Annotated in this window: 55 protein-coding genes, 3 pseudogenes and 1 riboswitch (2 of these 59 cut by a window edge); of the genes and pseudogenes, 43 read left to right on the top strand and 15 right to left on the bottom strand. The window is 55.6% G+C overall.

Going from position 1 to position 56,497, the window contains the following annotated elements; all coding sequences use genetic code 11:
* The 3 genes in view from ftsY to ACXAEW_RS18990 are tightly spaced (at most 27 nt apart) and all read left to right on the top strand, a layout consistent with a single transcriptional unit that may run on beyond the window.
* Positions 1-310, top strand: partial view of a signal recognition particle-docking protein FtsY gene (ftsY, locus tag ACXAEW_RS19000; protein WP_474942819.1) — the final stretch only. Its footprint begins 851 nt before the window's first position; only the last 310 of its 1,161 coding nucleotides appear in the window; the start codon falls outside the window, past its left edge; it ends in the stop codon at positions 308-310.
* Positions 311-313: 3 nt separating this feature from the next.
* Positions 314-1,216 carry an EamA family transporter gene (locus tag ACXAEW_RS18995; protein ID WP_474942818.1) on the top strand — a complete coding sequence of 301 codons (903 nt, stop codon included), beginning with the start codon at positions 314-316 and terminating at the stop codon, positions 1,214-1,216.
* A gap of 27 nt (positions 1,217-1,243) precedes the next feature.
* The gene (locus ACXAEW_RS18990) at positions 1,244-1,861 is read left to right on the top strand and encodes an inner membrane-spanning protein YciB (protein WP_474942817.1); all 618 of its coding nucleotides are present in this window, start codon (positions 1,244-1,246) and stop codon (positions 1,859-1,861) included.
* 145 nt (positions 1,862-2,006) lie between these two features.
* On the opposite strand, the gene ACXAEW_RS18985 is transcribed toward ACXAEW_RS18990, so the two are convergent.
* A complete protein-coding gene (locus tag ACXAEW_RS18985; protein WP_474942816.1) occupies positions 2,007-2,702 on the bottom strand; it encodes a glutathione S-transferase N-terminal domain-containing protein in 696 nt (231 codons plus the stop codon).
* 36 nt (positions 2,703-2,738) lie between these two features.
* On the bottom strand, positions 2,739-3,671 hold the full coding sequence (locus ACXAEW_RS18980; RefSeq protein ID WP_474942815.1) for an alpha/beta hydrolase: 933 nt from the start codon (positions 3,669-3,671) through the stop codon (positions 2,739-2,741).
* 140 nt (positions 3,672-3,811) lie between these two features.
* A riboswitch (SAM riboswitch) is annotated at positions 3,812-3,889 on the top strand.
* 64 nt (positions 3,890-3,953) lie between these two features.
* Between ACXAEW_RS18980 and metZ the strand changes: the two genes are divergently transcribed.
* Entirely contained in the window at positions 3,954-5,144 is a 1,191-nt protein-coding gene (metZ, locus tag ACXAEW_RS18975) for an O-succinylhomoserine sulfhydrylase (protein WP_474942814.1), read from the top strand.
* Positions 5,145-5,359: 215 nt separating this feature from the next.
* Positions 5,360-6,463: a GTP cyclohydrolase FolE2 gene (gene folE2, locus ACXAEW_RS18970; protein WP_474942813.1), complete on the top strand. Its 1,104-nt coding sequence runs from the start codon at positions 5,360-5,362 to the stop codon at positions 6,461-6,463.
* A gap of 502 nt (positions 6,464-6,965) precedes the next feature.
* Here the strand turns inward: folE2 and ACXAEW_RS18965 are convergent.
* Positions 6,966-7,742 carry a hypothetical protein gene (locus ACXAEW_RS18965; RefSeq protein WP_474942812.1) on the bottom strand — a complete coding sequence of 259 codons (777 nt, stop codon included), beginning with the start codon at positions 7,740-7,742 and terminating at the stop codon, positions 6,966-6,968.
* An 11-nt stretch (positions 7,743-7,753) separates the two neighbouring features.
* Between ACXAEW_RS18965 and ACXAEW_RS18960 the strand changes: the two genes are divergently transcribed.
* From ACXAEW_RS18960 to ptsP, 4 genes are all read left to right on the top strand, one after another.
* On the top strand, positions 7,754-9,202 hold the full coding sequence (locus ACXAEW_RS18960) for a TrkH family potassium uptake protein (protein ID WP_474942811.1): 1,449 nt from the start codon (positions 7,754-7,756) through the stop codon (positions 9,200-9,202).
* A gap of 156 nt (positions 9,203-9,358) precedes the next feature.
* Positions 9,359-10,594 carry an aspartate kinase gene (locus ACXAEW_RS18955; RefSeq protein WP_474942810.1) on the top strand — a complete coding sequence of 412 codons (1,236 nt, stop codon included), beginning with the start codon at positions 9,359-9,361 and terminating at the stop codon, positions 10,592-10,594.
* A 77-nt stretch (positions 10,595-10,671) separates the two neighbouring features.
* Positions 10,672-11,073 carry a DUF4260 domain-containing protein gene (locus ACXAEW_RS18950; RefSeq protein WP_474942809.1) on the top strand — a complete coding sequence of 134 codons (402 nt, stop codon included), beginning with the start codon at positions 10,672-10,674 and terminating at the stop codon, positions 11,071-11,073.
* Between the two features lie 199 nt (positions 11,074-11,272).
* Entirely contained in the window at positions 11,273-13,513 is a 2,241-nt protein-coding gene (ptsP, locus tag ACXAEW_RS18945; RefSeq protein WP_474942808.1) for a phosphoenolpyruvate--protein phosphotransferase, read from the top strand.
* A 565-nt stretch (positions 13,514-14,078) separates the two neighbouring features.
* Here the strand turns inward: ptsP and ACXAEW_RS18940 are convergent.
* Genes ACXAEW_RS18940 through uraD form a run of 5 tightly spaced genes read right to left on the bottom strand, consistent with a single transcriptional unit; the run spans position 14,079 to position 17,975 of the window.
* Positions 14,079-15,062, bottom strand: a complete 984-nt coding sequence (locus tag ACXAEW_RS18940; protein WP_474942807.1) for a Bug family tripartite tricarboxylate transporter substrate binding protein — start codon at positions 15,060-15,062, stop codon at positions 14,079-14,081.
* On the bottom strand, positions 15,059-16,600 hold the full coding sequence (locus ACXAEW_RS18935) for a tripartite tricarboxylate transporter permease (RefSeq protein WP_474942806.1): 1,542 nt from the start codon (positions 16,598-16,600) through the stop codon (positions 15,059-15,061). The genes ACXAEW_RS18940 and ACXAEW_RS18935 overlap by 4 nt, the downstream gene beginning before the upstream one ends.
* 3 nt (positions 16,601-16,603) lie before the next feature.
* Positions 16,604-17,080 carry a tripartite tricarboxylate transporter TctB family protein gene (locus ACXAEW_RS18930; RefSeq protein WP_474942805.1) on the bottom strand — a complete coding sequence of 159 codons (477 nt, stop codon included), beginning with the start codon at positions 17,078-17,080 and terminating at the stop codon, positions 16,604-16,606.
* Positions 17,080-17,442 carry a hydroxyisourate hydrolase gene (locus ACXAEW_RS18925; RefSeq protein ID WP_474942804.1) on the bottom strand — a complete coding sequence of 121 codons (363 nt, stop codon included), beginning with the start codon at positions 17,440-17,442 and terminating at the stop codon, positions 17,080-17,082. Before ACXAEW_RS18925 ends, ACXAEW_RS18930 begins: the two co-directional genes overlap by 1 nt.
* Entirely contained in the window at positions 17,439-17,975 is a 537-nt protein-coding gene (gene uraD, locus ACXAEW_RS18920) for a 2-oxo-4-hydroxy-4-carboxy-5-ureidoimidazoline decarboxylase (RefSeq protein ID WP_474942803.1), read from the bottom strand. The genes ACXAEW_RS18925 and uraD overlap by 4 nt, the downstream gene beginning before the upstream one ends.
* A 109-nt stretch (positions 17,976-18,084) precedes the next feature.
* On the opposite strand from uraD, the gene ACXAEW_RS18915 reads away from it, so the two are divergent.
* The gene (locus ACXAEW_RS18915) at positions 18,085-19,026 is read left to right on the top strand and encodes a LysR family transcriptional regulator (RefSeq protein WP_474942802.1); all 942 of its coding nucleotides are present in this window, start codon (positions 18,085-18,087) and stop codon (positions 19,024-19,026) included.
* A gap of 169 nt (positions 19,027-19,195) precedes the next feature.
* Here ACXAEW_RS18915 and maiA read toward each other — a convergent pair whose 3' ends face one another.
* A complete protein-coding gene (gene maiA, locus ACXAEW_RS18910; protein ID WP_474942801.1) occupies positions 19,196-19,813 on the bottom strand; it encodes a maleylacetoacetate isomerase in 618 nt (205 codons plus the stop codon).
* 232 nt (positions 19,814-20,045) lie between these two features.
* Here maiA and hmgA point away from each other — a divergent pair, with 232 nt between their 5' ends.
* From hmgA to ACXAEW_RS18835, 15 genes are all read left to right on the top strand, one after another.
* Positions 20,046-21,398: a homogentisate 1,2-dioxygenase gene (gene hmgA, locus ACXAEW_RS18905; protein WP_474942800.1), complete on the top strand. Its 1,353-nt coding sequence runs from the start codon at positions 20,046-20,048 to the stop codon at positions 21,396-21,398.
* Between the two features lie 85 nt (positions 21,399-21,483).
* Positions 21,484-22,719, top strand: a complete 1,236-nt coding sequence (gene fahA, locus ACXAEW_RS18900; RefSeq protein ID WP_474942799.1) for a fumarylacetoacetase — start codon at positions 21,484-21,486, stop codon at positions 22,717-22,719.
* Between the two features lie 18 nt (positions 22,720-22,737).
* Positions 22,738-23,688 (top strand): MBL fold metallo-hydrolase, encoded by a 951-nt coding sequence (locus ACXAEW_RS18895; protein ID WP_474942798.1) that lies wholly within the window; start codon positions 22,738-22,740, stop codon positions 23,686-23,688.
* An 83-nt stretch (positions 23,689-23,771) separates the two neighbouring features.
* On the top strand, positions 23,772-25,391 hold the full coding sequence (locus tag ACXAEW_RS18890) for an FAD-dependent oxidoreductase (RefSeq protein ID WP_474942797.1): 1,620 nt from the start codon (positions 23,772-23,774) through the stop codon (positions 25,389-25,391).
* A 3-nt stretch (positions 25,392-25,394) separates the two neighbouring features.
* Positions 25,395-25,595, top strand: a complete 201-nt coding sequence (locus tag ACXAEW_RS18885) for a DUF2783 domain-containing protein (RefSeq protein WP_474943069.1) — start codon at positions 25,395-25,397, stop codon at positions 25,593-25,595.
* Positions 25,596-25,904: 309 nt separating this feature from the next.
* Positions 25,905-26,288 carry a 5-carboxymethyl-2-hydroxymuconate Delta-isomerase gene (locus ACXAEW_RS18880; RefSeq protein WP_474942796.1) on the top strand — a complete coding sequence of 128 codons (384 nt, stop codon included), beginning with the start codon at positions 25,905-25,907 and terminating at the stop codon, positions 26,286-26,288.
* Between the two features lies 1 nt (position 26,289).
* Positions 26,290-27,801 (top strand): 5-carboxymethyl-2-hydroxymuconate semialdehyde dehydrogenase, encoded by a 1,512-nt coding sequence (gene hpaE, locus ACXAEW_RS18875; protein WP_474942795.1) that lies wholly within the window; start codon positions 26,290-26,292, stop codon positions 27,799-27,801.
* A gap of 94 nt (positions 27,802-27,895) precedes the next feature.
* Positions 27,896-28,750: a 3,4-dihydroxyphenylacetate 2,3-dioxygenase gene (gene hpaD, locus ACXAEW_RS18870; RefSeq protein WP_474942794.1), complete on the top strand. Its 855-nt coding sequence runs from the start codon at positions 27,896-27,898 to the stop codon at positions 28,748-28,750.
* Between the two features lie 11 nt (positions 28,751-28,761).
* Complete coding sequence (hpaD, locus tag ACXAEW_RS18865; RefSeq protein WP_474942793.1) at positions 28,762-29,745, top strand: 3,4-dihydroxyphenylacetate 2,3-dioxygenase; 984 nt, start codon at positions 28,762-28,764, stop codon at positions 29,743-29,745.
* A 204-nt stretch (positions 29,746-29,949) separates the two neighbouring features.
* On the top strand, positions 29,950-31,347 hold the full coding sequence (locus tag ACXAEW_RS18860; RefSeq protein ID WP_474942792.1) for a pyridoxal phosphate-dependent decarboxylase family protein: 1,398 nt from the start codon (positions 29,950-29,952) through the stop codon (positions 31,345-31,347).
* On the top strand, positions 31,344-32,198 hold the full coding sequence (locus tag ACXAEW_RS18855) for a fumarylacetoacetate hydrolase family protein (RefSeq protein ID WP_474942791.1): 855 nt from the start codon (positions 31,344-31,346) through the stop codon (positions 32,196-32,198). The genes ACXAEW_RS18860 and ACXAEW_RS18855 overlap by 4 nt, the downstream gene beginning before the upstream one ends.
* Positions 32,195-32,995: a 2-oxo-hept-4-ene-1,7-dioate hydratase gene (gene hpaH / locus ACXAEW_RS18850; RefSeq protein ID WP_474942790.1), complete on the top strand. Its 801-nt coding sequence runs from the start codon at positions 32,195-32,197 to the stop codon at positions 32,993-32,995. The genes ACXAEW_RS18855 and hpaH overlap by 4 nt, the downstream gene beginning before the upstream one ends.
* 11 nt (positions 32,996-33,006) lie before the next feature.
* Positions 33,007-33,783, top strand: a complete 777-nt coding sequence (locus ACXAEW_RS18845; protein WP_474942789.1) for an aldolase/citrate lyase family protein — start codon at positions 33,007-33,009, stop codon at positions 33,781-33,783.
* A gap of 89 nt (positions 33,784-33,872) precedes the next feature.
* Complete coding sequence (locus ACXAEW_RS18840) at positions 33,873-34,064, top strand: hypothetical protein (protein WP_474942788.1); 192 nt, start codon at positions 33,873-33,875, stop codon at positions 34,062-34,064.
* 13 nt (positions 34,065-34,077) lie between these two features.
* Entirely contained in the window at positions 34,078-35,109 is a 1,032-nt protein-coding gene (locus tag ACXAEW_RS18835; protein ID WP_474942787.1) for a DUF6630 family protein, read from the top strand.
* Between the two features lie 333 nt (positions 35,110-35,442).
* Here ACXAEW_RS18835 and ACXAEW_RS18830 read toward each other — a convergent pair whose 3' ends face one another.
* Complete coding sequence (locus ACXAEW_RS18830) at positions 35,443-35,766, bottom strand: type IV secretory system conjugative DNA transfer family protein (protein ID WP_474942786.1); 324 nt, start codon at positions 35,764-35,766, stop codon at positions 35,443-35,445.
* 85 nt (positions 35,767-35,851) lie between these two features.
* Between ACXAEW_RS18830 and ACXAEW_RS18825 the strand changes: the two are divergent.
* Positions 35,852-37,144, top strand: a pseudogene (locus tag ACXAEW_RS18825) (IS1182 family transposase); the annotation flags it as partial.
* 130 nt (positions 37,145-37,274) lie between these two features.
* Positions 37,275-37,736 (top strand): annotated as a pseudogene (locus ACXAEW_RS18820) (IS3 family transposase); the annotation flags it as partial.
* 38 nt (positions 37,737-37,774) lie between these two features.
* Here the strand turns inward: ACXAEW_RS18820 and ACXAEW_RS18815 are convergent.
* Positions 37,775-37,886 (bottom strand): annotated as a pseudogene (locus tag ACXAEW_RS18815) (IS110 family transposase); the annotation flags it as partial.
* Between the two features lie 344 nt (positions 37,887-38,230).
* Between ACXAEW_RS18815 and ACXAEW_RS18810 the strand changes: the two are divergent.
* From ACXAEW_RS18810 to ACXAEW_RS18790, 5 genes are all read left to right on the top strand, one after another.
* On the top strand, positions 38,231-38,896 hold the full coding sequence (locus ACXAEW_RS18810) for an ABC transporter permease (RefSeq protein WP_474942785.1): 666 nt from the start codon (positions 38,231-38,233) through the stop codon (positions 38,894-38,896).
* A gap of 21 nt (positions 38,897-38,917) precedes the next feature.
* On the top strand, positions 38,918-40,057 hold the full coding sequence (locus tag ACXAEW_RS18805; RefSeq protein WP_474942784.1) for an ABC transporter ATP-binding protein: 1,140 nt from the start codon (positions 38,918-38,920) through the stop codon (positions 40,055-40,057).
* Positions 40,054-40,800 carry an ABC transporter permease gene (locus tag ACXAEW_RS18800; RefSeq protein ID WP_474942783.1) on the top strand — a complete coding sequence of 249 codons (747 nt, stop codon included), beginning with the start codon at positions 40,054-40,056 and terminating at the stop codon, positions 40,798-40,800. The genes ACXAEW_RS18805 and ACXAEW_RS18800 overlap by 4 nt, the downstream gene beginning before the upstream one ends.
* A 53-nt stretch (positions 40,801-40,853) precedes the next feature.
* Positions 40,854-41,738, top strand: coding sequence for a glycine betaine ABC transporter substrate-binding protein (locus ACXAEW_RS18795; protein ID WP_474942782.1), 885 nt, complete (start codon positions 40,854-40,856; stop codon positions 41,736-41,738).
* A 90-nt stretch (positions 41,739-41,828) separates the two neighbouring features.
* Positions 41,829-42,683 carry a nitrilase-related carbon-nitrogen hydrolase gene (locus ACXAEW_RS18790; RefSeq protein WP_474942781.1) on the top strand — a complete coding sequence of 285 codons (855 nt, stop codon included), beginning with the start codon at positions 41,829-41,831 and terminating at the stop codon, positions 42,681-42,683.
* Positions 42,684-42,795: 112 nt separating this feature from the next.
* Here ACXAEW_RS18790 and ACXAEW_RS18785 read toward each other — a convergent pair whose 3' ends face one another.
* Positions 42,796-44,142 carry an NAD(P)/FAD-dependent oxidoreductase gene (locus ACXAEW_RS18785; protein WP_474942780.1) on the bottom strand — a complete coding sequence of 449 codons (1,347 nt, stop codon included), beginning with the start codon at positions 44,140-44,142 and terminating at the stop codon, positions 42,796-42,798.
* 291 nt (positions 44,143-44,433) lie between these two features.
* On the opposite strand from ACXAEW_RS18785, the gene ACXAEW_RS18780 reads away from it, so the two are divergent.
* The 3 genes from ACXAEW_RS18780 to ACXAEW_RS18770 all read left to right on the top strand — a co-directional run bounded on the left by ACXAEW_RS18780 (position 44,434) and on the right by ACXAEW_RS18770 (position 47,900).
* Complete coding sequence (locus ACXAEW_RS18780) at positions 44,434-45,675, top strand: aromatic ring-hydroxylating oxygenase subunit alpha (RefSeq protein ID WP_474942779.1); 1,242 nt, start codon at positions 44,434-44,436, stop codon at positions 45,673-45,675.
* Between the two features lie 4 nt (positions 45,676-45,679).
* Positions 45,680-46,753 carry a flavin reductase family protein gene (locus ACXAEW_RS18775; RefSeq protein ID WP_474942778.1) on the top strand — a complete coding sequence of 358 codons (1,074 nt, stop codon included), beginning with the start codon at positions 45,680-45,682 and terminating at the stop codon, positions 46,751-46,753.
* 94 nt (positions 46,754-46,847) lie between these two features.
* Entirely contained in the window at positions 46,848-47,900 is a 1,053-nt protein-coding gene (locus tag ACXAEW_RS18770; protein WP_474942777.1) for a GlxA family transcriptional regulator, read from the top strand.
* 129 nt (positions 47,901-48,029) lie between these two features.
* Here ACXAEW_RS18770 and ACXAEW_RS18765 read toward each other — a convergent pair whose 3' ends face one another.
* Positions 48,030-48,533 (bottom strand): hypothetical protein, encoded by a 504-nt coding sequence (locus ACXAEW_RS18765; RefSeq protein WP_474942776.1) that lies wholly within the window; start codon positions 48,531-48,533, stop codon positions 48,030-48,032.
* A 518-nt stretch (positions 48,534-49,051) separates the two neighbouring features.
* The gene (locus ACXAEW_RS18760) at positions 49,052-50,119 is read right to left on the bottom strand and encodes an IS110 family RNA-guided transposase (protein WP_474942775.1); all 1,068 of its coding nucleotides are present in this window, start codon (positions 50,117-50,119) and stop codon (positions 49,052-49,054) included.
* Positions 50,120-50,215: 96 nt separating this feature from the next.
* On the opposite strand from ACXAEW_RS18760, the gene ACXAEW_RS18755 reads away from it, so the two are divergent.
* The 6 genes from ACXAEW_RS18755 (at position 50,216) to ACXAEW_RS18730 (ending at position 54,144) form a co-directional block, all read left to right on the top strand.
* A complete protein-coding gene (locus ACXAEW_RS18755; RefSeq protein WP_474942774.1) occupies positions 50,216-50,935 on the top strand; it encodes a DJ-1/PfpI family protein in 720 nt (239 codons plus the stop codon).
* Positions 50,936-51,385: 450 nt separating this feature from the next.
* Positions 51,386-51,697: a hypothetical protein gene (locus tag ACXAEW_RS18750; protein ID WP_474942773.1), complete on the top strand. Its 312-nt coding sequence runs from the start codon at positions 51,386-51,388 to the stop codon at positions 51,695-51,697.
* A 359-nt stretch (positions 51,698-52,056) separates the two neighbouring features.
* On the top strand, positions 52,057-52,920 hold the full coding sequence (locus ACXAEW_RS18745; protein WP_474942772.1) for a hypothetical protein: 864 nt from the start codon (positions 52,057-52,059) through the stop codon (positions 52,918-52,920).
* Positions 52,917-53,093: a hypothetical protein gene (locus ACXAEW_RS18740; protein ID WP_259938031.1), complete on the top strand. Its 177-nt coding sequence runs from the start codon at positions 52,917-52,919 to the stop codon at positions 53,091-53,093. Before ACXAEW_RS18745 ends, ACXAEW_RS18740 begins: the two co-directional genes overlap by 4 nt.
* Positions 53,094-53,107: 14 nt before the next feature.
* Positions 53,108-53,572 carry a helix-turn-helix domain-containing protein gene (locus tag ACXAEW_RS18735; protein WP_231024101.1) on the top strand — a complete coding sequence of 155 codons (465 nt, stop codon included), beginning with the start codon at positions 53,108-53,110 and terminating at the stop codon, positions 53,570-53,572.
* Positions 53,569-54,144, top strand: coding sequence for a PIN domain-containing protein (locus tag ACXAEW_RS18730; protein ID WP_259938030.1), 576 nt, complete (start codon positions 53,569-53,571; stop codon positions 54,142-54,144). Before ACXAEW_RS18735 ends, ACXAEW_RS18730 begins: the two co-directional genes overlap by 4 nt.
* 54 nt (positions 54,145-54,198) lie before the next feature.
* Here ACXAEW_RS18730 and ACXAEW_RS18725 read toward each other — a convergent pair whose 3' ends face one another.
* Entirely contained in the window at positions 54,199-54,795 is a 597-nt protein-coding gene (locus ACXAEW_RS18725; RefSeq protein ID WP_474942771.1) for a DUF6088 family protein, read from the bottom strand.
* Between the two features lie 747 nt (positions 54,796-55,542).
* On the opposite strand from ACXAEW_RS18725, the gene ACXAEW_RS18720 reads away from it, so the two are divergent.
* Both ACXAEW_RS18720 and ACXAEW_RS18715 read left to right on the top strand, forming a co-directional pair.
* Positions 55,543-56,421 (top strand): ArdC family protein, encoded by an 879-nt coding sequence (locus ACXAEW_RS18720; RefSeq protein ID WP_474942770.1) that lies wholly within the window; start codon positions 55,543-55,545, stop codon positions 56,419-56,421.
* A protein-coding gene (locus ACXAEW_RS18715; protein WP_014880597.1) for a hypothetical protein crosses the window boundary here: on the top strand, positions 56,418-56,497 show its start. 124 nt of this gene lie beyond the right edge of the window; the window shows 80 of its 204 coding nt (coding positions 1-80); it begins with the start codon at positions 56,418-56,420; its stop codon lies off the right edge, out of view. The genes ACXAEW_RS18720 and ACXAEW_RS18715 overlap by 4 nt, the downstream gene beginning before the upstream one ends.

Here is a 56,497-nt window from a genome sequence, read left to right as displayed (position 1 = left end):
GCTGGCGAAGATCGTGCGTGTGATCCGCAAGAAGGACGAAACTGCGCCGCATAACACCCTGTTGGTACTGGACGCCACGACCGGGCAAAACGCACTGAGCCAGGTGGAGACATTCCAGAAGCTCGCTGATGTTTCTGGCCTTGTGATGACCAAGCTGGATGGCACTGCCAAAGGCGGTGTTCTGGTTGCGCTGGCGGACAAATTTGGCCTTCCGATCCATGCGATCGGCGTCGGTGAGCAGATTGACGATCTGGCCCCGTTTGACCCCGAAGAATTCGCCGCCGCTTTGACGGGGCTCGATCGGGGATAGAATGTGAGCGACTGGCTGATCTCATTGGAGGGGACCGAGGCCGGTCACCAATTGGCGCTGGTGCTTGCCTTGTCGGCGGCGTTTTTACATGCGGTTTTTGGTGCGTTGCAAAAAGGGCGACACGACCCCTGGCTGTCGCGTGGTGCGATTGACTTCTCTTATGGGATGATGGCAGCACCCTTTGCGCTGTTTGTGGTGCCTTGGCCTGAACCGCATATGTGGGTGATCTTCCTCGGGGCCTGGGGGATCCATGTGGCCTATAAGCTGTTGCAGGCTTTTGCCTATACAAAGGGCAGCTATACCGTGGTCTATCCGGTGGTTCGTGGCACAGGACCTTTGTTTGCCGTGATCGGGGCCTATTTGATTTTTGAAGAGATCTTCACGCTGACCCAATGGTTGGGGGTGGGTGTTCTGCTTGCAGGGATCTTTGGTCTGGCGATTTACAATCACCTGTTTCTGGAAACGAACCGGGATACGCTGGGTATTGCCCTGGCGCTTGCAGGGCTTACGGGCCTGTTTGTGGCGCTTTACACCACTTATGACGCCTATGGCATTCGGGCGACAGCGGACCCTTTTACGTTTCTGGCATGGTTCTTCATGATTGACGGGGCCCTGTTCCCGGTGATCGCCGCAGTGCGGTGGCAGCGCATGTCAGACCGGCCAACCCTGCCGCCCTTGATGCTGCGCGGGGTGATTGGTGGGCTTGTTGCCTTTGCGTCTTTTGGATCGGTCATGATGGCGACGCGGCTGGACAAAGTTGGTGAGGCAGCTGTGTTGCGTGAAACCTCAACAGTGTTTGCCGCCCTGATCGGTTGGGTGGTTCTGAAGGAAAAAGTTGGGCCGCGAAGATTGGCGCTGATGGCGTTGATCGCGCTGGGCGCGGTAATTGTGGAAATGGGCGGCTGATATGTCGAGAGACTTTGGATGGAACGAATGAGCGAGAAGAAAACAGCCCCATGGCTGAAACCGGCATTGGAATTTGGTCCGGTCCTGTTGTTTTTCATTGGCTATCTAAAGCTGAAGGATGAGGTCTTTACCATCGGTGGCACCGAATACGGTGGTTTTATCGTGGTGACAGCCTTTTTTGTTCCATTGATGGTGATCTGTTCTGCCATCCTGTGGAAGCTGACCGGGCATCTGTCCAAAATGCAAATTGCCACGATGGTACTGGTGGTGGTTTTTGGTGGGCTTTCGATCTGGTTCAATGACGAACGGTTTTTCAAGATGAAACCGACGATGATCTACCTCTTGTTCGGCGGCATTCTGGGAGTCGGCCTTTTGCGTGGCAAAAGCTACCTGAAGGTTGTGATGGAAGATGCGCTGCCGATGGAGGACGCAGGGTGGATGATCCTGACCCGACGTCTGTGTGGTTTCTTTTTGCTGCTGGCGGTGGCGAATGAGGTTATCTGGCGGACACAGAGTGAAGAAACATGGGTTTATTTTAAGACCTTTGGCCTGTCGGCTGCGATGTTCCTGTTTTTCATGGGGCAAACCAAAGTGTTTCAGACTTACGGGCTTGATAAAGATGAAGATGGACCCAAAGAAGGGTGACCTCCCGCCCACACGGCATTCAATCTGACGATTGATCTTGTGCGGTTGGGCCTGGCCGCGCCTTTGGCGCGGCTAAACCTGACGCGCCAAAGGCGCGACATTTTGGGTGATCAGGCGCGATATTTCGCGCCTGCTTGTTAGAGGGCTATTGCGGCGCTTGGTTCGGGAAGAGATCCTGGACCACCCAGGTGTCACTGCGGTCTTTGCGCAGATCCGCGTGCAAGGCCCTTCCGCGGCGCAGAGCTGGGCGTTGCCACAAGTCCTTCAGCCAGCGGGCGAAATTCGGCTTGTCCTCCAGCGCTTGTTCCTGCCCCTGCCAGAGAGACGCCCAGGGCCAGATCGCCATATCCGCGATTGTAAAAACATCCCCTGCCACATAGGGGTGCTCTGCCAGTCTCTGATCAAGCACGCCGTAGAGACGGGCAACTTCATCACGGTAGCGTGCCTTGGCATAGGGAAGATCGTCCGGCGCGTATTTCAGAAAATGATGCGCCTGGCCTGCCATCGGGCCCAATCCGCCCATTTGCCACATCAGCCATTTCTCTACCTCGACCTGTTGGCGCAGGTCTGAACCGCCAAACTGCCCGGTCTTGCGGGCCAGATACTGAAGGATTGCGCCGCTTTCAAACAGTGCTATCGGGGCACCATCCGGTCCTTGGGGATCTACAATCGCAGGCATTCTGTTGTTCGGCGCGATCTTCAGAAAATCCGGCGCGAACTGATCACCTTTGCCGATGTCGACAAGATGCGTGCGGTAGGGCAGGCCAAACTCTTCCAATGCGATGGAGATCTTCCACCCGTTTGGTGTGGGCCAGTAATAAAGATCTATTTCATCCGGCATAGGCTTCCCCTCTGAATGACGTCAGAGGGGAAGCAATCACAGCTGCTGCCAAACTGGCAAGGGGGCCTGACGAGGGATCGGGGCAAAAATCCGTGACCAGCGCGTATCGCTGCGTTCCGGCAGCTGATTGCGCAGGCAAGCCAAAGGCGTTTCGCTCGGTTTGCGCATCAGTTTCTTGTAAAAGCGTAAAGTGCCGGACCGTGTGTACGACGACCAATGGCAGACGCGGCGCTCAGGGCGGGCAATTGCCGAACCGCGCGTGGCCAGATGCTCCAATGTTTCCAGGCAGTCGATTTGCACAGTCACCGCGTTGCGCGCGATGAGGCCCTGTCCGATGGCGCGATCCCCCTTGACCGGCGCTGCAGTCAGCAGTTCAAACAGATAGTCATAGGGATCATTTTCACGACTTGTGACGTTAAACAGCTCAGCTGAACGCCCGGCAGGCGTCGCCAATGCAGCCAAAGCCCGGCTTTGGTAACTTGCACCGGTGAGGGAAATGATCCGATCAACCGCATTTTCAGGCAAATGATGCAGGGCTTCAAAAGCGACCTCAGCCCCCAGTGAATGCCCGATAACATGTACAGGGCGGGTCGGGTTTGTCGCATGAAGTTGGGATATGAATTTGGCCAGGGCCCGACCTGCCTCCACGGCGCGTGCCTGCGCCTGCTGCAATGTGCCGCGCGCGTCCCAGCCAAAAGCAACGGCCAAGCCTTCATCAGCATGACCAAGCCCAAATCCCAACTGGCGCGGCCAAGACGGCGCTTTCCAAGGCAGGTGGTCAGGGTCCAAAGAAAAAATGTGTCTGTGTGGGCAATGGCGGGCATTGCCAGGTTGGTATTTGTAACCGTGCACCATCACGATGATGGGACCTGTATCCGTCACCACCTGATCAAGAACGGTCTCGATCTTTGTTGGTGACCCGTGCAGCCGAAGGTCTTCGCCGACCGCGTTAATCCGAAGCACTGCCATCTTATACCCCAGTTATAAGATTGTTGCGCAACCGCGTAATGGCTGCTGATGACGCGTTCATGACGTGTGCGTAACACAAAGGTAACGATCTGCGCTCTTGACGCAGAAGTTTCGGAAGCGTAGCAGAGAGACGTCAGATTTCGACTGACCGTGGTGATTTGTTACCGGATTGCGGGCCACGTTAAACTTGCCGCTAAAGAGGTCAGGACGAGAAGGACTCCCTTTCGCTTGGCCGGACGGGAGTTTTTTTATGTGCGCCACACATGCGCAGGAGAACATGAGATGAGCGAGAACTGGAACAACCGCACCAAATTGGTTCACGGCGGCACGCGCCGCAGTCAGTACAATGAGGTCAGCGAAGCGATCTTCCTCACCCAGGGTTTTGTTTATGAGACGGCCGAGCAGGCCGAGGCCCGTTTTGTGGAAATCGGCGAAGATGAATTTATCTATGCGCGCTATGGTAATCCGACCGTGGCAATGTTCGAAAATCGCATCGCAATGCTGGAAGGGGCCGAAGACGCCTTTGCAACAGCATCCGGCATGGCAGCCGTCAGCGGCGCGCTGACCTCGCTTCTGAAAGCGGGCGACCATATTGTGTCAGCCAAGGCGCTGTTCGGGTCATGCCTCTATATCGTTGAAAGCATTCTGGCGCGCTACGGTGTTGAGGTGACATTTGTGGATGGCACCGATTTGGATCAATGGCGCGCGGCTGTGCGGTCGGATACCAAGGCCGTGTTTTTTGAGAGCATGTCGAACCCGACGCTGGAAGTGATCGACGTCGCGGCCGTGGCCGAGATCGCGCATTCTGTTGGTGCGACTGTTGTGGTGGACAACGTGTTTTCTACGCCGGTGTTCTCCAATGCTATCGCGCAGGGTGCCGATCTTGTGATCTATTCTGCGACCAAACATATCGACGGGCAAGGGCGCGCTTTGGGGGGGGTGATTCTGGGCTCCAAAGAGCTGATCCGCGGCACGGTTGAACCCTATATGAAGCACACCGGCGGCGCGATGAGCCCCTTTACAGCCTGGGTTATGCTCAAAGGGTTGGAAACCATTGATCTGCGGGTCAAGGCGCAGGCCGAAAGCGCGCTGAAAATCGCCAAAGCCTTTGAGGGGCACCCCGCTTTGGAACGCACCATCTATCCCGGTTTGGAAAGCCATGCGCAGCATGCGTTGGTCCAAACCCAACTGGGGGGCAAGGGCGGAACTGTTTTGTCGTTGGATCTGAAAGGCGGCAAGGAGGCTGCGTTCAAATTCTGCAACGCGCTGACCATTCCGGTGATTTCAAACAATCTGGGCGATGCAAAATCCATCGCGACCCACCCGGCAACAACCACGCACCAGCGTCTGAGTGATGAACAGAAAGTAGATCTCGGCATTACGCCGGGCCTTGTTCGTTTCTCTGTAGGGTTGGAAGATGCGGATGATCTGATCGCGGATCTGACCCAGGCACTGAACGCTGCCCAATCCTAAAGTCTGTGCCCACATCGGGTGATTCATGCGAAAAACAATGGACATGGGGGCTTTGCGCCCCCATTTTCAACGGATACCGCGCGGGGGAGAGCCGGTGGGATGTCTGGAGCTGCGGTTTAAATGCCGCATTTTTTGCATCCCTTTTGTATTCTTCTGCGTATGAAGCTAAACACGCGCTCCGCCGCAACCACTGCAGTTACAAGGGGATTCGTCCCATGAACATCCATCCAAGCGAACTGGCCGAGGCCCCGGATCGCGAAGAGGCCCAGGCGGCCCTTGCGGTCCTGCGACACTGGGCGGCTGGCGCAAGCGCAGTGGAAATTGCGGAGCTTGATCCGGCAGTGGCGCGTTTGTTGCCGGACTGGGCTGTATCAAACTATCCGGATTTCTCGCGCTCCTACCCCGAGGATTTTGTGGCGGACGCGGCCTATCGCGCGACATTGCCAGACCTGCAAAACGGTCCTGCCAGTCTGATCCGAGGCGCAAAAGAGCAAATTCAGCACGTCGGAATTTCGAACTTCCGCCTGCCAATCCGCTTTCATACCCGTGATGGCGGTGATCTGACTTTGGAGACTTCGGTCACCGGAACCGTGTCCCTGGACGCCGACAAGAAGGGCATCAACATGTCCCGGATTATGCGGTCGTTCTACAAGCACGCGGAAAAGACGTTTTCTTTTCATGTGCTTGCGGATGCTCTGGACGATTATCTGGCCGATTTGGAAAGCCTGGATGCCCGGTTGCAAATGCGGTTCTCCTTCCCGGCCAAGATCAACAGTCTGCGCTCCGGGTTGAGCGGCTACCAGTATTATGACACTGCGCTGGAGTTGGTGGACATCGCCGGCATGCGGCAGATGATCATCCATCTGGACTATGTATATTCTTCCACCTGTCCCTGTTCGTTGGAATTGGCGGAACATGCACGCCAGGCGCGCGGACAGCTGGCAACTCCGCATTCGCAACGCTCCGTTGCGCGGATTTCTGTTCTGGCGGATCCAAGCGCCAGCATCCTGTGGTTTGAAGACCTGATCGACCATTGCCGCCGTGCGGTCCCGACCGAAACCCAAGTGATGGTTAAGCGCGAAGACGAACAGGCCTTTGCCGAGTTGAACGCTGCCAACCCTATTTTTGTCGAGGATGCGGCGCGTTTGTTCTGTGAGGCGCTGAAAAGCGATTCGCGGATTGCGGACTTTCGGATTGTGGCCAGCCACCAGGAAAGCCTGCATAGCCATGATGCGATCAGTGTTCTGACACAGGGCCCAACTTTTGCCACGCGCAGCCTTGATCCTCATCAGTTCTCAAGCCTGATCCATCGCGGATGATTTAACCCGTTGTTTTCCCACCGACTGAAGACAAAAAGCCGCCGGGTGCACCGTGTCGGCGGCAAGGTCTTGCGATGGGATCTGTCGGGATTTCAGGTTTTTCGCCGCAGTGCGGCATTTTTTATGCTGCGTTATGCAGGATTGCTGTTAGCCTGTTCCTGAACCCACGCGCACAGGCGCTTGTGGTTGCTGGAGGGTGTGAATGGATCGAACAGCTCTGTCCAAGCTGCGACATTCCAGGTGCGGTGATCGTACCTGCTCTCAATCTTTGTTTCACCGTGACTGGAAGCCACGCATGCCGATCGCTGCCATCGGTGGGCTGTTAAAGACGTAAGGAGAAGACAATGATCCGTTTCCAAATGTTCCCCGAGGATGCGAAATCGCCGCATGAATGGGCGGGGTATATGGCGGGCACCCAAATGAAATTCTGGCGCGGTTTTACCGGCGCGGCACTTCAGGCTCCGGTCGAACAGGCCAAATATGTTAAGTCTGTCGCGCGTTTCTACCAGACGATCTGGGAGACTGGACCTCTTCTTCTGACCGGGTCATCGACACAGGCTCCCCAGGCTTTGCTGGCTCCGCCGGCCAAGACGGCCACAGCGGCCCCAAAAGCTCCTGCAAAGCCAGCACAGAAGGCACCGACCAGGAAACCAACCGTTCGCAAGGCCGCCGTGAAGTCCGAGCCAACAACACAGCCCAAGTCAGAGCCAGCGAAACCGGTGGAAGCCAAACAGCCGGCAGCCAAGACTGCGGCACCAAAGACCACGAGAACCAAGACAACGGCACGGAGAACGACGCCGAAGCCCGCTGCCAAACCTGCTGCAAAGACGACACCTTCTGCGGCTCCGGCCGCCAAGACCGCAGCAACCGCAGCAGCATCTTCCCCAGCCGCAAAGACGTCGGCACAGGCTGAGCTGCCAATGACAACAGCACCGGTGTCCAAGGCAACCCCAGCCAAACCGGCTGCAAAAGCAGCCTCCGCTGCGGCTGCCGCGCCCAAGGCTGCACAGGTCGCAACACCGGCCGCCAAGCCGACAGAGCCGAAACCGAAGCCGGCAGAAACATTCATCAGTTCACGCCGTGAAGAAGCCAACGCCGCTTCACAAGAGACAGCAAGCGGGAACAAGACGGCCCCGACGCGGCGAACAGCGCGTTCACCGTCCAAACCGCCCGCAATGCCTGCCACAAAGTCAAATGCGGGTGGCAGCTCGGATTGATCGCAGTTCTCGGACCGTTTGTGTTTAATCAACGGGTTGACAGAAAGAGCGCGCAGCGCCAACGCTGCGCCTCATGTTAGATCTACGTCCTATCGGATATGTCATCGGCCTGCTGGTTGCGATTTTGGGATGCACGATGGTGTTCCCGCTTCTGATCGATCTTTATGACGGTCAGGGGCATTGGCTGGTGTTCCTTGAAAGCGCAATTGTAACCATTCTCGCAGGGGGGCTTTTAGCCATGTCCTGTGCAAATGGGGTCGGGCAGGGGCTCGATATACGCCAAACCTTCCTGTTAACCACCAGCGTCTGGGCAGCGCTTCCCATTTTCGGTGCAATTCCGTTGATGCTTGGAGAAACCGATCTGCGGTTTGTGGATGGGTTCTTTGAGGCGATGTCCGGGTTGACCACCACGGGCTCTACCATTCTTTCGGGGCTGGATGATCTGCCCCGCGGGCTTTTGTTGTGGCGGGCGATTCTGCAATGGTTGGGCGGGATCGGTATCATTGTCGTGGCCATGGTTTTCCTGCCAGAGCTTCGCGTTGGGGGCATGCAGATCTTTCGCTCTGAAGCTTTTGATACGATGGGGAAAATCCTGCCGCGTGCGCAGGCCATCGCACGACAGATCTCGATGATCTACGTTGGCATCACGGTTGCCTGTGCAATGGTGTATGGTGCGCTTGGAATGGGGCCGTTTGATGCGATTTGCCATGCGATGACCACAACTTCGACCGGTGGTTTTGCAAATTATGACGCCTCGTTCGGGACGTTTTCGGGGCCTGCGGAATATGCGGCGTCTGTTTTCATGATCATGGCCGCACTTCCCTTTGTTCGCTATGTGCAGATGGTCAACGGGCAGACAGCACCGCTGATGCGTGATGTTCAGGTTCGTGGGTTCCTGCTGACCATCGCCACCCTCGTCCTGGTCACAACCTTAGTTCTGATAACCATTTTCCCGCATCATCCGGAGCAGGCCGTGCGCGAGGCACTGTTCAACATCACCTCGATCATCTCGGGGACCGGATACGCCAGCGTCGACTATATGGGCTGGGGGAACTTTCTGATCATGATGTTCTTCTTCATCGGCCTGATCGGAGGATGCGCGGGCTCTACAGCCTGTTCGGTCAAAATCTTCCGGTATCAGCTCCTGATTGCGTCAATCCGGGTGCAAATCCAAAAGATCCGTTCACCACATGGGGTTTTCTTTCCTCGATATGAAGGGCGCCCAGTGGGGCCGGATGTTCTGAGCTCGGTGATTTCGTTCTTTATGTTCTTTGTATTGACGCTTGGGATTGTTGCCTGGCTTCTGGCGCTGACCGGTCTTGATTTCATCACGTCGGTGTCCGGAGCGGCTACGGCTGTTGCGAACATCGGGCCAGGGTTGGGGGATATCATTGGGCCTGCCGGAAACTTCGCCCCGCTCAATGATACGGCAAAGTGGATTCTGATATTTGCAATGCTGATCGGGCGTTTGGAACTGCTGGCGGTATATGCGATTCTAACCGTGCGATTCTGGCGATCTTAAAGGGCGGCAGACCGGTGGAACCCCGTATGCGATGCCCCTTTAAAATATGAATAAATACGCATTGTATCGCTACAATTCACATTCCTTGCGCTTGTATGGAGCGGGGTTTAAAGACGCTCGATACTTGTAACCGAGAGCGCACGGGAGGTTTGTCCAATGCCCGTTCTAGTGATGAAATTCGGCGGGACCTCCGTCGCCAATCTGGATCGCATCCGGCGCGCCGCCAAACGCGTCGGCGTTGAGGTGGCCAAGGGCTATGATGTTATTGTCATTGTCTCGGCGATGTCAGGAAAAACGAACGAGCTGGTTGGTTGGGTTGGTGAAACCTCGCCGCTGTATGATGCGCGTGAATATGATGCTGTTGTGTCCTCGGGAGAGAATGTAACGGCCGGCCTTATGGCGCTCACGTTGCAGGAAATGGGCGTACCTGCGCGCAGCTGGCAGGGGTGGCAGGTTCCGCTGAAGACGAACGACGCCCACAGTCAGGCGCGGATTGAAGAGATCCCGACCGACAATATCAGCGCGAAATTCGGCGAAGGCATGAAGGTTGCGGTGGTTGCTGGTTTCCAGGGCATCAGCCCTGAGGGACGTATCACAACCCTGGGACGCGGTGGGTCCGATACTACGGCAGTGGCTTTTGCGGCGTCATTTGAGGCTGAGCGTTGCGACATCTACACCGATGTGGATGGCGTCTATACCACGGACCCGCGCATCTGCGCCAAAGCACGCAAACTGGACAAGATCGCCTTTGAAGAGATGCTGGAACTTGCATCGCTGGGCGCAAAAGTCCTGCAAACCCGATCTGTTGAACTTGCGATGCGTTACAAGGTGAAACTGCGCGTCCTTTCGAGTTTTGAAGAACAATCCGACGAGGCCGGCACCCTGGTCTGCGACGAGGAGGAAATCATGGAATCCAATGTTGTAAACGGCGTCGCCTATTCCCGTGACGAAGCAAAAATGACCCTGATCTCGGTTGCGGACCGTCCGGGGATTGCTGCCACCATCTTTGGCTCTTTGTCGGATGCGGGCGTCAATGTGGATATGATCATTCAAAACATATCTGAGGACGGTCGCACCGATATGACCTTCTCCTGCCCGACCGATCAGGTGGCCCGCGCCGAGCAGGCACTGGTCGCGATCAAGGAAAAGGGTGATCTTAACTATTCCGAACTGGTTGCGGATACCGAAGTTGCCAAAGTGTCGGTTGTTGGTATTGGCATGCGCTCGCAGTCGGGCGTCGCGGCCAAGATGTTCCAGATCCTGTCCAACGAAGGGATCAACATTCAGGTCATCACCACATCTGAAATCAAGATCTCGGTTCTGATTGATCGCAAATATATGGAGCTTGCGGTTCAGGCGCTGCACGACGCGTTTGAACTCGACAAAGCCTAATTGGCCTGTCTCGGGTCATTGGTTGCAAAACCCCCGGCGCCAGTCGGGGGTTTCTTTCTATCAGGACTTCTGCCAAAGTGAACCGGCTGGTTCAGTTTGGGGACGGGATGCAGGAAGTCGTTATTTGGCAGCGTGTTGAAGGGCTTGCCTTATTGGGCACTGCGGCTGCACTGTTGTTTGCCCTCCACCCGCAGTGGCCATTGTGGGTGTTGTTGCTTGTGTTTTTTGCTCCTGATCTGAGCTTTGCAGCGTATCTATTGGGGCCGCGTATCGGAGCGCTTGGGTACAATCTTTTTCACACTCTTGCCCTTGGTTTTGCGCTTTATGCGCTCGGGCAAGTGTTGGCGACTGTCGATTTGACCATATGCGGCCTCTTGTGGATGGGGCACGCCGGGTTTGACCGGGCCTTGGGCTATGGGCTCAAGGCCTCGGAGGGGTTTGCTGTTACCCATCTTGGCAAAATGGGCGGGCGGGAATGATCCGCGCATGCTGCAGGGCAGCAAGGAAACTGCTTGCATCCCGGCGCAGCGACTCGCACATTGTACAAGGCTCTGCCCAAAGGTAATGCAGGTAAGAGCCATGGAGGAGTAAATACAGCGATTTCATTTGCGCATTTCACTTGCGCCAATTTATTGCCTAATAGGCTGTAAATGAATATGAATCCTGGGAAGGGTATGGATGTCCGAGGCAACAGAATCCGAAAGCCGCAGGCTGCTTGGCCGTCTGCGTGAGGCTCTGGCTGGCGATGACGCTGGTCAGGCGCGACTGGACAATATTACCCATTTGATTGGCGACAGCATGGGCACCGAAGTGTGCTCGATCTATCTTTTCCGCGACACCGAAACGCTTGAACTCTGTGCGACACAGGGTTTGAATCCTGAGTCGGTGCACGAGAGCCGCCTGCGTATTGGTGAAGGCCTGGTGGGGCGCGTCGCCAAGACCGGGAAGGTGGTGAATACGCCAGACGCGCCAAGCGCCAAGGGGTTTCGGTATATGCCGGAAACCGGTGAGGAGCGTTACTCTTCGTTCCTGGGGGTTCCGATCCAGCGGCTTGGCGAGATGTTGGGCGTTCTGGTGGTCCAGTCCAAAGATGCGCGCGAGTTTTCTTCAGATGCGGTCTATGCGCTCGAAGTTGTGGCCATGGTGCTGGCAGAGATGACAGAATTGGGTGCGTTTGTCGGTGAGGGCGCGGCCCTGTCGCCGCTGCATCAGAAGCCGGTTCTGGTCAAAGGTGTTGCAGCGCAGGAAGGTGTGGCGGAAGGGCACGTCTGGCTCCATGAGCCTCGGGTTGTGGTGACAAACCCAATTGCAGATGACCCCCATCGGGAGGTGGAGCGTTTGAATGACGCGGTGGATGCCCTGCGGGTCAGCGTCGACGAAATGCTTGAAATGTCCAAGAACGGCGACAAGGAACAGCTACAGGTTCTCGAAGCCTATCGCATGTTTGCCAATTCCAAAGGATGGATGCGGCGGATGGAAGAAGACATTGCCCTCGGGCTAAGTGCCGAGGCGGCCGTCGAGAAAGAGCAATCCTTGGCCCGCGCCCGTATGGGACAGGTTCAGGATGCCTATCTGCGGGAACGTCTGAGCGATCTTGATGATCTGTCCAATCGTCTGCTGCGTATTCTGACAGGGCAGGGGAGCGAGACAGGCGCTGAAATGCCGTCCGATCCCATCCTTGTGGCGCGCAACATTGGTCCTGGCGATTTGTTGGAATATGGGCGCTCCCTTAAAGGCATCGTGCTGGAAGAGGGCGCGGTGGGATCCCATGCCGCAATTGTTGCGCGGGCGTTGGCGATCCCTTTGATCGTTCAGGCCAAGCGTATGACAACCGAAGCGCTGAATGGCGACTATGTCGTGGTAGATGGTGAGCAGGGCCAGGTTCACCTGAGGCCGGACGACAGTGTAACGAGCGCTCTGCGGGATAAAATGGCAATGCATGCCAAGGCGCAGGAACGCTATGCCTCCATTCGCAATACGCCTGCCGTGACCAAGGACGGGCATCGCATCAGGCTGCTGATGAATGCGGGTCTGTTGGCAGATTTGCCTTCACTCGACGGGTCCGGTGCCGAGGGTGTGGGCCTCTTTCGGACAGAGCTGCAGTTTCTGGCGCGCAGCCAGATGCCCAGTCGCGGTGATTTGATGGCGCAGTATCAGCGCGTCCTGGACGCATCACATGGCAAGCGTATAGTCTTCCGCACCTTGGACATCGGTTCGGACAAGGTGCTGCCCTATATGAAACCAGCGGATGAGCCGAACCCGGCAATGGGCTGGCGGGCAATCCGGGTGGGCCTCGAAAAGCCGGGTATGATGCGTATGCAGCTGCAGGCGATGTTGCGGGCCGCCAATGGGCGTCCGCTGGCAATTATGTTCCCGTTTATCGCGCAGGCCGATGAATTTCGCGACGCGCGGGCCGAAGTTGACAAAACGGTAGAGCGGGAGCGACGCCTGGGGCACGCACTTCCTGAACGTTTGGAGATCGGCGCGATGTTGGAAACGCCGTCTTTGGCCTTTGCCCCGCAGAAGTTCTTTGACGAGGTTGATTTCCTGTCCATTGGTGGCAACGACCTTAAACAGTTCTTCTTTGCGGCGGATCGCGAAAACGAGCGGGTACGCAACCGTTATGACACTCTGAACGTCAGCTTCCTGAGTTTTATCGAGCGTATCGTGGAGCGCTGCGAGATCTCCAGTACTCCGCTCAGCTTCTGCGGAGAAGATGCAGGGCGGCCGATAGAAGCGGTCTGTTTCGCGGCAATGGGTTTACGCACGTTGTCCATGCGGCCAGCTTCAATTGGACCTGTTAAGTCTTTGTTGATGAAAGTGAACCTGGATGATCTACGGTCCATTATTGCCGGTGCGCGTCACCGAGGGCTACAAACTGTTCGCCCTGCCGTGATGGATTATTTGAGAGAGCTCTGATCGGCCGGCGCCTGTCACATGTGATGTATTAAAGGAAACATTCTGCTTTTTGCGGAATGTTTCCTTTTTTGCGTTGTCTTTTCTTGAGATTTTTCACTGAATTTCTGTGGTTGATCGGGGAGAAACTCTCCATTTTCAACTTTTTCTTGGAGATTACGACTTTCAGAACCGATCCAGTTGAGGTTTTTCGGTTTATTTTCTGAGGTTTGAGGCAGTCTTTGGCCAAATCTTTGCAGATGCAGCTCATCTGGTCGAAGTTTTTCATCGGGACTCGGTCAGATGTCCACAGTAACTACATTGCGTAAGTCATTGGCAAATTTGAGAAAAGGCAAGTGGTCCACATGCCGATTTAGGGGCTTGTGGGTGAAATTCGCTTTCTCCTAGCATCTGAGATAAAGGATAGAGGGCGATTTCTTAACAATCCCTTTACGCTGCAAACGGATGAGCCGGAGGCTTTGTGCGCCTATCTCAAAAAGCACATCATCAGTCCAACGGGTAACCGGCACGGGGCGTCTTCGGTTGCCCCATGCCGTGCTGTTTCAAGGTCCGCCTGGTCTTGGTAGCCTTACTTTCCCTTGACACCCGCCGCCGTGATCAGCGGCTTCCAGACGTCAATTTGCGTGTCGACAAATTCGGTGAACTCAGCCGATGACAAAGGCTGATGCGTGATGCCAAGATCGTTCAGGGTGCTTGCCACTTCGGGTAATGCCAGAACTGCCAATGTGGTTTCGTGGATTTTGGCTGCGGTCTCTGGCGGGATGTTCGCCGGTCCGCTCAGGCCAACCCAATTTTCGATCACAATGTCATACCCTTGTTCTTTGAATGTGGGCACATCTGGCAGGCCTGGAAAACGGGCGGATGCAGCGATTGCAATGGCAACGGCCTCGCCATCTTCGATCATCTCTGAATTCTGCGCGACCATGTCATAGAAAGTGTCCAGAACCCCGGCGCGAAAATCCTGAATTGCTGGGGCGCTGCCTTGATAGGGGATGTGAAGAGTGTCGACATCCAGTTTTGCGTCCACAGCTTCACCAAGAATGTGGCTGATCGACCCTACCCCCGAAGAGCCATATGAGATCGAATGGGCTTTGGCGGCTTCCACAAATTCCGGTACATTGGTTATGCCGCTGTCAGGTTTGACAAATAACCCCGGCGCGGAGGCACCGATATACGCCACATGGGTAAAGTCATTCATGGGCGCGTAAGGCAGTTCGGCAAATTGTGTTGGTGCGATGGTGAAGGGAGCATTGTTGGCAATCATCAAAGTGGTGCCGTTGGCCTCCTGATCTGCCACAAAATCAGCGGCCACTGTACCTGCTGCGCCAGGACGGTTGTCGACCACGGCTTTTTGTCCAAAAGCCTCGTCCAGATGTTTGGCGAGCAGGCGTGCCACCAGATCAGATGTGCCACCGGGAGGAAAGGTCACAACAATGCGTACAGGTTCATCGCTCCATGCGCCGGGCTCGGCCAAGGCCAGGCTTGGGGGCAGTGTAACAACGGTGGCTGTGGTCAGCGCCAAAAGTGAACGTCGCGTGCGTGAGAGTGTCATGAAGAGGCTCCTGTGTTGGACGAGGTTTTATTTCGGAGGGGGGTGGTCTTGGGGGCGTGTGATCTGCGCAGGCTGGTCCATAGGCCAATGGTCAGGATCAACGCGGATACCATGAGAAGCCCGCCGCTGATGGGGCGTTCCAGAAACACCATGGCGTCGCCGCGCGACAACAGAAGGGCGCGACGCAGTTGCTCTTCCATCATCGGGCCAAGCACAAAGCCGATCAGCAATGGTGCTGGTTCAAATCGGTAAAGCCGCATCAGGTAGCCCGCGATCCCGAACAAGAGTGTCATCCAGATGTCAAAGACATTATTGTTGAGCGAGTAGACCCCGATGCAGATCAGAACGATGATCGCCGGGTACATCAGCTTGTACGGGATTTGCAGCAGCCGTACCCACATGCCGATCAGCGGGATGTTCAAGACCAGCAACATTATGTTGCCCACAAGGAAGCTTGCGACCAGCCCCCAGAACAGTTCCGTGTGCTCTGTCAGAATGCGTGGGCCGGGAGTAATGCCGTGTATCATCAGCGCACCAATCACCATGGCCATACTGGCACTGCCCGGCACCCCCAGCGTCAGGGTCGGGATGAAAGCGGTCTGCGTGGCAGAGTTATTGGCAGCTTCCGGCACGGCGACACCTTCTACCGCACCTTTGCCAAATTGTCCCTTGTTGCGGGACAGCTTCTTTTCAACCGCATACCCTACGGCTGACGCAACAGTCTGCCCCGTTCCGGGCAGTGCGCCAAAGAAGGAGCCTATCAAACCGCCGCGCCAAATGGGTCCCCAGGATACGCGCCATTCAGAGCCTGACGGATAGAATTTGTCATAGTCGATGTTCTGTCGCCCGCGACCTTCGCGATTGGCGCGGATGGAGGCGATTAATTCGCCCACCCCAAATAGTCCCATAGCAACGATCACCAGGTGCACCCCGTCGCGCAGTTCTGGAACCCCAAGGGTAAAGCGCAGATCTCCCGTGGTCAGATCGATGCCCACAGTCGACAGCATTAGCCCCGCGATCACCATGGCAATTCCGCGTAGGACACCGCCGTTGCTGACTGCAGAAGCAGCAATAAGACCAAGGAAGATGACCGAAAAATACTCGGCTGGACCAAATTGCAGGGCAAGATTCGCCAGCCCGGGCGAGAGAACAGCCATCACGATCATACCGATGATGCCGCCTCCAAATGAGGCGATGGACGTAATGAACAGTGCAACGCCAGCGCGTCCTCGCTGCGCCATCGGGTAGCCGTCGATGCAGGTGATCGAGGAGGAGGGCGTGCCGGGAATATTCATCAGGATGGATGCGATGGAGCCGCCATACTCGGCGCCATAGTAGACGCCTGCGATCATGACGATTGCAACCGTGGGCTCCAGATAGAAAGAGAGCGGAAGGATCATTGCAATTGCAGCCATGGACCCGATGCCGGGTAAGACGCCAATGAAGGTTCCCAGAAAAACTCCGACAAAACAGTACAGCAGGGTGTGTGGCTGCAGAACTGTGACAAGGCCGGTCGAGAAATTCGCAATCATGTCCATGGCTTAGATTCCCCGTATGGCTTTGAACGGGAGGCCAAGCGCCTGGATGAACAGCAGGTAGCTAAGGGTTGCCATAAAAAGCCCCAGTAAAACCTTGCCCCACCAAGGCAGACTGCGGTCCGGCGCGGATGCCGTGAGGACCGTCAAAAAGGTTGCAGGCAAGAGGCCAAACCGTTTCGTTACAAGCGCAAAGACTGATAGTGCTGCTGCAATGGCTAGAAACGAGATCCAGTCCGGCTGTTCTGACAGCTCGTGGTGCTGCAAGTCCTGCCATAGGATGGATGCAGCCAGTACAAGCAGCGCAAGACCCGAGAAAAAGGGGAATGCGCCCGTGCCAGGGCGAAACGGGCTGCCCAGTCCCAGGTCAAGCCCGCCAACCATGAAGTAAAAGCTGAGTGCGATCAGAAGGCCTGAGCCTGCGAGCCGTGCGGCCACCTGTGAGATGGTCGGTCGGTGTCCGGTCTCGGGTAAGATGCGCATCATAAGCCCCCGCGAAACAATGAATATCCCCAGGCCGTGAATTTGAACGGCAAATGATAGTGTTGCTGCGCATCCGCGACACCGAAATGGAAACGTACCAAATCCAGAAAAGCTGCGCTCTCTTGTGATGGGGAGGTGCCCGCGTAATAGGCACTGACCGCAAATTCAGCGATATACTGACCGGCAGTTATGTTCTGACCTTGAACTGTTGAGTGGTCGAACAGCCCGGTTTCTCCGCAGGTGCCAGAGGCCAGTTCGACCTCAATACCACTTTCCACCCGAATGAGTTTGACGGCCAATCCATAGGCTGGACGACCAGATGAAACGTCAACGGCGTGAATGGAAATCCCTCCGGCGCTCATTTCAGCGCTCCTTTTGCAAAGGCTTTCCGCACCCGAGCAGCGCTAACAGAGGTGATTTCGGCGCAGGCCTGGGCGATTTCATCGCTATGTTTGTTCGAAAGGCGCATTTCAAAGGCCTCAAGAATCTGTTCAATGGTGTCCATCCGATGCAGGGCAAGAATGAAGGGGAATTGAAACTTCGCCTGATAAGCCGCGTTCAGACGTGCAAGTGTCTTGCGTAATTCTGGTGAAGGCGCGGACAGGCCAAGGCGTCCTTGTTCATATTGAGAGGCATCGGTCATTGCCTCCGGTGTCGGTGGGGAAAGTTCTGGATGGGCGCGAAACAGAGACATCAGTTCGTCAGATGCCAGCTTTGAAATCTCTTCTCGAAGGGCGTCGATAATGGCCTCTGCCGAATGGAAGGGGCGGTGTCTCGCAACAGCGCGGGCAAGGTCCGGCGCGCGCTCTATAAAGGGCAGCAGCAACTCTGCGGCGATATGTTCGTCCGCATTGTTCAGTGTTTCCAGCGTTGTCTCTTGGGCAAACGGTATCACGGCCAGATCCTGTGAGGAAATTTTAACCTGAGCCTATTCAGCTGCCGCATTGCCATCTATGGCAAAATGAGCAACTCTGCATTCGCAAAAATAGAATGGAAACTCCTGCGTGGCCCTGCATCTTGTTCCCCGTCAACTGCGATATGTTCTGGCCGTTTCTGAATATGGGTCGGTGCAGGCAGCCTCACGCGCGCTGGGCATTGCAGCTTCGGCGATCGACAGGCAAATCAAAACGATGGAGGAGGCAAGCAATACACCCTTGTTTGAACGACTTCCGCGCGGCATGAAAACGACAGCCGCCGGTGAGGCGGTGATCGTGCTTGCACGCCGATGGCTTGCGGATGCTGAACGGCTCGAAGGCGGGTTGAAAGAAATGCGCGGGCAGGAGCATGGGACTGTTCGGCTGGCGGCCATGGACAGTTTGGTCAATGGCGTCCTGCCGGAATTGCTTTCGTGGGCGGTCCAAGAGCATCCACGAATTCACCTGGATATCGACATAGTGACGCCGACCCAGGCCGGGCAGGCTCTGGATGACGGAACAGTTGATCTGGTGCTGGCGTTTAACCTGCCTGGTGGGCGGTTCCAGCACCGGATTTGGGAGCAGGATTTGCCTTTTGGGTGTGTGGTGCGACCCGAACATGCGCTGGCCCAGTTGCAACAGGTGACTTTGGCTGATCTGTCGGAGGGAGCGACGGCCTCACAAAGTGCGCTGTTGCCGATCCGCAAGTATCTGGACAGCCGTCACGGGTGGCTTTTCGCTGAGAATGCTCCGGTTCTGGTTACAAATTCGCTGCAATTGCTCAAGCAATCGGTTCTTCAAAGCGATCTGGCGATCCTGACGTCGGAGTTGGATGTGCTTCCGGAGCTGGAAACTGGGACACTGATTTTTCTCAAACTGGAGGAGCCAAGCCTGCGGCCGCAGAACATCGCTCTGGCGATAGACACGCGTCGTCCGTTGATGCGTGCCACGCGCGTGATTGCGGATCGGCTGGCAGAGGTTCTTCCGCACAGACTGGAGATGCTGCGAAGCAGGCGCGAGGTTGACCGGTAGACAGGGGGCTAAGTGTCGCGTCAAAGTCGCGAAAGGCATTGCAGAAGCGTAACATCCCCCATGCCCGTTTTTCGCACCACGCCAGAGCGGTCAGATCAAGGAGCTGAAGTTTGCCAAGACAGGAAGCTGTCGGTCTTTGGGCGCCCGGGGGCATTTCTGTCAGATGCGCTTACGACTTGCGCGCGAGATCCGGGTGCGCCTGGGCGAATGCGTCAATCTGGCTGAGGTGCGCGGCAATTCGACGGATCTTGGGCATACGCGACAGATCAATGCCCCAGCGTTCTGCATTATATACCTGTGGCAGCAGACAGATATCGGCAAGAGTATGGCTCTCTCCAAAGCAATAGGTGCCGCCGTCCAGCATCGCCTCAAAGGCGCTCAGGCCGGGCGTGATGAACGTCTGCATCCAACTTTCCATTGTGATCCGATCACTCTGCGAGGAGCCGTATTTGGCGACGCGCAGATTGCAGACGGGGTGAATTTCCATGGCTATCGCGTGGGACAGGGCCCGGACGCGGGCGCGGCCTAGGGCATCGGTTGGTAGGAGGCCCAAACCACGCGTTTCGTCCAGATATTCGACAATCGCCAGAGACTGCGTCAAAACCTGCCCATCAATTTCCAAAACCGGCACTAGGCCTTGCGGATTGCTGGCCAGATGTTCGCTGCTGGTTTGTGCGCCTTGGACCAGATCAACGGGAAGGCTTGTCCAAGGGAGTTTTGCCAAACCCAATGCGATGCGCACCCGATAACTGGCTGTGGAGCGCCAGTAGTCATGCAATTCAATCATCTCATCCTCCAAGAGCGGTTTCATCTGACGTGGGCGCAGATTCGGCGGCTGCCTACGGGGGCGGACAGAGAGCGGCTCAAATTTTGAACGCCCTGGCAGTTAATTTGTCGTGGTTTTAAATTGTTATTGCGCACCGTTGCGTTTGCAATGAATGCTGTTGACTTTGTTGCATGTGCAATGAATATTTGTCAATAGAACACATCTGGGGCATCCCAGTGCCGAGGAGGAATGGATGACTGAAGCCACGACGATCAGCGGTTTGACCCGCGCCCCAAGCATTCCAGGGCCGCATGAGGGGTATATGCCGGGGTTCGCCAATGACTTTGAAACAGAGGCGCTTCCGGATGCTTTGCCGCAGGGGATGAACAGTCCGCAAAAATGCAATTATGGCCTATATGGCGAGCAGCTGTCAGGTACGGCCTTTACCGTTCACCCGCCTGAGCGTACCTGGACCTATCGTATTCGCCCCAGCGTCAAACATTCAGCGCGTTACACGCGCGTGGACATGCCGTTTTGGCGGTCTGCCCCTACAGTCAATGATGCGGTGAGCCTTGGTCAATATCGCTGGGGTCCGATCGAGCACAGCGACACGCCGCTCAACTGGATTACAGGCATGCGCACCATGACGACGGCAGGGGATGTGAATACTCAGGTCGGCATGGCCAGCCATGTCTATCTGGTGACTGAGAGTATGGTGGACGCGTATTTCTTTTCTGCCGACTCCGAGCTGTTGGTTGTACCACAAGAGGGGCGACTGCGCTTTTGCACAGAACTGGGTGTGATTGATCTTGAGCCCAAGGAAATTGCCATTCTGCCACGCGGTCTGGTTTATCGCGTCGAGGTGTTGGATGGGCCTTGTCGTGGGTTCGTCTGCGAGAACTACGGACAGAAATTCGAACTGCCAGCCCGCGGCCCGATTGGGGCCAACGCAATGGCCAACCCGCGTGACTTCAAAGCGCCTGTGGCAGCTTTTGAGGACCGCGAGGTGGAGAGCAAGATTACCATCAAATGGTGCGGGCAATTCCATGAAACCACTGTTGGACAATCGCCGCTGGATGTTGTGGCCTGGCACGGGAACTACGCGCCTTACAAATACGATCTGCGTGCTTATTGTCCGGTTGGGGCGATCTTGTTCGACCACCCGGATCCGTCGATCTTTACGGTGCTCACCGCGCCTTCAGGCAGCCCGGGCACAGCAAATATCGACTTTGTCCTGTTCCGTGAGCGCTGGATGGTGGCTGAAAACACCTTCCGACCCCCATGGTACCACAAGAATATTATGTCCGAGCTGATGGGCAATATTTACGGGGTCTATGACGCAAAACCCGATGGGTTTGTGCCGGGGGGGATGTCACTCCATAATATGATGCTGCCCCATGGTCCGGACAAGGATGCCTTTGAAGGGGCGTCGAATTCGAACCTCGGCCCGGACAAGTTAGACAACACAATGTCCTTTATGTTCGAGACCCGTTTCCCGCAGCACCTGACGTCCTTTGCCGCCAATGAGGCGCCGCTGCAGGACAATTACATCGACTGCTGGGACAGTCTTGAGAAGAAATTCGACGGAACACCGGGGCTAAAGTGAAATCGGCCTTGCGGGCGTGGGCTGTGGCGTACGCCCGAAGAACTATGTGAAGAAATCCGAACACCAGACAAGGGAAATGCGTAAAATGTCAGAGGTGAGATCGTGGGTCGAAACCGCGAACGGGGATACTGATTTTCCGATCCAGAACCTGCCTTATGGGGTCTTTGATGCGGGGCAGGGCGCGCGTATGGGCGTGGCCATTGGTGATATGATCCTGGATGTGGCCAAGGTCGATCATGGTTTGGATGCCGCATTGTTTGGCCACCCTTCCTGGAATGCGGTCATGGGCGCAGGTCAGGCGGTTTGGGGGGCTTTGCGCAGCCGTTTGACCGAATTGCTATCGGATGAAGCCTTCCGCAGCGCGGTTGAACCGCATCTGGTCAAACAGGCGGAAGCCAAGATGCTGATGCCCTTTGATGTGGCGGAGTATACTGATTTTTATGCAGGTAAGAACCATGCTGTGAACGTCGGAACCATGTTCCGAGGGGCAGAGAACGCGTTGCCACCGAACTGGCTGTCTATTCCGATTGGGTATAACGGCCGGGCGTCTTCGGTTGTTGTGTCAGGCACGGATGTGGTGCGCCCCTGGGGGCAGCTCAAGGGGCCGGATGACGAACTGCCGCGCTTTGGGACATGTGCCCGCTTCGATCTGGAACTGGAGATGGGCGCCATTGTGGGCACGCCGTCTGATGGTATGGTGTCGGTCGAAGAAGCCGATGATATGATCTTTGGGTATGTGCTGCTGAACGACTGGTCGGCGCGCGACATTCAGGCCTGGGAGTATCAACCTTTGGGCCCGTTCCAGGCCAAGGCAACGGCGACCTCTATCAGCCCTTGGATTGTGACCAAAGCGGCGCTGGCGCCGTTCCGCACCTCCACGCCTGAACGTGAACGCCCGCTGCTGCCCTATCTTCAGGAAAAGACGCCGATGCTTTTTGACATCGAGCTGGAGGTTGGTCTGAAGCCTGAAGGGCAGGACGAAAGCATCATCGCGCGCACCAACTACAATGAGATGTACTACTCAGCCGCACAGCAGCTGTGCCACCACACCACCTCGGGCTGTTCCATGCGGACCGGCGATCTGTTGGGGTCTGGGACCATCTCCGGTGCCACCAAAGACAGCCGCGGTTCCCTGCTGGAGCTAAGCTGGGGGGGCAAGGAGCCGCTGACACTGGAAACCGGAGAAAGTCGCAGCTTCCTGGAGGACGGCGACACTTTGACCTTGCGCGGCGCGGCCAAGGGCGACGGGTACCGCATTGGATTTGGCGATTGTACGGGCACTGTTCTGCCCGCAGTCGATCTGCCCGACTGGGCGAAATAAGAGATAAGGAAGATCAAGATGGCAAAGGCATTTGCGTCCCAAGGGGACATGGAAGAAAAGAAAATCAGCTTCACTCAGGTCGGCGAAGGGCTTTATGCCTTTACCGCTGAGGGCGATCCCAACACCGGCGTGATCATTGGCGATGACAGCGTGATGATTGTCGAAGCACAGGCAACCCCGCGTCTGGCACGTAAGGTCATTGAATGCGTGCGCACGGTCACCGACAAGCCGATCAGCCATCTGGTGCTCACCCACTATCACGCGGTGCGTGTTCTGGGCGCATCGGCTTATGGCGCGCGGGAGATCATCATGTCGGATACCGCTGCTGCCATGGTGGAAGAACGCGGTCAGGAAGATTGGGACAGCGAATTTGGCCGCTTCCCCCGCCTGTTCCAGGGGCACGAGGAAATCCCCGGCCTGACGCGTCCGACCACGACATTTAGCGACAGCATGACTGTGTACCTCGGCAAGCGCCGTGTGGACATCATGAAGCTGGGCCGGGCGCATACCGCTGGTGATGCCGTGATCTGGGTTCCGGATCAGGAGGTTATGTTCACCGGTGATATCGTAGAATATCATTCTGCATGCTACTGTGGGGACGGTCACTTCCAGGACTGGCCGGAAACGCTGGCGAATATCGCTGCATTTGAGCCGAAATCCATTGCGCCGGGTCGTGGTGATGCGCTGGTGGGCGAGGAAATGGTGGCCAAGGCGCTGGATGCCACGGCCGGCTTTATCGAGAGCACCTACAAGCCGGTGGCTCGGATTGTTGCTCGCGGCGGCACGCTGAAAGAAGCCTGGGATGCGGTGCGCGCGGAATGTGATCCGAAATTCGCAGACTATGCGATCTATGAACATTGCCTGCCGTTCAACGTGGCCCGTGCATTTGACGAGGCGCGCGGCATCGACACGCCCCGCGTCTGGACCGCAGAGCGCGATCAGCAAATGTGGGAAGACCTGCAGGGTTAATCCCTGCGTTTTCATCACAGGACCACGACGGGCGCGCCGCTTGAAACAGCGCCCGTCGCACCAACAGTGGGAGGAGCCGCACGATGTTGCAGGACCGCTATTCGCTTGCCTTCAAACTTTATCCATACGCCCGACGTGCTGATCAGGACGCGACCGAAGTTGTACGTCATCCGGTTGTGGTGATCGGGGCAGGGCCGATTGGTCTGGCGACCGCACTGGACCTGGGACGGCAGGGAAAGCCTGTTGTCGTGCTCGATGACCACGAAGGGGTGGGGCAGGGCAGCCGCGCCATCTGTTTTGCCAAACGTACGCTGGAGATCGCACAGCGTTACGGCTGTGGCCAGCCTATGGTCGACAAAGGCGTTGTCTGGAACCTGGGCAAAGTCTTCTTTGATGATCGCAAGATCTATGACTTTAACCTTCTGCCCGAAGATGGCCATCGCAATCCGGCCTTTATCAACCTTCAGCAGCCTTATTTTGAAAAATTCATCCACGATCAGATTGTTGCTGAAGTCGCCCAAGGGGCTCCGATAGATATTCGCGGGCAGAACCGGGTTGAAGCGATCACCTCTCAGGACCATCATGTGGTTCTGGATATCCTGACGCCAGAAGGTCCCTATCAGATCGAAGCGGACTGGGTGGTTGCTTGTGATGGTGCGTCGTCTCCCACCCGGGCGATGCTGGGGCTTGATTTTGAAGGTCGCGTGTTCGAGGACAGTTTCCTGATCGCCGACATCAAGATGAAAAATAACGCGTTTCCGACCGAGCGCTGGTTCTGGTTCGAACCCTATTTCAAGGCTGGTGCCTCGACCCTGTTGCATAAGCAGCCTGATGATGTCTGGCGTGTGGATTTCCAAATCGGCTGGGATGTAGACCGGAAGGAAGAGCTGAAGGAAGAAAACATCCGTAAGCGCCTTGATGCGCTGCTTGGTGACGATGCCGAGTATGAGATGGTCTGGTCTTCGATCTACACATTCCAGTGTCGCCGGATGAAAGAGTTCCGTCACGGTCGGGTGATCTTTGCCGGAGACGCTGCACATCAGGTGTCACCTTTTGGGGCCCGTGGGGCAAATTCCGGGATGCAGGACGTGGACAACCTGGGCTGGAAACTGGGGCTGGTGCTGGATGGCAAGGCGCCCGAGGCGCTGATTGACAGCTATCACGAGGAACGTGCGTTTGGGGCGGATGAAAACATCCTGAACTCCACACGGTCGACGGATTTCATAACGCCCAAATCAAAGACCAGCCATATGTTCCGTAACGCGGTTCTTGAACTGTCAGAGCATCTGGAGTTCCCGCGCAGTATTGTGAATTCGGGCCGTTTGTCCGTTCCATGTACCTATGATGGTTTGTCGCTAAACGGTCCGGATGTATTGGAAGGTGGGCCAGAGCGAACCCGGGTTGGAAGCCCGTGCCCGGATGCTCCACTTTCTGATGGGTTCCTTCTGGATCGTCTGGGCGGCGGCTTTGTCCTGATGACCATAAATGCAGACGCACCGGAGGCGCTGGATCTAGATGGGATCACGGTCACACGGCTCGCGCTCGACGAGGAGAACGCCTCTTTGAGCGAACGCTATTTGGGAACCGCGAAGTCGGCAGTCTATTTGATCCGACCGGACCAGCATGTTGCGGCCCGTTGGGGTTCCTATGAACATGCAGCGGTCGAAGCCGCGCTCAAAACAGCCTGTGCAAAAGAAGGGTAAATGATGTCTGATCTTAATCTGAAACCAAACCTTTCCGCGCCGGATGCGTTTTATGCAGAGCTGATAGCAACCCATGAGGGGCTGTCAGACGATGAAAGCGCGGCCCTGAATGCACGGCTGATCCTGATCCTTGCCAACCACATCGGTGACAGCGCTATGCTAAGTGCGGCTATGAAACTGGCCAAAGATCCGGCGTCAGAATAGTTCCAAGCGTGCGCAATAGAGCCACTATTGCGGGCGGCTTTTAAGGGGTGCTGGCGTGGTCCTTGTTGCCTTTGTGGTAACCACCAGACATGGGAACGCCCGCGTGACTGGCGCGTTGGTTTCGCCTTTTTTTGAGGATCACGGAACGGCGTGGGAAACGCTTGGTATGGGACCGCAGCATATGGGGAAACCTGCATCGCTCCTTTATGTGCCCCTCTACGGCATCCCTCCGAAGAAACCAAAATTACTTTACATCGCAAGTAAAATATTTTATTAACATCGCAACTTTTAACATCATGCAGGTTCGCAATGCCGCATTTTAGCATCGAATATTCGGCCAATCTTGAGGATGCGATTGATATTGCAGGCCTGTGTGAGGTGATCCGAAGCTGTGCTGCAATGATCGACACTTTTCCGACCGCTGGCATTCGGGTGCGGGCCATTCGTGTGGATCATTTTGCCATTGCAAACGGTGACCCAAGGCATGGGTTCATTGATGTATCAATCCGGTTGCGGGCTGGGCGCCCTCAGGACGTAAAAGAGGATGCGGCCCAGCGTATTTTCACAGCCGCCAAGGATTTTGTCGCGCCGTATATGGAGCGCAACTCGCTCGCCCTGTCGCTGGAGCTGCGAGACATCGACCCGCAGCTCTCCCCGAAAACCGGCACGATCCGAGACCATTTGGAGAACTGATATGAGCCAACGAGATACAAACATCGAGAAACTGAACGGCTATCTGGAGCGGTTTCGCGAGACGGGCATTTTGAACCGCATTGCCGGTGAAGATGTGCCTGGCTCGGCCGGGGTTTATCAGAACGCAACCCCCATCGATAAATCGGTTATTTGTGACGTGGCTCATGGGACTGCGACGGATATCGACGCGGCTGCCAAGGCGGCGCACGCTGCTTTTGCGGAATGGCGCGATATGCCTGCGTTGGAGCGCAAGAAGATCTTGATCAAAATAGCAGAAGGCATCGAGGCGCGCGCAGAAGAGATCGCGTTGTGTGAATGCTATGACACCGGCCAGACCCTGCGGTTCATGTCCAAAGCCGCGCTGCGAGGTGCAGAGAACTTCCGCTATTTCGCGGATCAGGTGGTTGAAGCGCGTGACGGCCAGCACTTGAAATCGCCGACGCTGATGAACATTACCACCCGTACGCCTATTGGCCCGGTTGGGGTAATCACCCCATGGAACACACCCTTTATGCTGTCGACGTGGAAAATCGCCCCTGCGTTGGCAGCAGGTTGCACAGTGGTCCACAAGCCTGCTGAAGCATCGCCGCTGACGGCGCGTCTGCTGGTGGAAATCGCCGAGGAAGCAGGTCTGCCCAAAGGGGTTCTGAACACCGTAAACGGCTTTGGCGAAGATGCGGGTAAAGCGCTGACAGAGCATCCGTTGATCAAGGCGATTGCTTTTGTCGGCGAAAGCCGCACGGGGTCCATCATCACCAAACAGGGTGCGGATACGCTGAAGCGGATGCATCTGGAGTTGGGCGGCAAGAACCCGGTCATCGTTTTTGATGACGCGGATCTGGAGCGCGCGCTGGATGCGGTGATCTTCATGATCTACTCAATCAACGGTGAACGTTGCACGTCGTCGTCGCGATTGCTCATCCAAGATACGATCAAGGACGCGTTCGAAGCCAAACTGATCGAACGCGTGAACAATATCAAAGTTGGCCACCCGCTGGATCCCACCACCGAGATCGGCCCCATTGTCACTGAAGAGCACTATAACAAGGTGACATCCTACTTTGATATCGCCAGGGAAGACGGCGCAACCATCGCTGCCGGAGGCGAGACAATCGGAAGCGAGGGGTATTTTGTCCGTCCCACATTGTTCACCAATGCAAACAACAATATGCGCATCGCTCGTGAGGAGATCTTTGGTCCGGTTCTGACGTCAATTCCGTTCAGCACCGAAGAGGAAGCGCTGTCGATCGCAAACGACACGGAGTACGGTCTGACCGGTTATGTCTGGACCAAAGATCTGACGCGTGCTCTGCGGATGACCGACAAGATCGAGGCAGGCATGATCTGGGTGAACTCCGAAAATGTGCGCCACCTGCCAACACCCTTTGGCGGCGTAAAGGCCTCTGGTATTGGGCGCGACGGCGGCGACTGGAGCTTTGATTTCTACATGGAGCAAAAGCACATCGGTTTTGCCCTTGGTGATCACAAGATCATGCGTCTGGGCGTTCAGTAAACCTCAGATCACATCAAACGTCGTGGGCACCTGATCCGGTTCCGCGCCTTTGAAAACCGGGGAAACGCGCAAATTTACACGAGAGGAGGAGACGATGGGAGAACTTGTTCTCGCAGCAAAAATGACCCATGTGCCGACGATGCTCATGTCCGAGCAGGAGGGGCCCGTCAAAGGCAAACGTCAGCCTGCCATTGATGGTCACCGGGAGATCGCGCGCCGGGCCAAAGACCTGGGCGCAACTACGGTGGTGATCTGTGACACGCACTGGGTGTTGAACGCTGGTTTCCACATCAATGCCAACGACCGGTTCGAGGGGGTTTTTACGTCAAATGAATTCCCGCAATTCATCCAGAACCTGCAGTACGGCTACAAGGGTAATCCGGCGCTTGGGGATGCTATAGCGCGGATCGCATCCAAGAACGGAGCCTATACGCTGGCCCATCATCTGGACAGTCTGGAGCTGGAGTACGGGACCCTGGTCCCGATGCGGTTTATGAGCCGGGAGCATGAGATGAAGGTTGTCTCCATCGGGGCGTGGTGCACCGTTCATGATCACGAAGAAAGCCGTATTGTCGGAGAGGCGATCCGTCAGGCCATCGAGGAAAGTGATGAAAAAGTTCTGCTTGTCGCCTCGGGCAGTCTCAGCCACAAGATCTGGGCAAACAAGGATTATGCCGCCAATAACGGCACCTTTACCATCAGCTCGGAATTCAACCGCCAGATGGATTTGCACGTCCTTGAAATGTGGAAACGCGGCGATCACGCGACCTTTCTGAAGATGCTTGGTGACTATGCCAATTTTTGCTGTGGCGAAGGCTCCATGCATGACACAGCCATGCTTTATGGTGCACTTGGCTGGGACACATACGACGCGCCCTGCGAAGTCGTGACCGAGTATTTCCCGTCTTCAGGCACGGGGCAGACCAACGTAATTTTCCCTGTTCGATAGGAGAGCCGAACATGCCAGTCCCCGCGCCGAACCTTTATCCGGATTTCAATACCATCCGGTTGAGCCACGCTTGTCTGAATGTCAAAGATCTGGCGGCCTCCAAGAAATTCTATACTGAAATTCTTGGACTGCAGGTGACAGACGAAACTGACACACATGTTTATCTGCGTGCAATGGAAGAACGTGGGCACCATTGTGTGATCCTGCAGAAATCGGATCAGCCGGGCACAGTGGAAGTCATGGGGTTCAAAACCTTTGACGATGATGATCTCGACAAAGCGGAGGCGTTCTTTCAGTCAAAAGGGCGGCCGACCGAGTGGGTGGATCGTCCCTATCAGGGCCGCACACTGCTGACGTCGGACAACATGGGTATCCCGCTTGAATTTTATCACAAAATGGATCGGCTGGAGCCGATTCACCAGAAATATGCGCTTTACCGTGGTGTGAAGCCACTGCGGATTGATCACTTCAACTGCTTTTCTTCCAATGTGGATGAAAGCGTTGCCTTCTATTCCGAGTTCGGCTTTCGGGTGACTGAATATACTGAAGATGATGAAAGCAAGCGTCTTTGGGCGGCTTGGATGCATCGCAAGGGCGGTGTACATGACATGGCGTTCACCAATGGCACCGGCCCACGTATGCACCATGTGGCCTTCTGGGTTCCAACCCCGCTGAACATCATCGACCTGCTCGATCTGATGTCGACATCCGGGTATGTCGACAACATTGAACGCGGTCCGGGGCGTCATGGTATCTCCAACGCATTCTTCCTGTACATCCTTGATCCCGATGGGCACCGGATTGAGATTTACTGCTCTGATTATCAGACAGTTGATCCGGACCTGGAGCCGATCAAATGGGACCTGAAGGATCCGCAGCGTCAGACCCTGTGGGGAGCACCGGCCCCCAGAAGCTGGTTTGAGCACGGTACAGAATTTATCGGCGTTGAAACCAAAAACTCTGATATCAAGGCCAGCCCAATTATCGCGCCGTAAGCACGCAAGCGAGGGCATATGTTGAACCTGAAAAAAACCTGGCTTGCTGCGTCAGACCGCTCTGGCGGGGACAAAAGTTGGCCCGGCCCGGGGCGGAGCCAGGGGAAGCAGCCAGTTTCGTTCCTGCGGACGCGATTTCGATGAGTTTATGGCGTGCAAATACGTCGACATGGGTGGGATTATGATGGGCGAAGAGGTGGCCAAATGAACTGGGATGAGTTTTCGGACTGGGGAGCGAAGATCTCCGAATGGGCGGCCGATTATCATAAGTCATTGGCGGACCGTCCTGTTCGGGCTCAGACCCAACCTGGCGACATCGCGGCCCAGCTGCCGAGCTCTCCTCCGGAGGGCGGGGAGGCTATGGAGGCAATTATGGCTGATTTTGAACAGATCGTTATGCCTGGCATGACCCACTGGCAGCACCCGCGTTTCTTTGCCTATTTCCCGGCCAATGCAGCACCGCCGTCAATGCTGGCAGAAATGCTGGTCACCACCATCGCTGCGCAGTGTATGCTGTGGCAGACCTCTCCTGCCGCAACCGAAGTCGAAGGTGCTATGGTCGACTGGCTGCGTCAGGCGCTAGACCTTCCGCAAGGGTATACCGGTGTTATTCAGGACAGCGCGTCATCGGCAACATTGTCTGCGGTTCTCACGATGCGAGAGCGCGCAACCGGGTTTACCGGAAACCGCGAAGGTCTTGCGGCAAAGGGTAATCTGCGCATCTATTGCTCTGATCAGGTGCACAGCTCGATCGATCGTGCCTGTTGGGTTGCAGGGATCGGTCAGGACAATCTGATCAAGGTACCGACCCAAGGCGCACGTCATGCCATTGATGTTGACGCGCTGCGTCACGCCATTCGGTCCGACCGCGCCGCAGGACACATTCCTGCCGGTATCATCGCAATTACCGGCGGCACTGGTATCGGAGCCTGCGACGCGCTTGCTCCTGTATTGGCGGTGGCAACGGAAGAAGATCTTTATACGCATCTGGATGCGGCCTGGGCCGGGTCTGCAATGATCTGCCCTGAGTTTCATGCAGACTTCTGGGCCGGAGTGGATGGGTACGACAGCATAGTCTTCAACCCGCACAAATGGCTTGGCGCGCAGTTTGACTGCTCTGTCCAGTTCCTGCGCGATGCAGGCCCACAGCTCAATACGCTCAAGATCGAGCCTGAATATCTGAAAACCACAGGTGCCGAGGTTACCAATTATTCCGAGTGGACAATCCCCTTGGGGCGCAGGTTCCGGGCGCTCAAGATCTGGTTCCTGATACGGGCCTATGGTCTGGAGGGCCTTCGGACGCGGATCCGCAATCATGTGGCCTGGGCCGGCGAGATTTGCGAGGAAATCCGCGCAATGGAGGGTTTCGAGATTGTAACCGAGCCGATCTTATCCCTGTTTTCGTTTCGCTGTCCGGGCGATGACGCAGCCCAGCAACGTTTGGTTGATGCGCTGAACGACGATGGTCGTATCTATCTGACACAGGGGGCCTTTAACGGGCAGAAAATTATCCGTTTTCAGGTCGGCCAGTTCGATACCACCCGTAACGACGTGATGATGGCCGGCGACGTCATCCAGGACGTCTGGAGGAAAATCAAATGAAGTATGCAACCTATTCATCCGGCGGCGAAACCTTCTATGGTGCTGTAACCCACGAAGGCATGATTTCACTGAACGACGCTTTTCCCCAATGGCCGACCTTGCTGGACGTGATCCAGGCCGGGGCGCTGGATCAGCTGGCAGGGGCAGTTGCGGGGAAGGAGGTGTCCCACACCGACTTCCAATACGAAATGGTCATGCCCAATGCCCCGCGTATTCTTTGTGTCGGAGTAAATTTTCCGGATCGCAATGCGGAATACAAAGACGGATCATCCCAACCGAAATACATGTCGCTGTTCCCGCGATTTGCCTCTGGGTTTACCGGGCATGGCCGCAATCTGGTCCGCCCACCGGAGAACCACACCCTGGACTATGAGGGAGAAGTGGTCATCGTGATCGGCAAGGGCGGTCGCCGGATCAAACAGGAAGATGCTTATGATCACATTGCTGCGCTGACCTTGTGTAACGAAGGGACCATTCGGGATTGGGTTCGCCATGCAAAGTTCAATGTGACCCAAGGCAAGAACTGGGACAACTCTGGTGCAATTGGTCCCTGGCTTGTGCCCTTCACCGATGCCAAGCAACTGGACGATGCACGCATTGTCACGCGCGTGAATGGTGAGGTTCGCCAAGACGATGTTGTGTCGCGCATGATGTTCCCGATCCGCCGCGAGATTGAATATATCTCAACCTTCATGACGCTGAAGCCCGGCGACATGATTGTGACCGGCACCCCCACAGGCGCAGGCGCGCGCTTTGATCCGCCCAGATACCTGAAACCCGGTGATGTGGTCGAGATCGAAGTCGAGGGCATTGGCCTTCTGCGCAACGGTGTCGAGGATGAAGTTGTATGACCCCTGAAGATCATGCCGCCGCCGCCGCCGCGCTTTTGAAGGCCGAAGAAAGCCGCGTACAGATCGGTCTGCTCACACTTCAGCACCCCGAAATGGGGATGGATGATGCCTATGCGGTTCAAAACGCGATCTATCGCGCAAAGCTTGCAGCGGGACAAAAGGTCATCGGCTGGAAGATTGGCCTGACGTCAAAAGCAATGCAATACGCGCTGAATATCGACATTCCTGACAGCGGAATATTGTTTGACGATATGGTGTTTGAAAATGGCGCGACGGTTCCTGCGGGGCGTTTTATTCAGCCCCGGATCGAGGCAGAGATTGCCTTTGTCATGAAGGACGCGATTGGCGGAGAGAACGTCACCCGTGAAGATGTGGTCGCTGCAACGGATTTTGTCGCGCCGTCGATCGAAATTCTGGACACCCGTATTGTGCGACAGGACAAGGCCACAGGCCAAACGCGCAAAGTGTTTGATACCATCAGCGACAACGCGGCCAACGCTGGTATCGTTCTGGGCGCGCAACAGCACAAGAACGATGCTTTTGACCTACGCTGGGTTGGCGCGCTGACGTTTCGCAACGGCGAAATCGAGGAAACCGGGCTGGGGGCAGGGGTATTGAACGACCCTGTCGAAAGTGTAGTCTGGCTTGCCCGTCGCATGGCGGCGTATGGTCAGAAAATCGAGCCCGGCCAGGTGATCCTGTCCGGCAGCTTTATTCGCCCGGTAGAATGCCCCGGTGGCAGCCAAATTCACGCCGATTTCGGGGCCTTCGGCTCTGTCGACATCAAGTTCGCTTAAAGGAGACGCCCATGCCTGCACCTCATAACCCGTTCAAAGCCGCCTTGAATGCGGGAGAATTGCAACTGGGCTGCTGGCTGGGTCTGGCTGATCCTTATGTCGCTGAAATCAGTGCCCATGCGGGCTTTGACTGGCTTTTGCTGGATGGCGAACACGCACCGAATGATCTGCGTTCGCTATTGGCGCAGGCGCAGGTGATCGCCGCCTCCAGCAGCCACCCGGTGGTACGGCCTGTGATTGGCGAGACGTGGATGATCAAACAGCTTTTGGACGCGGGCATTCAATCACTCTTGGTGCCGATGGTCGAAAGCGCTCAGCAGGCCCGGGAACTGGTGGCGGCCGTCACCTATCCCCCGCATGGTGCGCGCGGAGTTGGCGCGGCCCTGGCTCGGGCTTCCCAGTTCTCGGCGATCCCGGATTATCTTCAGACTGCCCGAGACGAAATCTGTCTGCTGGTCCAGGTCGAGAACCTCAAAGGAATGGCAGAGCTGGATGAGATTTTGCAAGTAGACGGCATTGATGGTGTCTTTATCGGCCCCTCTGATCTGGCTGCAGATATGTGTCATATCGGCGATGCGGGTCATCCTGAGGTAAAAGCTGCGGTTCTTGATGCGCTCAAACGCATTAAAGCAGCAGGAAAAGCGCCGGGTATTCTGACCCTCGACCCTGAGATGCAAAAGACTTGTGCTGAAATTGGAGTCACATTTCTGGCGACCGACATTGATGTGACGATGTTTGCCAAGGCGATCCGGAATAGCGCTGATGTAGCAAAGGCTTTGCGCAAATAGGTATTTGGCCAAATTGATTTGCACAGTACAAAGACAGGCCGAGGACCCAGCCCATCTGTGCCATTGGTGATGTTCACGGTCAGCATGAGATGTTGAAAGCAGTACTGAACCTTCGCCAAGACAAAGGCCGCGAGATCGCGCGTGAAAAGGGCTGGGACTATCACGTCCTGCGTTCAAACTGGCTGGAAATGGCGACAGAGGAAGCCACCAAAGGCAACCCGCCCAAAAATGCCGGCGCGGCCTTCATTGGGTACTTTAAGAAACAGAAATCATTGAGGTAGAAGGTTTGAAACCATGCCGTATTACATTGAAAAGAAAGCTCTATCGCCACTATCAAGAACATTAATCAGCGAGGATCGATTAAAGGCGCTTCTAAAACTATCCGTAAACGGCTTCAGCACCGGTTTACCGTCCCATGTACGGATGCGGATTAGACATAATCCAGTCGATGACTACAAAGGTTTCCATGTTCCAGTATCCATTTCATTTGGATGGTCCGGTCGAGAGGATCCTACATACCATCTAATCTTTATCGGCGATGAAGTTGACGCCCGTGTCTCAATCCCCTCGGGCACTGAATCTCCATGGATTGCAGAAGACCAACCATCTTTGGATTCAATTGAAGATTATTGGAAACCAATCCAACACGCCGACGAAGTAAAGAATATGTTAGAGGTCTTTGAAATCGTTGAGAAGCACGCACTTGCTCATCACTATGATGGCCTCACAGAAGATGAAAAGCTCAAACACATCAAACGTGAAGATGTCAATTTGCAATCTCTTTACACGCTCTGCAAAATACTAGGAGCAGGCAGTAAAGAAGCGTCAAACTACATTGAAGATCATGTCATCTTTTCCGCTTATAATCCCCACAATTACCTAAAGAAAAATAACCTACTGGAAGGAATGACGCTTGATCAGTGTCAACATTTTTCATGGCGCAACATCCTATATGGTGGCAATAGTTATTTCCGTCAGAACCACTACCTCTGTGAACTTGACTGGAAAATAGAAGCTGCTGATGTTTCATGGAACATCAACGCCTTGGCATCGGCGCGAAGATTGAAAACCTTTCGGAAATTAGAAATTTCACAAGAAGAAGGTATGTATTCAACAGAACACTACCTGGATAAAGCCGCCGCGATACTTGCCAAGTCTAAAACAACAATCGCCTTCATCGACGAGCTTGGTGACTCCTATCTCTTTACTTTGTTGGAAAACAGGGAGCTTCGAGAATTTGTGAAAGCTGGGCAAGAGCTTGACCTTGATTGCAGTGCTCTAGCAGTATCAAAACAAGGTGGCTGGCTCAAAAGCCTATTTTCTTGAAACTTCATCGCAAAAATCTTTTCCAAAATCCTTTATTCTCTGTGCCTTGATCATTTGCTTGCGTAGTTCTGCCTTTCTCATCGTGACCACGGTCACCAGCTCCTTTTCTTTGCTGACCCCACATATCGCAGTGACACGCGCAGTATTGTGTAGTTTTTGAGTGATACAGGCGATGTAGGATCCTGTTTTTAAAACTGTGTAAATTGAAACGTAGTAAGGATATGTAATTACTCCAAAAAAAGCGTGACGTAATTTGGGTGGGGTGGATCAGGCAAGTAGAGGAAGGGCAATCGACAGAAAAAAACAAAATGGTAAATGACCGACCTAATCTATCTAGCGCCTTGGATCTACATCCCAGAAACCCTCAAAGGCTGGATCATCAAAATATCGCAGTTTGTGAATGAGGGATGGGCGCTGGCCTTCAAGCATAATGAATTGATGATCACGATGGATGTTCATTACTTCGTCAGGAGTCATAAGACTTCGACCGTGTGAACTGGCTTCATCCATAACGACGGTCTGCTGTCCAAGCGTTTCACTAATCTGTTTCGCACTTTCAATATCACTGACACCGAACCACTGAACGACACCAGCATTTGCAAAGAAGGTTTGAGCGGCATCACCATATGTTGCTTTCAACTGACTGAGATCTTGCAAGAACGGCTAATTCTGTTGAAAAACTCTGACTTGATCGGGTGCGCATTCGCTGATTCAATTCCCCTATTGATTGGTGGATTTGGCGATGATGGGACCAAAGCAGGAAGCACAGGCAGCATTGTTCTACGAGTTTTCCTTGGAGGATCATGTCCCACAAGATCACCTGCTGCGTTCGATTGATCGGTTCGTCGATCTGGCTGACATCCGCCAATATCTTGCCGAGTTTTACAGCCACACAGGCCGTCCTTCGATCGATCCCGAGTTACTGATCCGCATGCTTCTGGTGGGTTATTGCTTTGGCATCCGGTCAGAGCGTCGGCTGTGTGAAGAGGTGCATCTGAACCTGGCGTACCGTTGGTTCTGTCGCCTCGATTTGTCTTATCCAGTGCCCAACCACTTAACCTTTTCCAAGAACCGGCACGGTCGTTTCCGAGAGAGCAAGCTGCTGCGGCATCTATTTGAGAAGACTGTTGCGCGGTGCATCAAAGACGGTTTGGTCAGCGGACAACGTCTTGCAGCGGACGCAAGCCTGATTGAAGCCGACGCCAACAAGCAGAACTCCACCCCAGAGGAAGATTGGGACCATAACGCAATTGATCCAAGCGATGCGCCGCGCGCTGTGAAGGAGTATTTGGATGTGCTGGATGATGCAGCCTTTGGTGCGGCATCTAAGGTGGATCCCAAGTTCACGTCCCATTCTGATCCGGCACGCCAATGGACAGCAGCGCGTAAAGGCCCTGCATTCTTTAGCTATTCCACCAATTATCTGATCGACACCGATCACAGCGTCATTGTGGATGTTGAAGGCACCAGATCAATCCGACAGGCCGAAGTCGGTTCTGTGCGCATCATGCTGGATCGGATCAAAGCGCAGCACGACATTGATCCAGAAAGGCTGATTGCAGATAGCGCCTATGGATCAGGCCCGATGTTGGGTTGGCTCGTTGATCGCCACATCAAACCTCACATCCCCATGCTGGACCAAGCAAGCCGGAAGGACGGTACATGGAGCCGCACCGACTTTGAATGGGACCCTGAGAACAATCAATACATCTGCCCGGAAGGCGAACCCCTCAAGCAATTCCGCCGAAACTACTCGGACCCCAACCGTGGGCCCACAGGCAAAGGCGTTGCCAAGTACCAAGCGCTGAAACACACCTGTCAGGCTTGCCCATCAAAGATGAAGTGCTGTCCAAATGCCGACGCCTGCAAGATCACTCGCGAAGAACACGAAGATGCCCGTCAGGTTGCCCGCGACATCGCCAAAACCAAGCAATACGCGATCTCGATGCGGTTGCGTAAAAAGGTCGAGATGCTCTTCGCCCACCTTAAACGCATCCTCAGGCTGGGACGGCTGCGATTACGTGGCCCAACAGGCCATCGAGGGCCACGGGTTTCTTAGCCATCCAGAATCCCTTTCACGTAATCCCAAACGGCGGCAATCTCTGCCCCCGCCTTCTGGTCGGTTGTTTCTGACACTCCCTGCCCGGTCGCGCCGGTTTCGGCATATCCGCTATGTGTGGACCCGCGAAGGCTGGCTCTACCTGGCCGTCATCCTGGACCTGCATTCACGCCGCGTGATCGGTTGGGCTGTCAGCAACCGGATGAAACGTGATCTGGCGATCCGAGCACTGAACATGGCGATTGCGCTGCGACGGCCACCGAAGGGCTGCATTCACCATACCGATCGCGGCAGCCAATACTGCTCTCACGACTACCAGAAAATCCTACGCCAGCATGGGGTCCAGGCATCAATGAGTGGGACTGGCAATTGCTACGACAACGCAGTGGTGGAAACCTTCTTCAAGACGATCAAGGCTGAGTTGCTGTGGCAACGCTCGTGGCGGACACCTCGCGACGCCGAGATCGCCATCTTTGAATACATCAATGGCTTCTACAACCCACGACGGAGGCATTCAGCACTCGGCTGGAAAAGCCCCTTGGCCGTCGAAGGAAAGCTGCATAAGTGAGCAAGCGGAGCGGCACGAAAGCGTGACAGGTCCACGTTGCGGAATATTTCGGGCGGAGGCGAGAGTGTTGCGATGGCCGTAGCGATCAGCGGGCCCGATGCCCGGGACTGTCATCAAGCGCTGCGCCACTTTGTTGTCCTTACCACATCGATCCCGTCGGCGGGCGGTCACATCATCAGAGCCATGATGAAGCTGCAAGCTATGAAGTTCATCAATTGCTGCCTATTGAATAGGCAAACTCCATCCTTGCAGAGTTTTTAGATCAATCGGAAGAAAACGTCAAAATTGACTCTAGGTATATGAAAGTAAAGTTTTTTTCATCCCTGAAGGGTGGCTAAAGGAAAGGGTGGCGCTCATTTGGCTGTTTTTGACGCAAATTCTCAAGCCGCAAATTGGAAAAATACAAACTCTCCGTAAAGCGGAGCCGGACCTTCGCGTCTAAGGGGGCGTCTGCTTCAAATGGGCGTTGAGTTTCAGTCACAAGGAGTGAAAGATTGGAAACACTGCTGTTCATCAGCCAGAATATGGACGTGATCCTGGAGCGTACGCTGCAGCATCTGTCGATCGTGGGCGTAGCCATCGGCCTGGCGATCCTCACAGGCGTGCCGGTTGGTATTCTCATTACGCTGAACCAGCGCGCGGCGGATATTGTCCTTTATGTAGCGGCGATCATAATCACCATTCCGTCGATTGCGCTTTTTGGTCTGATGATACCGGTGTTGTCTCTTATCGGTCATGGTGTAGGCTATCTGCCTGCTGTTATTGCGGTGTTGCTCTATTCGCAGTTGCCGATCATTCGCAACACCTATACAGCCATTTCCAATGTCGATCCGGCCCTGCGTGAAGCTGCGCGTGGTCTCGGCATGACGCCGATCCAACGGTTGCGCCGGGTCGAGATCCCGCTGGCGATCCCGGTTGTGATGGCAGGCGTGCGCATTGCGGTTGTGATGAACATCGGCATCACTGCCATCGCTGCCTATATCGGCGCCGGTGGACTGGGTGTGTTTATCAGTCGCGGAATTTCGCAATCCGATCCCCGCCAACTCATTACAGGAGCGCTGATGGTGTCGATCCTTGCTATTGCAAGCGACTACTTTCTGCTTTGGGTGCAAAAACGCCTGACCCCAGCCTCCTCCTCTAGTGCGGCACCGGCCCACTAAGCTCTGACAAATGGTATCCTCATGATCACGCTCGACAAACTCTCTAAAGTTTTTGAAACCCCCGGTGGCGGCACGGTGATAGCCGCCGACCAGGTCACTATGGAGGTGCCCGAAGGGGAGATCTGCGTCCTGCTTGGCCCCTCGGGGTGTGGCAAGACGACAACGCTCAAGATGATCAACGGTTTGATCCCCAAAACCAATGGCAAGATCCATGTGGCAGGCCGCGATACAGATGACCTGAATCCCGTCGAGCTGCGCCGCTCGATAGGCTATGTGATCCAGCAGATCGGCCTTTTTCCCAATATGACGATTCAGGACAACATTTGTGTGGTGCCGGATCTGTTGGGGTGGGATAAAAACAAGTCCCGCAAGCGTGCAGCAGAACTTTTGGAGCTGGTGAACCTGGATCCGGGTATTTTTCTCAATCGCTATCCCAAAGAACTCTCGGGTGGGCAACAACAGCGCGTCGGCGTGATCCGGGCGCTGGCCGCCGATCCGCCAGTGCTCTTGATGGACGAACCCTTTGGCGCAATTGACCCGATCAACCGGGCAGTCATTCAGGATGAGTTCCTGAAGATGCAAAAAGAGATCCGCAAGACCATCGCCTTTGTCAGCCACGACATCGACGAGGCGATCAAGATGGCCGACAAGATCGCCATTTTCCGCGATGGTAAGTTAGAGCAATATTCCAGCCCGGATGACTTGTTAGCACGTCCGGCCAATGATTTTATCGCCTCTTTCCTCGGGTCTGATCGGACGCTCAAACGCCTCAGCCTGCTGACGGTGGCAGATGTGATGCTGAGCGACCAGATCCGCGTGACCGCACAAGATGATGTGAGCCGCGCGCGCGATATGATGCGCGAGGCAGGCCACAAAAATATTGTGATGGTTGGCCCGCAAGGGCGTGCACGTGGCTTCGTGCATCTCAACGACATTGCCGACGTACAGGGGCGGGTCGAAGAGCATTATCAGGCGCTGCCAACGGTTGTGAATGTGCACGATGATCTGCGGACCGCCGTGTCGCGTATGTTCCGTCATGACACCACCTGGCTAGCCTGTGTAGATGATGATGGTTTCTTCAAAGGCTTCATCACCCAGCGCGCCATATCCCATGCACTGGGCGCCACCTACCGCGACGCTGCTCCGGTGGCCGCGCAATGACCATCAAAGAGGCAATCAAACAGGACAACATCCGCACCCGCATCGCCTTTGTGATCGGTCTGGTGTTCGGCGTCGGGCTGATGGCGGGGGAGCAAGGCTTTCTCGGCGATATTTGGCGGTTTTACTCCGAAGACATCATCTACCTCGCCAAACAGCATGTGATCTTGGTACTCGTGTCATCGGGACTTGCCATTTTGGTGGGGGTGCCCGCGGGTATCTGGCTGAGCCGGGACTGGATGGCGCGCTATTCCGAGACGGCGCTGCAGATTTTCAACATCGGGACAACCATCCCGACACTGGCGATCCTTGCGCTGTCGATCACTTTGCTGGGCATCGGCTTTACACCTGCGGTCTTTGGCCTCTGGGTGGCGACGTTGCTGCCGATCGTGCGCAATGTCTATCAGGGCCTGCGCGAGGTGCCTGCCTATCTGAAAGAAGCCGCCACCGGAATGGGCATGACGCCGCGCCATATCCTGCTGAGCGTCGAACTTCCCAATGCGCTTTATGTAATTTTTGCCGGCGTACGCACGGCTGTTGCCGTCAATGTGGGCACCGTTCCACTGGCTTTCCTGATCGGCGGTGGCGGCTTGGGAGAGCTGATCTTTACCGGCATTGACCTCAATGATCCGCAAATGCTGCTCGCGGGCGCTATTCCTGTCGCACTTTTGTCGATGTTGGCGGATTTTCTTCTGGCGAAAGCACAATACTGGCTGATCCCGCGCGGCGTGAACCCGCTGCGTTGATCCAAGTCTTCCCAAAACCAACCACAAAAATCATGATCCAACGGAGGTTCAACATGTTTAATAAAGTCGTAAAATCCACCCTCAGCGCCGCGCTTGCATCCACGCTTCTGACGTTCTCCGCTCAGGCAGATGAAATCAAAGTGGGCGGCAAAAACTTTACCGAACAGCTGCTGCTGGCAGAGATCACAAGCGAATTGCTTGAAGCCAAGGGTTTTGACGTTGCGAAGCTCGACGGCATGGGCACTTCAGTGCTGCGCGCGGCGCAGGAAAACGGGCAGGTTGATATCTACTGGGAGTACACCGGCACGTCGCTGATTACTTTCAACAAGATTGAAGACAAGCTCACTGCCGAAGAAACCTATGCCAAAGTCAAAGAGCTTGATGCCCAGGTCGGCATCACATGGCTGGACGCATCCAACGCGAACAACACCTATGCGCTTGCTGTGCGCGCGGCAGACGACAAAGGCCTCAGCACGCTTTCTGATCTTGCAGCGGCTTACAACGGCGACACCGCCCCCAAAATGGGCGTGAACGCAGAATTCCCTAAACGCCCTGACGGTCTGCCCGGTCTGGAAGAGACCTATGGTTTTGACATCGGTCGTAAAGACATCGCACCAATGCAATCTGGCTTGATCTATGATGCGCTCAAGGGCGGTCAGGTTGATGTTGGCCTGGTGTTTGCCACCGATGGCCGCATCGCGGCCTTTGATTTCAAAGTACTGGTGGACGACAAAGGCTTTTTCCCAGCCTATGCGATTACGCCGACCATCCGCACCGAAGTGCTCGAGGCGCACCCTGAAATCGGCGTGCTCCTGAACGGTGTTTCCGCCGTTTTGACGGATGATCTGATGCAGAGCCTCAACGCGCGTGTCGACGTGGACAAAGAGACCATCGAGGACGTTGCGAGCTCTTTCCTGGCCGAGCAAGGCCTGATCTAATAAACGCATCCTAAGATGTTTTTTAGGCCATCCGGTGCAGGCGCGCCGGGTGGCTTTTCCGATCTATGACGCAAGCCAATGAGTAGCCCCATGACAAAGTCTGTTTTGCGCGCCGGATGCGCTCAGATCCCCCATCGCCCGGATGACGTCCGAGAGATGACGGCCCGCCATCTCCATCATATTGCGCAGGCGCGGACAGAGGGTCTGGACCTTTTGGTGTTTCCTGAAAGCTCTCTGACCGGCTATCCCGACAGTATCGAGACACGCGATACCAATGCCATTGCGGCAGATGGGCCGGAGCTGCGAGCGGTCGCGGATGCAAGTCAGGACATTGTGACGGTTGTTGGCTTCTCTGAGCGGACAGCGGAGGGCGTGTTCTACAACTCTATGGCTTGGTGCCGTGACGGTGCAGTTCTGGCTGTGCATCGCAAGATCAACCTGCCCAACTACGGCCGCCTGGAAGAGGGCAAATATTTCCGCCCCGGCGATCAGACAACACAGGTTCAGCTAGGCGATGACTGGCGCGCTGGCGGGCTGATTTGTGCCGATCTTTGGGAGCCGGGCCTTGTCTATCTGAACGCCGCCAAAGGCAGCACGATCCTTACGGTGCCCATTGCCTCCACCCTCGAGGGTGTCGGGAGCGGTTTTTCCAATCCCGCTGGCTGGGATATCACCGTGAGTGGCCTTGCGCTGATGTATCGCTTCCCGGTGCTGCGCTGCAATTGGGTCGGGACCTACAAGGATGACATGACCTTCTGGGGCGGCTCCGCGATCTTTGGTCCAGATGGTCTGGAACTGGCCCGTGCCGGCACAGAAGACGCGCTGATCTGGGCAGATCTTGATTTCAAGGATGTCCTGCGCGAACGCATGGCCTTGCCCACAGTGCGCGATCTGCGCCCCGATATCCTGCACCGCGAGCTGGAAGGGATCCTGCCGAAAGCCTGAAACGTCTCGCAGGCGGCAAAAAAAAACGCGACGCTGAAATGCGCCGCGTTCAGTAGGGGAAATGGTGCCCGAAAGGTCCAGAGCGCGGGTGAGTTGCGCTCCGGATGCGGGATCAGCTCCAGGGGTAGGGGCTATTGGACACGGGATGCAGCTTACCTTCGGCATAGCGGCTAAAGCGGAAAGGTGTCAGCAGCGAAGAGGTCTCGCCGGTGATGTCCTTTGCCACCAGTTCGCCCACACCGATCATTTTGTAACCGTGGTTGCTGTCTGCGATGATGTAGCAGTTCTCGCGGAACACATCGAAGACGGGGAAGCTGTCGGGCGTAAAGCAGCCGACGCCGCCGGACGCCTCTTTGTGGTACTTCGGCATGGTGCCCGAGAAGCGTGCGTTACAATGTGCCAGCGCGGAAACCCACATATGGGCAAATTCCGGCGAAGAAACGAATTCAGTCGAGGAGGGGCCATACGGGTCGATCGCGACCTCGTTTGCGGGTTTGTCGACTTTGTAGGGCATGGCACCGCCCTGAATGCCGCCAAAGTTGAAGTCGGGCTTGTAATAGATGCCCCACATTTCCTCGGTGATCACAGACCCATCTACGTCAGAGATCAGTGGTGCATCCGTGTCGACGTGGATAACAGGCGGCAGCTTGCCGTCATTGGTTTTAAAGCTCTCGGGATCGACCCGCAAAACGCCTTCTTCCAATTGCCAGAACTTCCACATCGGGATGTCGTCATGAAGGTTGCCATCCGCGTCTTTGACAGAAATCGCATCTGGCAGTTCAGCCATGGTCCAGAAATCGCGCACCCATGGCCCCGCCGCGACAACAAGGTAATCGCAAGCGATCTCGCCCTTGTCGGTCTCGACGCCGGTGATGGCGGAGGTCGCACCATTGGCCGCTTTCAGGCCTTGAACGGTGATGCCGGTTACAATGCGCACACCTTCTTCTTCTGCCATTTTGGCCAGCGCGTAAATGGCGGCCGCGTTATGGGCGTAGCCGCCTTTTTTCTCATGCAGAACAGAGGTAATGTTCTGCGCCTGCCAGTCGTGAAAGATGTCTTTCATATAGGCGTCGCAGTCGGCGGTGCCTTCGATAAAGGACGATTCATAACCGATAGCCTGCTGCTCTTTGTGGATTTGCGCCACGTCTTCATGCATGCTTTCAGCCGAAATTTGCAGGTAGCCCACGGGATTGTACTGAAACGCCTCGGCGTTGGCTTCCCAATGCTCAACCGAATGGGCCATCAACTCGCGCATGGCAGGCTGGAAATAGTTGTTGCGCACCACGCCGCAGGCGATGCCAGAGGCTCCGGCTGCGATGCCTGCCTTGTCGATCACGACAACATCGGCACCAGTGCCTTTGCCCGTGGATTTTAAGCGCTTGGCGAGGTGCAGCGCGGTTGACAGGCCGTGGATGCCGGCGCCCACGATTAGGTAGGGAACATTTTCGGGGAGAGACATGGATTACTCCGATAGTGCGTTAAGAAAAGTGCAAAATTCCTTCTCATTTACGCAGGTCAAATGAGGTGGTTTGCGTAGTTCCCCGACAAAAATTTTGGATTCTGCGTCACCAAGCATCTCCGTAATGAGCGGAGAATAATACCCCAAATGCCTGCAAAATAGGCCTTATAAGAATAGATCTGGATCAGGGTGGTGAAATCCCAATCAAAATTGGCGCGCATTCGAAAGCGTCTTTTTTTACGGTCGGCTAAATTGAGCGCGTCACGTTTAACCGCAGCAAGGCCCCTCTAAATGACCGATCACCACACCAAAGTCCGAAGCGCGCTTGATGCATGTAAGCCCGGGTTTTCATTGCCAAAGGCCTTTTACAATGATGCCGATTTGTTTGAGGCTGATATCGAGGCTATCTTCTATAAAGAGTGGGTGTTCGTCGGTCCTGAATGCGAAATCCCCAACGCGGGCGACTATGTGACACTCACAATCCACGAGGCTCCAATCATCGTGCTGCGGGATCACGAAGGCGAGGTGCGTGCCTTTCACAACTCCTGCCGCCACCGCGGTTCTCGCCTGTGTGACAAGGCGCGTGGCCATGCGGGTCGCCTCGTGTGCCCCTATCATCAATGGACCTATGAACTGACGGGCGAGCTGATCTCTACGCGCTACATGGGTGAGACGTTTGACGCGGGCCAGTTCCCTTTGAAACCTGTGCATGTCACCTCGGTCGAGGGGCTTTTGTATATTTGTCTGGCGGACACACCGCCTGATATCGAACGCTTCCGCGCCGAAATCACGCCCTACATTCGGCCCCACGCGCCGCGCCGGACAAAGATTGTCCATGAATCCGTGATCGTGGAAGACGCAAACTGGAAGCTGGTGATCGAGAACAACCGCGAATGCTACCATTGCGCCGGAAATCACCCAGAGCTCCTGGTTTCACTGGTGGAAATGGCACTGCCCAATGACGCGCGCTTTGGCGATGAATTTCGGCTGATGGAAGAGAAAGCGCGGGATTGGGATGCGCTGGGTCTGCCCCATGCTCCTGTTGATGGAGGCACCGAATTCCGCTGCATTCGTCTGCCCTTCCGCGAAGGTGCCAAGTCGATGACCCTGGATGGAGAGCTGGCGAGCAAGAAATTGCTCGGAGAATTGACAGAGCCAGATCTCGGCTCCGTACGGGCCTTCCGTATCCCGAACAACTGGCACCATGTTCTGTCAGAGATGACCATCCATTTCCGCGTTCTCCCCCTCGGTCCCAACCGGTCCGAAGTACGCACCACATGGTGCGTCCACGAAGACGCCATCGAGGGTTGGGACTACGATGTTGAACATTTGTCGCACGTCTGGATCGAAACCAACGATCAGGACAAGCGTCTGGCAGAGGAAAACCAACGCGGCACCCGCTCGCCCGCCTATGAACCCGGCCCCTATTCAGAAGTGTCAGAATTTATGATTTTGAACTTTCTGGATTGGTACAAAGGCGCGTTGGATGCATGGCTCAGCGGGGCGCCGACGCAACGACAAGCGGCGGAGTGAGGCGATGCCTTTGGATACACTTCCCTTTCCGAAATCCGGCCTTCCCGGCTTTGCTTCTGCTCCGCGCAAGCTTCGGCTCAGTTCAAGGCATCAAGAGACCTCTGACACTGTGACGTTCACGTTTCAGTGTCTGGACGGCGCGGTGAAGCATTTGCCCGGACAGGCCATCGCTCTGGACTTGCCGATGAACGGCGGTGTTGCAACACGAACCTTCACCATCGCCTCTGCCCCATTGGGCGCACAAGAGCTGTCGGTGACGGTCAAGGCGGCTGAAACGGGGCATGCAACGCGCTGGATGCATGACAATCTCGCGGTCGGTTCAGAAATAACTGCCCGTGGTCCCTTTGGGCGGTTTTCGCTTGCGGCACGCCATGGTCGTCCAGTGTTGTTGATTGGCGGCGGCAGCGGGTTTACCCCGATGATGTCCATGTTGCGCTGGCTCCATGCCCGTGGAGAGACACTGGATGTGGTGGTGGTGCAGGTGGCCCGGCGGGTCGAAGATCTCCTCTTTGAAGACGAGCTTGCGCAGATCGCGCGCGACATGCCAGGGCTCAGGCTGTTCGAAGTGGTTACAGCGCCTGCGGCGGGTGAAGTGTGGCGCGGCTATCGTGGGCGCCCCAACCGTGCGATGCTGCGCGCGATGGTGGCGGATGCAAGTCGGCGCGAGGTTTACTGCTGTGGGCCAGAAGGATTTTTAGACACCGTTCGTCAATGCCTGTTGGCCGAAGGCCTCCCGCATCAGCATTTCCATACAGAAAGTTTTGGTGCGTCCAAGCCAGTGGCAAGCCCTGCGCCAATCGGCAAAGGCGTGTCCAACGGGCACCGCGTCACTGTGCGTGGTCGCAGTTTTGAGATTGGCGAAGGGGAGCTCCTTAGCACTGCGCTGGCGGCGCAGCATATACGGGTCCCCACGGGGTGCAACGCGGGCCAGTGCGGCACATGCAAGTTGCGTTTGTCTGAGGGCTCAGTCGACATGCAGCAAGACGGTGGCTTGTCGGAACAAGACGTGGCCTCTGGCTATATCTTGGCCTGCTGCTCTCGCGTGACTGGGCCGATCTCCATAGAAGATCCTGTTTGATCGTTGCTTCAGCAAGCTGCCTTGACCGTGGCGTTTGCGCTAGACCAAACTGCTGGTATGCAAGTCTTACGTTCACAGGCGACTTATCACCGAGATGCGAAACCAATTGCCTCAAACTAATCAGCAAATGGAACGGGGCGGTGATCGTCCGCGTGTGTTCGAGTTTGTGCTCCTGAACGAGGTGTCGATGCTGTCGGTGACTTCGGCTATCGAGCCGCTACGGGTGGCCAATCGCATGGCGCGGTGCGAGCGTTATGCTTGGACTATCGTCAGCGAAAACGGCGCAGAGGTCAGGGCGTCTAACGGGCTCAAGATCGCGAGCTCAGGCCGTATCGGAGAGGGCCCCGTACCAGATTACACTTTTGTTTGCGCTGGGTTAAGCCTCGAGGCTCAGGAGCCTAAAAGATTGTCCGCCTTCCTCAATCGTCGTTTCGCCGCTGGCGTTACGGTGGGGGCCATTTCAATGGGTACAATCTTTCTTGCCAGGGCTGGCCTTTTGACAGGACGGCGTTGCACCATTCATTGGGAAGGGATGCCAGCCTTCCTGGAGGAATTTCCTGACATTGACCTGACCACTGCAATCTACGAAATGGACAACAAGGTCCTCAGTTGCTCTGGCGGCATGTCATCCTTTGACTTGATGATGGAGATCATCGCCCAGGACCACAGCAGGTCACTCGTCTATTCTATTGCCAACCAGCTTCAGATGGACAGGATCCGCAGCGGGGTTAAGCTGCAATCTACGGGCTCGTCAGTGCTACCGGAGAATGCGCCCAAGCAACTGATCCTGGCCCATGCGATCATCTCTGAGAATATGGAATCCCCGCTCTCGCCCGGTGAGTTGGCCGAAGCCGTCGGCGCAAGTCGGCGGACGCTTGAACGCATGTTTGTTAAGTACACCAAAATGACCCCGTCGAAGTTTTGTAAAATCCAGCGCTTGGAACGGTCAAAATCTCTTCTTTTGCATAGCAACCTGCAAATTCTAGAGATCGCAGTCGTGACCGGATTTCGCTCGGCGTCTTATTTTTCATCCTGTTTCTCCGATCATTTTGGCGTCACCCCGTCTGCACTCCGGCAAGGCGGCGGGGCAGAGGGCAGTGTGGATCGCGATGAACTGGATCCAGACGCGCTACTTGAGGCTAAGTAAGATGGGCGCGCAAGATGTGTTAGTTGGCGCAAATTATTCCAGTATCCCGAACTACTCTGGCAATTCCCCCGTTGTTGCGGAGGCTTGGTCGTAGAATTTACGCGGCCATCTTCAGTTTCTGTGCAGGTGTCATCCCGCCGTTGCCCATATTCGGGCGTTCATGGTTGTAGGACCAGAGCCACTCGGTGGCAATCTGCTTGACCTCAGCTCCTGCCCTGCGGCACTGGCCTCCGTCAGTTCGTCTTTCATGGCCTCGATCTTTGCGGCATCCTCGGCCGCGCGCTGCTCGGCCCGCGCCGCTTCTAGTGCATCGTCCAGCGCAACGATGCGTTCAGCCAGCTCCGCACGTTCGAAATCTTCCAACGTCAGCTCCGTGCCGTTGCGCTCTGAATCGTTCAGCCAGCCCTGAAACCACTTGCGGCATTCGGTTTTCACCATGCCCAGCATCTCCTCGGGCACGTCCTGATAAACCGCCTCGTTGATTCCGCCCAGGACCTCGGCACATTCGCGCGTCTTCGTCGTGATCTGCGCGGGATCACAGCCGTCACCAAGAAGGGCGATGAGCTGTTCGTCGCTGATCTCATCAAGATCCGTATTGCACGCCGCGAGAGCCAGTGCCGAAAATCCTACCATGAAAACTGTGTTAAGTCGTATTCCTACCTCACTTTTCCGTTCTATGCTGGAGTGGGGAACTGCAGCCCAAAGTTGTATCGCAAGAAATGCCGTCGGCAAAATTGCGCCTGTTTTTCACCTTCTGGAAATATCTACTGTGTTGCTTCGGTCAACACCTGGTCCCTACGTTAGCATGGGCAAAGAGCGTGGCGACGCCAAATATCGGAACGCTCTTTGCCCATGCGATTTTAGCAGAGCAGCCGTTCGTCTCGCGTGGGGCGGATTCAACGAGAGAGCCCAGATGTATGTACCGGCTGCTGTTCGCAAGTGAGATATTGGCGTGGCTAGCGGTAGTCGCTCATGTGTATCCGGCCTGTTTATCGGCTCGCGGGCCGTGGCCATTGTGGGTTACGCACGCGCCTTGATCTCATTATTGACCAGATCGGTTACGACCAAATGGGCTCTCAGATTTTGGGGGCGTATTGTCTCTGTTCCAAGTTATTCTCCTTCGCGAACTCCTTTGGGGCTTTTGGGGGGCTTCAGATGCCGCCCAAGGCCTCATCTCCTTGAACCGTATACTGCGATCCGTGACGCAGAATGCTCCATGCGGTGCGGGCCAGTTTGTTGGCCAAGGCGACTGCGGCCTTGTTGTGGGGCATTCGGGCTTTGACACCTCGCAACCATGGCCCCAATCCCAGAGCATCCCAGCGGTGTGGACGCATCAAAATGACATTGGCGGCCTGCACCAAGAGCATCCTGAGATAGGTGTTGCCGCGCTTGCTGATCCGACCAAGGATTGTCCGCCCACCAGTGCTGAACTGGCGCGGAACGAGGCCAATCCACGCTGCAAAGTCACGACCTCTATCAAACACCTCGCCCTTGCCAATGGCGGCAACGATGGCTGTCGAGATCAATGGACCGATCCCCGGAATGGTCATTATGTTCGTGCTGTTTTCTTCGGACTTACTGATCTCTTCAATCTCTGACGAGATCGCTTTGATCCGTTCATCGACCCAGAGCCAATCGCCATTAAGCCCCAAGAGCGTGCTGCGCATCCGTGGCGAGATTTCATCACGCCGATTTTCAAGGATTGCCTCAAATGAGCTCTCCAACCTATGTCGTCCCGCCCGCACGGTGATGCCTTGCTCAATCATAAACGCCCGGATCTGATTGATGATGGCGGTGCGGCGTGCCACCAGCCTCGACCGGACACGATGCATCGCCTGCAGGTCCAACTGATCCTGGTTTTTCTCCGTCACAGTCCGCAGGTTGGGGCGCAATGCTGCTTCCGCAATGGCCTCCGCGTCGTTGTAATCGTTCTTCTGACCCTTGTTGAATGGCTTCACATAGATCGCCGGGATGATCCGGGGCTCAAAACCCAGCTCTCGCAGCATACGACTGACAAAATGGGCGCTCATGCAGGCTTCCATGCCGACAACACAGAGCGGAAACCTCTCAAACGTCGATTTCAATGCCAACCGCTTAATCTTCTTGCGCAATACACGCTGTCCAGCATCGTCAAAGCCGACCAGGTGGAACGTGTCTTTGCCGATATCGACGCCAATAACCGCGATCTCGTCGATGTTTGCAAGATTCTTCGATTTCATGGCGACTTCTCCTGTCTGCAGAAATAGGCAAAGCCTAACCTGCTGGGTGAAGCAGCCGGTACATCCCATTAGTGAAGGATGCTGCATGGCGATTGAATGTCCGGTAATTTCAACCGACGAAGCGACAGAAGATCGGATTTCTGGTGGAGCGAGCATCTGAACCGCGTTACCGTGCACTCGAAACGAACAGATGAGAGAGACTGTGCGATGCGGCGTGTAGGAGCTTTGATTTTTCCCGGATTTGAGTTGCTTGACCTATTTGGGCCGCTTGAAATGTTCGGGTTGCTCAAAAACGATTTTGACCTGCAGCTGGTGGCCGAAACATCTGACCCAATTGCAAGCAATCAACAGGTTCGAGCTACCCCGGACACCACAACGAAAGACGCAAGTCGCTACGATGTTTTATTCATTCCCGGAGGTATGGGGACGCGCCGCGAAGTGAACAATTCCACTCTCCTAGATTGGATCAACACCACATCAGCATCAGCAGAGTATGTCTTAAGCGTATGCACAGGCAGTTTGCTTCTCGCAGGCGCGGGTGTTTTGGACGGTCGTCGCGCCACGACGAACAAAGCAGCTTACAAAACAATCGCGGATCAGTATCCGCAGGTCGATTGGGTGAAACAGGCTCGGTGGGTGGAAGACGGCAAGTTCATTACGTCTTCCGGTGTCTCAGCCGGAATGGATATGGCTTTGGGTGCCATTGCGCTCATGCACGACCGCGAGACAGCCGAAAAAGTTGCGACGTGGAGTGAATACGATTGGCACAAAGACAAGGACTGGGACCCGTTTGCCAGTGTCCATAACCTTGTTTGACTGGGGTTGGGCCTTTCGCAACCTTTCTCGTTAGCCGCCATTGGCGCAGCCGCAGCGAAAGCTCACTTCTCTAATCGGGCGTTTGGGTCAAGTTCATTTCATCTTTTCGTTTCCGTGCTTTGGGATCATTTTCCTTCATCCGGGTCACACTTCTCTTCGCAGTCATTGATGGCCCGGTTCGGTTGGACCGCTGCATGCATGTGTCGGATTGGATGTGGAGCGCCCCACTTTGTCTCGCGTTTCAAGGTGCGCAGCGAACTTTTTCGGCGTCATCCACAGACCTCGTCCGGTGAGGGACGATCCCGTCTCTGATTTTCGGAAGGCGTCAGGTCATAGCGTAGCCTCCAAAGGTCTTTGACGGAATTCGGTATTGTCGGCCCACATGCGATGCATGATGACGGCTAGCTTTCTTGCGACGGCGAGACGCCGGAAGGCCAAGAGGTGTTGCTGGTGTCAGAGCTTGGCAGGCCTTTGACGGCCCGTTGGGCATCGAACCAGATCACCAAGTGGCGGCGCGAAGCTCAGATCCCACCTTGGATCGACGGCAGGGAGAAGACTCTGTCTGATACGCGCGGGACGGCGGCGACAAGATTGCTAAATGCCGATCTGTCTTTGCGCCAGATTGCGGTGCTGATGGGGTGGTCGGTTCGCTACGCGGCGCAAGTTATCGAGCATTATGCGCAAGTTAGCCCGGACGAAAGCGATGCGGTTTTGCGCAAGCTCAATCGAGCAAAATCACTGTCTCAAGACACAAAAATGTAAACGCCCCTGTAAACGCGGGGCCTCAAACACGGCAAGGAGTGATGTAAGTGATTGTTTTTAAATGGAGGCGAGTACCGGAATCGAACCGGTGTACACGGATTTGCAATCCAGAAAGAGCGCAAGCGAAAACAACGGCTTAAGGGTGCAAAATGCCCCCTGACAAAAAGTGAACAAAAAGCGAAAGTTTCAAAGCCAAATTCGCCGGTTCAAAACGAAAAAGGCCCCGTCACAGCGGCAACTGTGAACCGGGGCCAAATAGAAAAAGCCTGTCAGCTTTCGCAGTACGTTAGCATGAGCAAGCGCCGCACCGCAAACGCTCAGTCCGCTTTTTCGTGGCCTCTGACCGGTGAGGTGGTCCAATGAGCTGGCGCATCGCAAATGAATGCGCCGAGCGCCGCTTTGGCAGCGCCGCGCGCAAGCAGATCATCATGTTCCTAGCGGATAAGGCGAGCGACGACGGCTCCGGTATCTGGTGTTCCAAGGGGACAATCCAGCGCCACACCGAGCTCAGCGAGAGCACGGTCAAGCGCACCATCATCGACTTCCTGCGCGAAGGCATTCTGATTGAGACGGGGCGGCGGCACTGCAAGAATGGCTACACCGTCATTTACCGCATCGTTCTGGAGCGCGTGGTCGCGCTCGAAACCACGGCCGAGCCCGACATTGAGACGGGGGTCACTGTGAACCCCGTCCAGCCTGAACCCGGTACGGGGTCCACGGTGAACGGGGTACGGGGTTCACGGTGGACCCCAAACCATCCTAAAACCATCCATAAACCACCTACGCGCAGGCGCGAGGCGGCGGAGGAGGTTGAAGATCTTGAAGCTGAGAAGATCTTGGCGGCCTATCCCGAAGACAGGATCCGAGACCGGCGGACCAGTCTGCGTTTGATCGCAGCAGCTGTGAAAGCTGGAGTGAAGCCCGACGATCTGAAGCAAGCGGTCAAAGCCTATGCCAAGGAAAGCGAGGGCTACACGCGCAGCAAGGTCTGCTTCTCGGACAACTGGTTCAAGATGCGGCGTTGGGAGAAGGGGCTTGCCCAGGTACAGGCGGACCGAGAGAAGGCGCGAGCGGCCGAAGCCAAGGGCCGTGCGAGCCTCGCCGAGTGGATCCACGAGCGCCATCCCTTGTGCCGCCACATCACCAACCGGCAGATCGAGGATTTGATCGCTTCAAAGCTGGTGACGCCTGAACAGGTTCGAGCTGCGGGGCTGCAGGCGTGAGCGAAGCGGTGATCGGAGGCGATGCGGCTTGGCTCGGAAGTAAAGCTCTTCCGCTGGCAAGAGGGTTAACCAACCTCGGAAGTTCTTCATTTGTGAACGAAGCGTTGCTTGCATTTACGTTTATTTCGTTTATTTTGATTATTGCGAATGGGGCGCAAGATCCCGTCGCGTGAAAAGGAGAGAAACGATGATGATGCAAGCAAAAGAAGCGTTCGCAGAACGTTTGCCGGATCAGGTTGAAATTGAAAATGCTGACAGTCTTCGCCGAATCCTTGCCTCGCAAGTGAACGGTGATGAGGCAGTTGAGCTGAGCCTGGCACTTGGTAAGAAACAGATCGAACCGGTTACGTTGGCCCCAGCCCTCGCTGCATCCTTGATGGAGTTGTTGCGGTTGGTGTCAAGCGGCAGAGGGTTCCGGATGATCCCTGTGGATGCAGAGTTGACCACTCAGCAAGCGGCCGATTTATTGAATGTGTCGCGCCCACACCTCGTGAAGCTTCTAGAAGAGGGGGAAATCGCCTTCTTCAAAACAGGTCGGCATCGCCGTGTGAAAGCAGCCGATCTATTTGAATACAAAAAGAAACGCGACTCTGATCGCTCTGACGCACTGTCTGACCTTGCCGCGATGGACATGGAGAACGATCTTTTATGAGTGACTATGCCGACCGTTTCACGGCACTGATTGACGCTAATGTTCTGGCGTGCGCGATGCGCAGAAACATAATCTTGTCGCTGGCCGAGGCCGGATTTTTTCGGCCCCGGTGGAGCGATAGGATTATGGATGAGACTGCCGGTGCAATAGCCAAGATTACGAAGGGCGGGGCTGACACTAACAAGCAGCGTTCCGCTATGGAGCGCGCTTTCCCCGAAGCGTGCGTTACTGGGTATACTGGTCTTGAAGCCGGTCTGCAGTTGCCGGATCCTGATGACCGCCATGTTCTTGCTGCAGCGATCACAACATCCGCTCAGGTAATTGTGACAGAAAACCTTAAGGATTTCCCAAGCGAAGCACTCGTCCCTTTTGACATCGATGCAATCTCGGCCGACGAGTTTATTTCTGATGCAATCGAACTCGACTCACTCGCAGCTGTAGTTGCCCTGCGTAAAATGCGTGAGCGGTTCAAAAACCCTGATATGGACGCCGAAGCATTATTGCAGCGGATCAAGGCTCGAGAGCTATTTCAAACCGCTGAAATTTTGCACGAATACGTAGAGCTACTTTAGCGTTATGTGGCGGTAGACCGCACTGGCGACGGTCTCCAGCGAACACGTTGATATCTATCTACGCTCTACAATCTGTCGCACGATAGGATGCATCCAAGCAGGGACGTGCCTGCTTTGCTTTGCCAAGAGCTTCCGATCATTGTCGTCCAGTGCGTGTGCAAGGCGGTCGACGATTTGACTGTCCACACGGTCCTTGCCGACATAACGCAACGCCTGGAAGACAACCCCAGTCTTATATCCTGCGCCGACCAATGTTTTGGGAGATGCTTTGCGGAATTGTATGACTTGCCGTCCAACCTTCTTGGTGCGGGTTGGGCCGTCGGTCATATAGGTCGGCTTGGATGGTACCTGAGTGGAAAGGCCCAACTGATTGGCAGCCATCGAAGGAGAAGGTTGTAAGATTTGACCGTCCTTTCGAGCAACAGCTTTTGCGATGTCATCGGCGGAAGGCGACAGAAATCCGAAGCGCGGGCTCTTCTTCGGGTAGTCATACAGCCCCCGCGTCAGTCGGCGGATCACACCCTGATCAGCAAGGCGTGACCGGGCCTGATCTACGCTTGCGCGGGATCCGATGTCGAGAAAATCGGTCGGCGCAAAGATTGCGCCGCGACCTTTTCCGATGATGCGTTGCTTGATGTTTGACGTAATCATGTTCGAACTCCTTGTCAGAAAATATGGAATGTTTTTCTGAAAGTCGACGGGCCATGGAATAACCCCTCGGTAGGTGCAACTGGCATAGGGCAAAGAGGAGAACTGGTGCGAAATTTACGCTACAGCGCAAAATTCGAAAAATTACGCTGCAGCGTAAGTTGTCGTGGGCTAGACTGCTGCGTCTATGAACTCTAGATCATACAGAGGATTTATGATCTAGGCATCATAGGCGGCGTCGGAGGCTGACTTGCAGAACTTCGTTCGAATTCCTCGACATCTTGGACATGCGATCCGTCAGGCTCGTCGCGCAAGGCTGATGTTCGTCTTGTTTTGAGCCCACGCTTGAGCGCGCGGGCAACATCTCCCAATAGACTGTACCGGGGCTCAACGGGCCGTTGGCCCGCTCACCCCGATCCAGACATCATTCTCTTTGTTTGGTACGCCCAACATCCCTGACCGTGGCGGTCAACCTTAGTCCATCCCCAAAATCAGTCACCAATTTCCCCTGTCTCGCGGGCGAGCCATTCCTCGCGGGGCAAATTGGCGTCTGATTTTGGCGCAGACATTTTCTTCGCAAATGTGGCCGATTGACAGCCCCGTTCAGGGCCGTGGGTCGGGCTTTGCCCTCTCCCACTCTGTTCCGCCGAATACATGCGTATTCGGTCAGATCAGGTGGCCGAGGCGCAGCCCATCGGCGGAAGGGGGCGCGAAGCCTCACCCGCGTTACTTTGATTGAGGAGGCCACAAATGGCACCGAAGTTTGATGTTTATGCCCATGTCACCGACACCATTATTGCAGAGATGGAGGCAGGCACGTCGCCGTGGCGCAAGCCGTGGACAGGAAGCGCGTCCGGAATTGCCTTGCCAACACGGCACAACGGCGAGGAGTATCGCGGGATCAACATCCTGATGCTCTGGGTCATGGCGGCCAAGCACGGGTATGTTTCCAGCCGCTGGATGACCTACAAACAGGCGCAGGAGCTGGGCGGACAGGTCCGCAAAGGTGAAACGTCGTCGACCGTGGTCAAATACGGGACGTTCACCCGAGAAAACGAACTGGGCATTGAGGAAGAACTGCCCTATGCGCGCGCATACCGCGTCTTCAACGCGGATCAGATCGAAGGTTTGCCGGAGGAGTACTACATCCGTCCCGAGGCCCCGCGCGACCTGGGCACGGCGGAAGATCCAGAGCTTGAGGCGTTTTTCGGCCGGACAGGGGCCGAGATTCTCACCAGTGATGATCCGCGTGCCTATTACAGCCCCGCCAAAGATCACATCCACATGCCGCCGATTGCCACGTTTCACGATGCGGCAGGCTATTATGGGACGTTGGCCCATGAGGTGATCCATTGGACCGGCAGCGAAAAGCGGCTGGAGCGGATCAAGAAGTTTGCCAACCGTGAGGCCTATGCCTTTGAGGAGTTGGTGGCGGAAATCGGCGCTTGTTTCCTTGGTGCCCAGATTGGCGTTGCGCCGGAGTTCGAGCAAAGCGCCGCCTACGTTGAAGGTTGGTTGAAAGCGCTCAAAGAGGACAAACGGGCGATTTTTCGTGCGGCATCTGAAGCGCAGAAAGCCGCAGACTTTGCTTTGCAAGCAGCAGGTCAAAGCAAGGAGGTGGCAGCATGACTCCCGACTATCACAGCGATGATTTTGCGACGGCGCGTCTGGAAGATACTGTCAGCCTGCGAAGCGCCGCCCGTGA

The organism is Epibacterium sp. ABZ3_068 (genome assembly GCF_056159265.1).
This window is presented reverse-complemented; position numbering and strand designations above follow the sequence as displayed.

Bases quoted from the DNA above. Each gene is read 5' to 3' on its own strand.
- ACXAEW_RS18990 (WP_474942817.1), top strand. From the start codon at position 1,244: ATGAGCGAGAAGAAAACAGCCCCATGGCTGAAACCGGCATTGGAATTT.
- ACXAEW_RS18985 (WP_474942816.1), bottom strand. From the start codon at position 2,702: ATGCCGGATGAAATAGATCTTTATTACTGGCCCACACCAAACGGGTGG.
- ACXAEW_RS18980 (WP_474942815.1), bottom strand. From the start codon at position 3,671: ATGGCAGTGCTTCGGATTAACGCGGTCGGCGAAGACCTTCGGCTGCAC.
- metZ (WP_474942814.1), top strand. From the start codon at position 3,954: ATGAGCGAGAACTGGAACAACCGCACCAAATTGGTTCACGGCGGCACG.
- folE2 (WP_474942813.1), top strand. From the start codon at position 5,360: ATGAACATCCATCCAAGCGAACTGGCCGAGGCCCCGGATCGCGAAGAG.
- ACXAEW_RS18960 (WP_474942811.1), top strand. From the start codon at position 7,754: ATGTTAGATCTACGTCCTATCGGATATGTCATCGGCCTGCTGGTTGCG.
- ACXAEW_RS18955 (WP_474942810.1), top strand. From the start codon at position 9,359: ATGCCCGTTCTAGTGATGAAATTCGGCGGGACCTCCGTCGCCAATCTG.
- ptsP (WP_474942808.1), top strand. From the start codon at position 11,273: ATGTCCGAGGCAACAGAATCCGAAAGCCGCAGGCTGCTTGGCCGTCTG.
- ACXAEW_RS18940 (WP_474942807.1), bottom strand. From the start codon at position 15,062: ATGACACTCTCACGCACGCGACGTTCACTTTTGGCGCTGACCACAGCC.
- ACXAEW_RS18935 (WP_474942806.1), bottom strand. From the start codon at position 16,600: ATGGACATGATTGCGAATTTCTCGACCGGCCTTGTCACAGTTCTGCAG.
- ACXAEW_RS18930 (WP_474942805.1), bottom strand. From the start codon at position 17,080: ATGCGCATCTTACCCGAGACCGGACACCGACCGACCATCTCACAGGTG.
- ACXAEW_RS18925 (WP_474942804.1), bottom strand. From the start codon at position 17,442: ATGAGCGCCGGAGGGATTTCCATTCACGCCGTTGACGTTTCATCTGGT.
- maiA (WP_474942801.1), bottom strand. From the start codon at position 19,813: ATGATTGAATTGCATGACTACTGGCGCTCCACAGCCAGTTATCGGGTG.
- hmgA (WP_474942800.1), top strand. From the start codon at position 20,046: ATGACTGAAGCCACGACGATCAGCGGTTTGACCCGCGCCCCAAGCATT.
- fahA (WP_474942799.1), top strand. From the start codon at position 21,484: ATGTCAGAGGTGAGATCGTGGGTCGAAACCGCGAACGGGGATACTGAT.
- ACXAEW_RS18895 (WP_474942798.1), top strand. From the start codon at position 22,738: ATGGCAAAGGCATTTGCGTCCCAAGGGGACATGGAAGAAAAGAAAATC.
- ACXAEW_RS18890 (WP_474942797.1), top strand. From the start codon at position 23,772: ATGTTGCAGGACCGCTATTCGCTTGCCTTCAAACTTTATCCATACGCC.
- ACXAEW_RS18885 (WP_474943069.1), top strand. From the start codon at position 25,395: ATGTCTGATCTTAATCTGAAACCAAACCTTTCCGCGCCGGATGCGTTT.
- ACXAEW_RS18880 (WP_474942796.1), top strand. From the start codon at position 25,905: ATGCCGCATTTTAGCATCGAATATTCGGCCAATCTTGAGGATGCGATT.
- hpaE (WP_474942795.1), top strand. From the start codon at position 26,290: ATGAGCCAACGAGATACAAACATCGAGAAACTGAACGGCTATCTGGAG.
- hpaD (WP_474942794.1), top strand. From the start codon at position 27,896: ATGGGAGAACTTGTTCTCGCAGCAAAAATGACCCATGTGCCGACGATG.
- hpaD (WP_474942793.1), top strand. From the start codon at position 28,762: ATGCCAGTCCCCGCGCCGAACCTTTATCCGGATTTCAATACCATCCGG.
- ACXAEW_RS18860 (WP_474942792.1), top strand. From the start codon at position 29,950: ATGAACTGGGATGAGTTTTCGGACTGGGGAGCGAAGATCTCCGAATGG.
- ACXAEW_RS18855 (WP_474942791.1), top strand. From the start codon at position 31,344: ATGAAGTATGCAACCTATTCATCCGGCGGCGAAACCTTCTATGGTGCT.
- hpaH (WP_474942790.1), top strand. From the start codon at position 32,195: ATGACCCCTGAAGATCATGCCGCCGCCGCCGCCGCGCTTTTGAAGGCC.
- ACXAEW_RS18845 (WP_474942789.1), top strand. From the start codon at position 33,007: ATGCCTGCACCTCATAACCCGTTCAAAGCCGCCTTGAATGCGGGAGAA.
- ACXAEW_RS18840 (WP_474942788.1), top strand. From the start codon at position 33,873: ATGTTGAAAGCAGTACTGAACCTTCGCCAAGACAAAGGCCGCGAGATC.
- ACXAEW_RS18835 (WP_474942787.1), top strand. From the start codon at position 34,078: ATGCCGTATTACATTGAAAAGAAAGCTCTATCGCCACTATCAAGAACA.
- ACXAEW_RS18805 (WP_474942784.1), top strand. From the start codon at position 38,918: ATGATCACGCTCGACAAACTCTCTAAAGTTTTTGAAACCCCCGGTGGC.
- ACXAEW_RS18800 (WP_474942783.1), top strand. From the start codon at position 40,054: ATGACCATCAAAGAGGCAATCAAACAGGACAACATCCGCACCCGCATC.
- ACXAEW_RS18795 (WP_474942782.1), top strand. From the start codon at position 40,854: ATGTTTAATAAAGTCGTAAAATCCACCCTCAGCGCCGCGCTTGCATCC.
- ACXAEW_RS18790 (WP_474942781.1), top strand. From the start codon at position 41,829: ATGACAAAGTCTGTTTTGCGCGCCGGATGCGCTCAGATCCCCCATCGC.
- ACXAEW_RS18785 (WP_474942780.1), bottom strand. From the start codon at position 44,142: ATGTCTCTCCCCGAAAATGTTCCCTACCTAATCGTGGGCGCCGGCATC.
- ACXAEW_RS18780 (WP_474942779.1), top strand. From the start codon at position 44,434: ATGACCGATCACCACACCAAAGTCCGAAGCGCGCTTGATGCATGTAAG.
- ACXAEW_RS18775 (WP_474942778.1), top strand. From the start codon at position 45,680: ATGCCTTTGGATACACTTCCCTTTCCGAAATCCGGCCTTCCCGGCTTT.
- ACXAEW_RS18770 (WP_474942777.1), top strand. From the start codon at position 46,848: ATGCGAAACCAATTGCCTCAAACTAATCAGCAAATGGAACGGGGCGGT.
- ACXAEW_RS18765 (WP_474942776.1), bottom strand. From the start codon at position 48,533: ATGGTAGGATTTTCGGCACTGGCTCTCGCGGCGTGCAATACGGATCTT.
- ACXAEW_RS18760 (WP_474942775.1), bottom strand. From the start codon at position 50,119: ATGAAATCGAAGAATCTTGCAAACATCGACGAGATCGCGGTTATTGGC.
- ACXAEW_RS18755 (WP_474942774.1), top strand. From the start codon at position 50,216: ATGTCCGGTAATTTCAACCGACGAAGCGACAGAAGATCGGATTTCTGG.
- ACXAEW_RS18745 (WP_474942772.1), top strand. From the start codon at position 52,057: ATGAGCTGGCGCATCGCAAATGAATGCGCCGAGCGCCGCTTTGGCAGC.
- ACXAEW_RS18735 (WP_231024101.1), top strand. From the start codon at position 53,108: ATGATGATGCAAGCAAAAGAAGCGTTCGCAGAACGTTTGCCGGATCAG.
- ACXAEW_RS18730 (WP_259938030.1), top strand. From the start codon at position 53,569: ATGAGTGACTATGCCGACCGTTTCACGGCACTGATTGACGCTAATGTT.
- ACXAEW_RS18725 (WP_474942771.1), bottom strand. From the start codon at position 54,795: ATGATTACGTCAAACATCAAGCAACGCATCATCGGAAAAGGTCGCGGC.
- ACXAEW_RS18720 (WP_474942770.1), top strand. From the start codon at position 55,543: ATGGCACCGAAGTTTGATGTTTATGCCCATGTCACCGACACCATTATT.